Genomic DNA, 54,869 nt, shown 5'->3' on the forward strand with positions numbered 1-54,869 from the left:
CCGCCCTGCGCTCCACGATGGGAATGAACCAGTCCCATGACCAGAAGATGACCAGCGCCATGATCGCAACAGCCAGCACCCCCAGAACCGGAAAACGTATCTGCGCCAGCACACCGCGCGGTGCCGTGCTGTTCTTGGGTTCGGGTTGAGGCATTGCTGCATGTGCTCCTTGTGCAGATGGGGGTCAGCCATCAGATGAACGAGTGGCGACCGGGTGGAGTTGCGCCCACCGCGCCCCACAGCCTTGCACGCTCCCGGTTAACGGCTGGTTCAGGCCGGTGCGCTTTGGGGTGGCGCGGGGGGCGTGCGTCCTGTATGCGATCAGGCAACTTTATCCCCTTCTGTAACCAGATTGACGCGAGAGGTCACTGTCATGCCCGCCTATCGTTCCCGCACTACGACCCATGGCCGCAACATGGCCGGTGCGCGCAGCCTGTGGCGTGCAACCGGCATGAAGGATGGCGACTTCGGCAAGCCCATCATCGCCATCGCCAATTCGTTCACGCAGTTCGTGCCCGGCCATGTCCACCTCAAGGACCTGGGCCAGCTCGTGGCAGGCGCCGTGGCCGAGGCCGGTGGCATTGGCCGCGAGTTCAATACCATTGCGGTCGATGACGGCATCGCCATGGGTCATGGCGGCATGCTGTACAGCCTGCCCTCGCGCGAGCTGATTGCCGATGCGGTGGAATACATGGTCAATGCCCACTGCGCCGATGCGCTGGTGTGCATCAGCAACTGCGACAAGATCACGCCGGGCATGCTCATGGCGGCGATGCGGCTCAACATTCCCACCATCTTCGTCTCTGGCGGGCCTATGGAAGCGGGCAAGATCCTCAATAACGGCACCGCGCAGCAGGTTGACCTCATCACATCAATGGTGGCGGCGGCCAACCCCGATGTCAGCGATGAGCAGTCCGCCACGATCGAACGCTCCGCCTGCCCCACCTGCGGCTCATGCTCGGGCATGTTCACCGCCAATTCCATGAACTGCCTGACCGAAGCACTCGGCCTGGCCCTGCCGGGCAATGGCAGCCTTGTCGCCACCCATACCGACCGTCGCGACCTGTTCGAGCGCGCGGGCCGCGACATCGTGGCGCTGGCAAAGCGGTGGTATGAAAACGATGACGCCACCGCCCTGCCGCGCGGCATCGCCACCAAGCCCGCGTTCGAGAACGCCATGACGGTCGATATCGCCATGGGTGGCTCGACCAACACCGTGCTGCACCTGCTCGCCGCAGCGCATGAGGGCGAAGTGCCCTTCACCATGGCCGATATCGACCGCCTCTCGCGCCGCGTGCCCAACCTGTGCAAGGTCTCGCCGTCCCGCATGGACATCCACATGGAAGACGTGCACCGCGCGGGCGGCATTCCCGCCATCATGGGGGAACTGGCCCGCATGGGGCTGCTGCATCTCGATGCGCCGAGCGTGCATGCCCCGAGCGTGAAAGCCGGTCTGGCGCAGTGGGATATCAGCACCGATACGGCCAGTGAGGCGGCCCGCACCTTCTTCAGCGCAGCCCCCGGCGGCGTGCGCACCACGCAGGCATTCTCGCAGTCCAGCCGCTACAAGGCCCTCGATACCGACCGGGCCAATGGCGCGATCCGCGATGCGGAGCATGCCTATAGCCGCGATGGCGGGCTGGCCGTGCTGTTTGGCAACCTGGCGGAAGATGGCGCCATCGTCAAAACCGCAGGTGTTGCGGACAACCTGCTCACCTTCACCGGGCCTGCCCGCATCTTTGAAAGCCAAGATGCCGCCGTCTCCGCCATCCTCGGCAACAAGATCGTGGCGGGCGATGTGGTGGTGATCCGCTATGAAGGCCCCAAGGGCGGTCCGGGCATGCAGGAAATGCTGTACCCCACCAGCTACCTCAAATCGAAGGGCCTGGCCGAGAAATGCGCCCTGATTACCGATGGCCGCTTCTCGGGCGGCAGTGCGGGGCTTTCGATCGGCCATATCTCGCCCGAGGCGGCGGAAGGCGGCATCATCGGCCTGCTGGAGGAAGGGGATACGATCGAGATCGACATTCCCAACCGCATCCTGCGCACCACCGCAAGCGATGCCACGCTGGCCGCCCGACGCGAGGCGATGGAAGAGCGCGGCGACCGCGCCTGGCAGCCTGACCGCACCCGCACGGTCTCGGTTGCATTGCAGGCTTATAGCGCGCTGACCACCAGTGCGGCCCGTGGCGCCGTGCGCGATGTCAGCCAGCTTGGCCGCCGCACCAGCCGCTAAAATGGTTCGGGGTGCTCCGGCCTGCAGGCCGGGGCACCCCTTTTTCAAAGCTTTTTGAAAAAAGCTTCACCAGAAACTTTCAGGTTTCATGCGCCCGGCAGGCAGGCCCTGCTACGCCCCATGCGGCGGAATGTAGCCGTAACATGGTGCCGCAGCGCTGCAAGGTCGGGCAGGATGGCGTTATGCAGCGAGCGCACGCTTTCATGCGTGGCATAAAAGCGCAGCGACGTGGCCAGCCCGGTAATGATGGCCGCCCCCACGAACACGCCATCGACTTCTATGATCTTTGAATCAAACATGACTTCCTGCCCTGAGCGGCCCTTTGCACCAGCGTGCCGTGCGGTTTCCCCTCATCTGGAGACAACCCGCATGCCGGTCATGGCCTGTTTCTTGCTATTGTCGTAACGCGCCAACGCGGCCCGGCCCGAAGGGTTTCACGGCGTATTGGCGGTTAAAAACATTTTTTTACAGACACTTGCGTCCGATTTCGGAGCGCTGTGCCGTATCGTGTTGCCGCATGCTGTAGCATTTGCTGGCAAGGATAGAAAGAGCATTATTGTGGCATTTCAAGGGCCACTTTCATGAATGGATAAATCGATACTGGAACAATACATTAAAGATATAATATATTTTTAATATATGTGAAAATATGAGTTCTTATTACATAGATTTGATATGCAACCCTGCCATGAGGCATACCCCGCCTGCCGGGCAGGGCTGGCAAGACGTCCCTCTTCATGACAGGAAAGGGGTCAGCCCTGTTTCCCTGCCCCTGAATACGGACCCTGCCGCCTTGTACCGCCCTGCATGCCTTCCCCTCCCGCATCGCCTGCGCCACCTGCTTGAGGGTGCGGCGGCCTGTCTGGCCGTGGCCCTGCTGCCCGTTCCGGGCCATGCGGCACCGGCCTATCCCGCTCCGATCATGGGGCCGCAGACCACGGCCCATGCCTGGGGCATCGATACCCGTTTTGCCCAGAGCACGCCCTGCCGGGTGGACATGACCATCAATCAGGCAACCTTCCTGGCCCACATGCCGGAAATGATTCAGGCAGGGCTGTTCAACACGCAGGTTACGCCCGCGCTACAGAAAAAGATCCCCCATTACCTCATGAACACAGTGCAGATCGACGTGACGCCGGGCTTCGTGCATGCGCTGTTTACGCAGCGCGGCGCGCCTGCAAGCTGTCATTTTGCGTGGTTCTATACTGCTCCTGATGGCACCCGCCACCCGATGGTGGCCTTTGACATGACCCGCGCCGCCGATGCGCGGATTGACTGGGCGCATCTGCGCTTTGGCGACATGGCAGCCGCCACCCGCAACCCGGTGATCGACTCCGGGTTCGATGCGCTGGTCAATCAGGAGACGGTGGACGTCACCATTGCGCTGGGCCGTGCCACGCCCGAGAACGACCTGCCGCCGCCTTCACACGCAGGCACGGGCGCGCGGTAACTGGCGCCGTCTGTGTTTGAAAAAGCCTTTTCTTTCAAGGCTTTTTGAAAAAAGCTTTACCAAAAACTTTTATCATTCTTCTTTCAGTGCGCTAGGCGGGGTGCCTGATGTACTGAAGTGCGAGATCAATCAGGGCCGCTGCCAGCAGCAGCACCGTCACCACGCGCAGGACCAGCCGCAAGCGGCGCTCACGCGGGGTCGGGGCCAGTTCGCGCCGGTTCATGATAAAGGGCTGCGACTGCTGCGGATTGCCTTGATCGGGTCGGTCAGCCATTGCCCTGCTCCAGCAGATGTTTCATGGATAAGCCGCCGTTTTACCAGAACAGATGGATAACACCAGAGCGTGCCCCACCCCTTTCTCCGCCCGCTCAGGGCCTGGTCCGCGCTGCTTTTTGCCTCGGCCCTGCTTGCCACCCTGCCCCACCACGCGGCCCGCGCGCAGAACTGTGCGGAACTCGGCGCAGGCCAGCAACTGCCCGTGGTGGATAACCCGAAACTGGCGCGCGATACGCAACTCCTGTGCAGTACCCGCTTCGCCGTGCTGTATTCCGCTCTCGCACGTGAGCCGTTATGGGTGGCCGAGCACCTTGACACCGCCATGGTCCGCGCTGCCATGCAGACCCCGCGCGAAGGCGAATTCCACCCTGATACGCGCATCGCCCCCGGCGCACGCGCCGAACTTGAGGATTACGTGCGCTCCGGCTTCGATCGCGGGCACATGGCGCCCTCGGGCGACATGCCCGACCGGCAGAGCCAGCAGGAAACCTTTGCGCTCTCCAACATCGTGCCCCAACGCGCAGCGCTGAACCGGGGCCGCTGGGCCGAAATCGAATCCGCCGTGCGTGGCCTGGCCCTGCGCACGGGCAATCTTTACGTGGTGACCGGCCCGGCCTTTCACGCAAGCCGCCTGTCAGCCATCGGGCCGGACCGGGTGCTTGTGCCGACCTCCACATGGAAGGCGGTCTATGACCCGCGCAGGCAGCAATCGGGCGTGTATGTCTGCCATAATGTGGCGCGCAGCCCCGGTTGCAGCCATGTCAGCGTGATGGAACTGACCCGTATCACCGGCGTCGATCCCTTCCCCGCGCTGCCAGCGAACGTAAAGCAGACCTGCATGACGCTGCCGCTTGGCCATGCCCGCACGGCCACGAAGCACGCGCGGCGGCGCACCCGGCGGCGTGTCTATACACGCTGGTAAAAAGCAAAAGATAAACGTTTTTGGATGCCGTCTTTTTTTCAAGAAGGCGGCGTTCCTTGAAGCTTTTTGAAAAAAGCTTCGCCAAAAACTTCTGGTTTTTTTCAACTGCCCTGCAAGACATATTCTGGATGAAGGAGACATGACCATGACCGCCCACTCCCCCGCCCTCGTGCCCTTTGCCGATAACAGCGTCAGCCGCACCATTGGCGGCATGACAGTGGAAAACGGCACCGACAGCATCGCGTTCTATGGCCAGACAGATTTCAGCCGCGACAGGGCCGGCCTGGCCCGCGCGCAGGCGCTGCTCGCCTTCATGCAGCAGGTGGTCACGACGCTTGAGGCCCAGAAAGACCTGCCCGATGCCCTGCCGCAGCAAAAACCCGCCAAGGTGGACAACCCTTTCCTGTAAAAACCGCCCAGACGCACAACGGGGCCGGTCCATTGCTGGACCGACCCCGTTGAAAAACCCGTTCCCCGCAGCACAGGGCCGCGGGAAAAGCCGGATCAGCGCTTGCTGAACTGGAAGGAACGGCGGGCCTTGGCGCGACCGTACTTCTTACGTTCAACAACACGCGAATCGCGCGTCAGGAAGCCAGCGGCCTTCAGGATGCTGCGCAGCGCGGGCTCGTAGTGGGTCAGCGCACGGCTGATGCCGTGACGGACCGCACCGGCCTGGCCGGACAGACCACCACCAACGACCGTGCAGTACACGTCGAACTGGTTGTAGCGGTCAGCCACGAGGAAGGGCTGCGTGATCAGCATGCGCAGCACGGGGCGCGCGAAGTAGGTGCCGACCGGACGGCCATTTACGATGATGTCGCCCTTGCCCGGCTTGATCCACACGCGGGCCACGGCATCCTTACGGCGGCCGGTGGCGTAGGCGCGGCCCTGCGCATCGCGCTTGGCTTCGTAAACCGGGGCGGCTTCCTGCGCGGACGTCACCTGGCCGGAAGCAACGGCTTCCTTGAGGTCAGCGAGCGTGCCTGTACGTTCTTGGGTTTCAGACATGTGGTTCAGCCCCTGACCTTCTGGGTATTGACGGCGTTCTTGCGGTTGAGCGATGCAACATCGAGAACCTGCGGCTTCTGCCCCTCATGCGGGTGCTCGCTGCCTGCATAGACATACAGGTGCTTCATCTGCGCGCGCTGCAGCGGGCCGCGCGTGATCATGCGCTCGACAGCCTTGCGCACCACGTGGCCGGGGTTCTTGCCGGTCAGGCGCTGGGTGATGGTGCGCTCCTTGATCCCGCCGGGGTAGCCGGTGTGATAATGGAACAGCTTCTGGTCAACCTTGTTGCCGGTCAGGCGAACCTTCTCGGCGTTGATGATGACGATATTGTCGCCACAATCAACATGCGGGGTGAACTGCGGCTTGTGCTTGCCGCGCAGGCGCTGGGCAACGATGGCGGCCAGACGGCCAAGAACGAGGCCCTCGGCGTCGATCAGGGTCCAGCCACGCGTCACCTCGGCGGGCTTCAGCGAAAGTGTGGTCTTCATGGGTCTAGTGTTCCGTCCAGTAATGTAGCGGTAACAGGTGGCGCGTTATCAGCCGCATCATGTGCAAACGTCAAGCACATAATCCGTTGAGGGCGGCATTTTTCCGCTAAAAAATCGCGTGTGGTATCATGATACCGCCATCTTTCGCATCACGACCTTCCCACGGGCGATTGCCGAGGGGGGGCACAATGCGATAGCAGTCAGTTCACGGTCATTACGGATATCAGCCTCGTGAAGAAACTCTATCCCGCCATTCCCCTGCTTGTACTGGTGCTGCTGGTTGGTAGCTGGGGGGTGCATCACTTTGCCCAGCACAGGCTTGAAGCCGGCATAGCCGACTTCCGCGCCTCCATCGGGCCGAACGCCACGTTCAGCTACGCCACGGCCCGGCCGCGCACGCTGGCGCGGGGCGCGCATTTTACGGCCGTCACCTACCACAACCCCGCCATGACGCTGATCGCGGCTGACGTGCGGCTTGGCGGGCTGACCGGCAATAACGTGCAGGGCGAGAAGATCGGCAGCATCGTGCTGCGCGATGTCAAGATCATGACCCAGGCCAGCACCATCTCGCTTGACGAGGTGGACCTGCGCAACCTGGTGCTGCCCAATACCGACCGCGCGAGTGCCGGTGCCAGCCGCCCGCTCGGCTTCGATTCCCTCGTGCTCGATGATGGCACGTTCACCAACATGCATCTCGCCATTCCCTCCAGCCAGACCGACGTGACCGTGGCCCGCATGACCGTGGCGCAGTACGGGGTGGGGCGCACCTCGCATCTCGATCTCGACCGGCTGGCCACCCAGATCAACCTCACGCCCACCCGCCGGATCTCGGTTGATCACATCATGATCGACGGGCCGGATTTTGCCAGCGAGGTCGCAAGCCTGATCCAGTCGGGCCACCTGATCCATGAAAGCCATCCGCATACGATGGACCTGAAAAAGGTGGAGATCGACAGCACCCACCCCATGCTGCAGATCGACCATGTCGCCACCTCCAGCTTCTCCACCGCCACGGAGGACAAGATGGACACGACGCTGGGCAACCTCACGCTGTGGTCCACCGGCAATGATAACCAGACGATTCTCAATGCGTTTGGCTATGACCATTTCAACGGCAACATCCATATCAACAGCACCAGCGACCGCAGTGCGGGGCGCGTGCATCTTGAGCCGATGACCATCGAGTCGGCCGATATGGGCAACCTGACCGTGGTGGCCGAACTCGACCAGATCCCCTTTGATGACATGGCCATCATCCCCGAGACCGCGCGCATCGTCTCCGCCGCCATGACGTGGGAGGACCACTCCCTGGCCAGCCATGTGCTGGCGGGCCTGGCAAAGAGCCGCAATACCGACCCCGAAATCTACCGCCAGAACCTGCTTGCCGGGCTTGCCGCGTCCGATGATGCCTCGCTGCGCGCCATGGGCCGGTTCCTGCAATCGCCACAGGACCACCCGCTACAGATCGCGCTGCGCCCGATGAAGCCGGTCAACCTGATGATGCTGGGCGTTGCCCTGTCGATGGCGGGCGACCCCTCGGTCGCGGCCCCGCTGGGCCTGACCATTTCCACGCCCTGATGCACCACTCCGGCCCCGTGCATGTCATCGGGGCCAATGGCCGCTCGGGGCTGGCGCTGTGCCGGGCGCTACGGGCGGCAGGCCGGGATATCGTGCCCATCGTGCGCGACGGGGCACGCTGGCAGGCAACGCGCCTGCCCATGCCCGCGCGACTGGCCGACCTTGCGCATGATCCCGCCCGCCTGCGCCATGCCCTGCGTGACGCCTCCACCATTGTCCTGACCGCCCATGCCCGCCACCTGCCCGCCGTGCTTGCGGCGGCACCCGCGCAGGCGCGAGTCGTGGCATTGGGCAGCACCCGCATCTTTACCCGCTGGCCCGATGCCCATGCGCGCGGCGTGCTGCACGGCGCGCAGGCGCTGGCCGGTTCGGGCCGCGATGGCGTGCTGCTGCACCCCACCATGATCTATGGCGCAACGGGCGAGAACAATGTGCAGCGCCTCGCCGCCCTGATGCGCCGCCTGCCGGTGCTGCCGCTACCCGGCGGCGGGCGCGCGCGGCTCCAGCCCATCTGGCAGGGTGACGTGACCCGTGCGCTGCTTGCCGCCATCGGGCGCGACTGGCAGGGACCGCATAGCCTGATTATCGCGGGGGGGGATCAGGTCAGCTACCGGGATTTCACGCGCATGGTGGCCCGTGCCGCCGGGCTGCGGCCCCGCCCGGTGCTGCCGGTGCCGGCTGCCGTGCTGATGGCGCTCGCGCAGTTCAGGCTGCCGGGCCTGCCCGCCATTGCGCCCGCCGAGGTCCGGCGGCTCATGGAAGACAAGATTTTCGACATTGCCCCCATGCGCGCGCAACTCGGGCTGACGCCCCTGCCGCTGGCAGCGGGGCTTGCGCGCACGTTCGGAGCCGCAGCCATTTGCTGAAACGCGACAGAAGGCAAAGCCTTCTGGGAAAAGCTTCAGCAAAACAGTTCTGATTTTCAGGGAATTACGGGTTGGGGCGAACGACGGGGCTTCGCACCATTTAACCATAAACCGTTATATATCAATAACTTAATATCAAAAACTATGACGTTTTGGCCTGTAGCGCTACGTCAATGACGCTCCACCCAGACACATACGCTGATGCCATATGCAAGCGGCCATAGGCAAGAGACGAGACAAAAAGGGGCAGCACCATGAGAAAAGCAGCGCGGTGTTGCCTTCCATATGATGCTGCCCAAAGAAGCTCGTATTTTAGCTTCTGACGTGCCTGTCTTGTCAGGCCGGTGTTAGTGACTCAGGGAAGGCAAAAGTAGCCTGTGCAGCATCCTGAGCGGCTGTAGTCGACTGACAACGCTGTATGAGCTTGCGGATACTGGCACGCCTCCGGCCTGTGTCTTGAGCTATTTGCCTGATTGGCGTTCCCTCGCCATATCGCCGGATAATTTCAGACGCTTCCACAGGTGTAATGCGCGGATTGGCTTTGCCTGCAACGCCTCTGCACTTCGCAGCCATATCAGCTACATTTTCGCGCTGTGTTCCGACTCGAAGATTGCTAAGGCTGACGTTGAGCGGGTTATCATCTATGTGCATAATAACCTTCTCGGCAATCGGCCATCCAGCAAGTTCGGCTTGGGCACGGTGCACAGGGACTAACGCCCCCTGATGCCAAATGTGCGGGTAGCCGTCACTGTCGCACGACCCTGTCCAAAGTCCGGTATCAGGATCGGTATAATAGGCAAGGGCATCCTCCAAGCTCAGTCCGCGCGGTCGCTGTTTCCTTTTCTGCTTTGTTTCTGATGATGATTTGGTTTTATCGTTGCTGAGTTTATCAGCCGGGTAAGAGGTAAAGCTGTCTCTGTTCAATGACTTTCGAATGGTTGGCACCACAGAAAGGCATTGGCAGAAGCCCGCTCCATGAGAGCAGACTGTCAGCCCTTAACAACGGTATCGTGGTATCCTTCTTTTGTGGTGTGATTTTCGTGGATTTAGGCGTGTCAATGTTCTGCACCTTACGTTCTGAGCGGTGACACAGTTACGCTCATGTCAGACAGGCTCACCCATGCGGGTCTGTCTCACACAAGCCTAACCTGTGAGCGGAAGCGGTCAGGATTACCCGTGCCGCTCCCTTTTTTTGGATTGTTTCGCTACCCGGGCGGCCTATTTCAGCGCGTTACCTACGTTTTCGGCCACATCAAGCAGGGCATTGCCCAGCGTCTCAACCATTGAAGCTACGTAGGCAGCTTCTGCTGGTGTCCACGAGACAGAGGTTTGTGGATGCTTAGGCAGCGTAGTGCCCAACGCCTCCGCCAATTCAGCGCAGCGGAGAATATCTTCCCGGTGGTCAATGCCGGAAAGGTGGATGGGGAAAAGGGTCATGTCTTGATCCTTGGGTGGCTGGGTGCGGCACTATCCGCCTTCTGGTCCTCTGTGAGTGCTGGTCGTGTGAGCTGGTGGCCACCTTGATCCGCCAAGAGCCGATGACCGCCGTGAATCGATATGCCGGAACAATGGATATTCTGGTATCCACAATTCAGAAGAACTCACAATCAGTAATTATTCTGGTCATAATTGATTTATTGTTGTATATAATGCCTATAACGTCATGAAATCACAAAAGCACAACGTCACTAATACAATATACTATCGCATTTTATACGAAGGCACTAAGGCAGCGTTCTTCTATCGCCCATCGAAAGTGAGGCGTGCTCAGGTGTTGCACGTTGCAAGGTAGAGCGTTAATGCGACCCCATTTATCGACCACGCAGAATTAAAGCCTATTTATCATTTGTATGGTCGATAACAGATCGACTTTATTCGGCCTGTCCTTTTCGGGGCGCTTCCCTATTAGGGCGACCATTTCGCCATATCCTCCGTAACCCCTTGAGATAATTATAGAAATCACAGTTATACACAGGCACACATTACAGGCCCGTTAGGTAGCCAGAGAAGGGACCCGAGCCGTGCTCAGCCGTTTCCGCCGGGGAAGTTCTCTCACCGTTTCGCTGAACAACAACAACGGCTTTACTCCCTCTCGTTGGAAGTGCGACCGGTCACATTTCTGGCCGTCTAGTGGACCGTTTTGGAGTCCCGAAGAGGTCCAGACGCATCCGCATTCCTCAGTCATGCGTTTTCCGAATCGCCGTGATTCCAGATTGTTCGTGGTCTATCCGTGCGTTCTGCCTGTATCAAATCAGACAACGAATGACGACAGGAATGTAACGCCATGCAGAAAGCAATCGCATACGTCCGGGTAAGCACGGCCAAGCAGGGCAAGAGCGGCCTCGGCATGGATGCGCAGCTTGCGGCCATACAGCATTTTGCACAGGCAGAGGGCTTCAGCGTGGTGGAAGTGTTCACGGAGATAGAGACCGGCAAGGGCAGCGACGCGCTGACAAAGCGGCCTCAACTCCGCAATGCGCTGGATAAGGCCAAGGTCATGCAATGCCCGGTGATCGTGGCAAAGTTGGACCGCCTCAGTCGTGACGTGGCGTTTATCGCTGGCCTGATGGTTGAGCGTGTCCCGTTTATCGTGGCCGAGCTTGGCAAGGATGCCGATCCGTTCATGCTCCACATCTGGGCAGCCATGGCGGAGAAGGAACGCCGTATGATCTCCGAACGGACAAAGGCGGCCCTAGCCGCTGCAAAGGCCCGTGGCGTCGTTCTAGGTGGAAAGCGTGGCGGTCCTGCACCGGACCATGCGAAGGGCACAGCGGCCATTCAGGCGAAGGCAGCAGCGTTCAAGAGCCACGTAGGGCCGATCATAGCCGACCTGCATGCCAAAGGGCTTTCCCTGCGGGCCATTGCTGCCGAGCTTATGAGCATGGGCATCAAGACCAGCCGTGGCCGTGAAACATGGACCGCAGCGGCGGTAAAGCGGTGTCTTGCTCCCGATCAGAGTGCAGTCCTCACATAAGCCTCGTCATTATTCCATGCTTATTATGAATAAGTATATCAACATCAATCGGTATTTTATTGGGTATGTGTATATAGCGGCATGGAAATAAGATTGAGCAGGTAAATCCATACCACCATCACCTTCCATTCAGAATGCAGCCCTGATCCGTTGCTTGATGGTGGATCATCTTCACCTACACACCCAGCACCTACGGTATGGATGTATGATGTGGGCTGGATGATGATAGTGATGATTATCCATTTTTCCCCTTTCCTTCTCCTATCTTCTAGAGGATACCCTTAGGAGGATAAGTGGAAAGGTTTCGGACCATAATGAATGCGCCACAGGACACATTCCAGAAGCGACCACCATCACATCATCACGACACTGAAGAATTACAGGAAGCTCGCACGCTATCCCTTGGTCGCCGTCCGCACGGAGAAGCGGCGGAAAAGCTCGTAGCCGAAGTAGCTGATGCCCTCCGTCCACTGGTTGCACGGGCGGGAAAGCCCATCACAACAGCGCCTAAAAGAGACCGTGACAAGGGCCAGGAGCGCCGCATACAGGAAACCGGCATCATTCTTGCGGGGCTGATGCGCAGCGGCTTTCGTGGAGATTGGCAAGCTGTCCACGAAGGCTCTGCCCGCTGGTTTTGGGGGAAAGACCGCAACTTACCGATCGGCCATAATGCCTTCTGGAAGAAAGCCTGCGCCATGATAGAGCTTGGCTTCTTGGACTATGTTCCGGGTAAAGGCTGGAAGAACGATTGGGGGGACTGGCAGGGCGAGGAGGCCCGCATAAGGCCCTCAGCGGCCCTCTTGCAGCTTGCGGAGTCGTGCGGGTGCACTCGGACCACAGCGGTTGCAGACTGGCCGCTCCGGCATCCTGCGCCCGTCTTATCGGACTGCCAGCCTGTTAGCATCAAGCCGTTTCCCGGTGCAGCGCTGCCACAGGACACGGTGCCTCAATCGCTTACGGATTTCATGGCGCGTCTATCCTCCGCTATGGCCCTTCATCGCATTACAGGATGCGCCGCTCCGGTATTCCAGATGAGCTTTACCGGCTCGCTAGACTTCGGAGGGCGCATCTATGCCAAGGGCGCGGATAACTACCAGAACAGCCTACTTAAGGCGGACAGGCAATTCATCACGATAGACGATGAACCTGTGGCCGAAGTCGATATATCTGCCTCTTTCCTGTCCATTGCTCTGATCTTGTCGGGCGGGACAATGCCGCCGGAGGGTGACTTATATGACCTTCCTTGGGTAGCACCATCACACCGTGCCGCTGTTAAACAATGGTTTGTCGGGGCATTCGGGATTGGCAAGCCGTGCGCTCGCTGGCCCAAGAGCACACCTGTTGATATTCGGGATAGCATCGCCGCATCAGCTATCTGCAAGGCTGCGACAAGGCGATATTCTTTTCTGTCCGACCTGAGCAGGCTTGTGCCAGCCGAGACAATGGCAACCGTCCCGGTTGACTACCGCTCGAAAGCCGTAGGACAGTTCCTAACTTGCGTGGAAGCCCAGATTATGCGCAGGGCTATGGACTACATTATGGCTCAAGGCAGCGTTGCGCTGCCCATGCATGACGCTTTGATCGTGCCCCGCTCATGGGCTGACAAGACACGTGAGGCAATCGTGCGGGCCAGCAAGGATCGGCTGGGGCAGCCCCTTCGGGTCACAATATCGGATGCCAGCGGGCCAAATCCGCCGAAGTGACCATTGAGACCTTCACGAAGCTAGATGGCACCTTGTGTAAGGTCCGTGTGGTGGAAAGGGAGGGTAAGCCATGGTTTGCCGCTGCGGATGTTTGCACAGCTCTTGGCCTGAAGAACCCGACCGTTACGCTCCGCCACGTCGCACCTAACGACAAGGCTAAATCCGTCTTAGGGGAACGTGTAGGGAACATTGTCTCCGAAGCGGGTCTTTATCGCATCGTCCTGCGCTGTGACAAACCCGATGCACGCCCCTTTCAGGATTGGGTGACGCACACAGTGCTGCCCACGCTCCGTAAGGAAGGTGCTTATGTCCGTGATGAAGAGAAGATTGCGGATGTTAAGGACGTGCAGGACCTTGATGCCCTTAACGATATGCTTGTGAACCTGATGAAGCGCAAGACGGAGCTGCTAGAGGCCCGCTTGGCTGAGAAGGAAGCTGTCATTCAGCAGCAGGCCCCGAAGGTTTCCCCTTATGAAGATGTATGGCAGTTAAAACTGATTGATATTTAGGTAGGACACTCGTCAATGTCAGCCAACCAGTCGAGCCGAGGTAAAATTAGTCGCCAGTTTAGCGGCACAACAGGCACGCCTGTAGATAGATTTGTGGCAGGCAACCAACCTCATGATGAATGGATTTATCTTTCTGCACGATTTCCTACAGGTATAAGGCGCGGCACCATCGCGCAACAATCCAATGAGACACAACAATTTGTGGCCGATTGGTGGTTTCTAAGCAATTATGAGCCCTTCAGTTTTTCCAAAGGCGGCCCTTACTTCGGTTTTGATGAGGATGCGCCTAGGTTAAATGAAGGAATATACCATCCATTCTTCCTCATCTCTGAAACAATACTAAAATCTGAGTTTGGAGATATTTTGGAGGAGGATGTTCTTCAGAAACTGGTCAAAAGACATCCCGGCAGATGGATGCCCATATTAGAACCTCGTGTATCTTTTCAGGATACCCCTCGGACCAAAGAAGCAATCCGACAAGACCTTGCCAGACGTCTTGAGGTCTTAGAGCGACAAATCCAAAGCATGCCGACGCAGCCCGAATCTGTTGACCGGCACGGGATAGGCGGAAATCACCCACCCAGCGACATTGATACGCCGTTGCCTCAGTTGCTTCTAAAAGCCGATAAAGCTGAAGCCTTGGCGCTTATATCAGAATGTCGGTCTAGCATTTCAGACGGTGCCCCAGCACAAGACGTCAGCAAGGTTTGGGAAAAACTCAAACCATACTTGGCGCAACTTGGGTCATTCGCTAAGTGGCTTCTAGGAAAAGTCGTGGATGGCGCAGCCAAACAAGTGGGCTCCAATTTTATCCAACTTCTTCCTAAGCTCGTCCAAATGCATAACAATGGTGCGACCATTTCCAAACTTATAGCGGTTCTGTTAGGATTCGATTAATTACGTATGCGTTGCTGGCCCTTTAGGCCCGCATAGCTTGCAAGACAGCCTCGGCAATGCCTCTCTCGCCCATCTCCGTGATTGCCCGGTCATACACTGACCAGTCAAACCGCTTGGCCGCGTAGGTGTTGGTCGCCAACGTCACAGGCTTATGCCCAAGCAGGTGATCCAGCACCAGATCAGAGCAACTATCGGCCCCGTTGGCCTCCGCCTGCTTGATGAACGTGGCGAAGCACCGCCGGAAGCTGTGGAAGTCCACCGTGTTATCCTCGCCCAGCACGGACTTGAGAAAGGTGGCATAGCGTTTGGAAAGGTAGTGCCCCGGCTTATCGTCGCGGCCACCCGGCTTGCATTCGGGGAAGATCATGGCATCCGCATCATGCGGGTTAGGAAGGTCCGCAAGCCGCTGTTCAATGACCGCCTGGGCAATCGGATGCAAGGGCAGTTCCCGAACGGATGATCGGGTCTTGCTCACGTTCTCAGTGATGGAAATACGCCAAAGCTGGCCCGGATGCTGTGGGCGGATAACGCGGCCCACGGTCAGACTGGCAAGCTCATTCTGGCGGCAACCTGTGAGCGGTGCCAGCCGGAGCATGTCATAAATCACCCGTGCCCATTGGCTGCGCTTGGGTTGCGCCACACGCTCCCTTGCCTGTGTCAGTAGCTGGACAAGCTCGGCATCTGTATATGGCCGTTTTTCACCCCGCGCACGGGAGGCGAGGCTAATCTTGCGCTTGAGGCCCCGCGTTGATCCTGCCCACGGGTTGACCTCCGCGTAGCCTACGTCCTGCGCCCATTTCCAGAATGTATTCATGGTGGACAGATGGAAGCCGACCACGCGCGGGCCGACTCCGGGCACCTTTTCCAGCCATTCCCGAAAATGCCCCGCTGTCTTTCTGTCTATGCGCTCTATAGCGATGCTGCGGGCGTATCCCTCCGGGTCGCTTGTCTCGATGCCTGCGGCTTCCGCAAGGTGCTGCCCTAGCCGCGACAATGCCCGGTGGTGGCGGTCTATCAGTTCCTTGGTCACTACGCCGTCAAGCTGCGGAAACCAGCGATCCAGCAGCACACCGAGGGGCGTGGCTGTCCCGAAAGCTATGGCCTGCGCCTGCTGGTAGGCATCACGGGCTGCTTTCTGTCCTGCTGGGCCACCTGTTGCCTGTGCGATTCGCTGGGCTGATGCTGAGAGCGACTCCCTCACCACATCGGCCCCGAAGTCACGATCCGATATGCTCTCACTGACAATGACTCCCGTGGTCGGGTCATCGTTCAGGTAGTAGGGCTTCCGGTAGTCGTTAGCTTCCTCAAGAGCCTGCCGTGCCTCTAGGGCTTGGTCCGTTAGCTGCTGGCGCAAATCACAACAGGCAGGCGACCAGTCACCATGCAACGGAGGGAGGCCATGCGCCGCAAGGGCCGCGTCAACCTCCGTGCGGATGGCCGCCAGCTTCGCATCGCGCCGTAGCAGGGCTTGCCGGTAATCCTTGGTGTGGAGGGATTTGACAATATCCCGGCGTGTTCCGGCACGGGCTGCTGTTGCCCTGCCCACGTCCTGCCATCGGTCCTGCGGAACAATGAGCCGCACATAGTAGGTGCTGCCCCGCTTGGTCATGTTGTGCATGTCATGCTCACCCTTCGCGTTGCGTTTGGGTGTGACGCTAGACCTATGACGCACAGCTACAGACCAATGACACAGGATTGTCTAAGCTATTGATTTTAAAGGGGAAATACGGGTTGGGGCGAACGACGGGGCTCGAACCCGCGACCACCGGTACCACAAACCGGCGCTCTACCAACTGAGCTACGTCCGCCACAACTGGAGCGGTTATTTAGAGAAGCCGCGCAGACCCGTCAATTCCCCTTTTTGCATTTTCATGCATTTTCCGCGCAGAGCTGCGCGCGCACGCCCTGCAACCGCTGCACCGCCTGCGAAATGACGCCGGTTTTCTTGCAAAAGGCAAAACGCACGTAGCGATCGGGAATATCCGCACCCGCCTGGTCATAGAAGGCCGAGACGGGAATGGCCGCCACCCCCACCCTGCGCGTCATCTGCTGGCAAAAGGCCACGTCGCCCCCCGTAAAGCCCAGCGGCGCGATATCCGCGATCAGGAAGTAGCTGCCATCGCACGGCAGCACGTCGAATCCGGCCCGGCCCAGCCCTTCGGCCAGCCCGTCACGCGCGGAACGCATGCTCCCGGCCAACTGCTCGAAATAGGCCGTGTCCTTGTCCAGCCCCACCGCCACGGCGCGTTGCAGGTTGGGCGCCACGGTAAAGGTGAGCAACTGGTGCGCCTTGGCCACGAGGGCGGCGAGCGGCGCGGGCGCGGTGACATAGCCCACCTTCCACCCGGTCATGGAAAAGCTCTTGCCAGCACTGCCAATGCGGATGCAGCGCTCGCGCATGCCCGGCAGCGCCATCAGCGGCACGTGCCGGGCGGGGGCGAAGGTCAGGTGCTCATACACCTCATCGCACACGGCATAGGCATCATGCCTGGCCACCAGCCCCGCGATGAATTCCAGCTCATCACGCGTGAACACCTTGCCCGTCGGGTTCATGGGCGTGTTGAGCAGGATGGCCTTGGTGCGCGGGGTGAAGGCGGCGGCAAGTTCCGCGCGCGGCAGGTCCCAGTGTGGCGGGGCGAGGCGCACGGTGCGCACCACCGCGCCAAGCAGGCGCAGCACCGGCAGGTAGGTGTCGTACAGGGGTTCGAACACCACCACCTCGTCGCCCCGGTTGACCAGCGCCATAAGCGAGGCGGTGATGGCCTCGGTCGCACCACATGTCACCACCACCTCACGCGCGGGCTCGACGGCAATGCCATAAAAACGCGCATTAGACCGCGCCACCGCGCCCTGCAGTTCGGGCAGGCCGGCAAGCGGGGGGTACTGGTTGCGCCCGTCACGCAGGGCGTGGGCGGCGGCCTCGACAAGGTCGGCCGGGCCTTCGGTATCAGGAAAGCCCTGGCCGAGATTGATGGCGTCATGCTCCGTGGCCAAGGCCGACATGACGGAAAATATGGTGGTTGGCAGCCCTGAAAGCATCGCGTTGGCGGGTTTCATCGTCTTATCCTGTCCATGTGCGCATGGGTGCGGGCAATGCGTATTTTTGCCCATATCACCCGATTGCCTGAAAACCAAAGCCGTGCAACCCTGCCACGGCAACACGGGCGGCATGCCCTACAGATGCCACGAGATGGAAGACAGACCAACAGGCATGAAAAAGATCGAGGCCATCATCAAGCCCTTCAAGCTCGACGAGGTGAAGGACGCCCTGCATGAGATCGGCCTGATGGGCATCACCGTAACCGAGGCCAAGGGCTTTGGCCGCCAGAAAGGCCATACGGAACTGTATCGCGGCGCGGAATACATCATCGATTTCCTGCCCAAGGTAAAGCTTGAGATCGTCTGCCCCGATGACATGACCGAGCGCGCGGTCGAGGCCATCATGGCCGCCGCCCGTACCGGTCGCATCGGCGATGGCAAGATCTTCATCACCCCGGTCAGCGAGGTCATCCGCATCCGCACGGGCGAGCGGGGGCCTGATGCCATCTGAGGGTTGGCCTGCAAACATGGGTCTCATGGCCGCTGGCCTATCGACAGCAGCACCGCGTTTCCGTAACCATAACCGCCGCGCCGCATGGAACGGCACACCAAAGTCAGGACAGGTAATTTAACATGGCAAAAAAAGCACAGGCTTCAGCCTCGGTTTCAACACCGTCGCATTCTGCTGAAGCCATCGCGAAGGTCTTTGAAATCATCAAGGAAAACGCGGTCGAGATGGTTGACCTGCGTTTCACCGATCCGCGCGGCAAGTGGCACCACACCACCCAGTATGTCACCACGATCGAGGATGACACCTTCCGCGAAGGCTTCATGTTCGATGGTTCTTCGATTGCTGGCTGGAAGGCCATCAACGAAAGCGACATGATCCTGCTGCCTGACCCGACCACCGCGGTGATGGACCCGTTCTCCGCCAAGCCGCAGCTGATCCTGATCTGCGATATCGTGGAGCCCTCCACCGGGCAGTTCTACAACCGCGACCCGCGCGCCACCGCCAAGCTGGCCGAGCAGTACCTCAAGTCGACCGGCCTTGGTGATACCGCCTTCTTCGGCCCCGAAGCCGAATTCTTCATCTTTGACAGCGTGCGCTTTGGCACCGGCCCGAACTTCGGCACCTACGAGCTGGAAAGCATCGAAGGCCCCGGCGCGTCGCTCAAGGACTACCCCGAAGGCAACATGGGCCACCGCCCGGGCGTGAAGGGCGGCTACTTCCCGGTCGCACCCGTTGACAGCGAAGGCGACCTGCGCGCCGAAATGCTGACCACCATGGGCGAGATGGGCCTGCCCATCGAGAAGCACCACCACGAAGTGGCGCAGTCGCAGCACGAGCTGGGCACCAAGTTCGACACGCTGGTCCGCTCCGCCGACTTCATGCAGATCTACAAATACTGCGTGCACAACGTCGCCCATTCCTACGGCAAGACGGCAACCTTCATGCCCAAACCGATCTATGGCGATAACGGCTCGGGCATGCATGTGCACCAGTCGATCTGGCGCAACGGCAAGCCCACCTTCGGCGGCAACGGCTATGCCGACCTGTCCGATGAGGCGCTGTACTACATCGGCGGCATCATCAAGCACGCCAAGGCGCTCAATGCCTTCACCAACCCGTCCACCAACTCCTACAAGCGCCTGATCCCGGGCTTCGAGGCCCCCGTGCTGCTGGCTTACTCCGCCCGCAACCGTTCCGCCTCGTGCCGCATCCCGTATGCGACGAGCCCGAAGGCGAAGCGCGTCGAGGTCCGCTTCCCCGACCCGACCGCGAACCCCTACCTCGCCTTTGCCGCCATGCTGATGGCCGGCCTCGACGGCATCAAGAACAAGATCCACCCCGGCGATGCCATGGACAAGGATCTGTACGACCTGCCGCCCGAGGAACTCAAGCAGATCCCGACCGTGGCAGGCTCGCTGCGTGAAGCCCTGACCGCACTGGAAGCCGATTACGAGTTCCTGCTCGCCGGTAACGTGTTCACCAAGGACCAGATCGAGAGCTACTGTGAAGTGAAGTGGCAGGAAGTCTACAAGTTCGAGCACACGCCGCACCCGGCCGAGTTCGAGATGTACTACTCCGTCTGATCCCGCCTTCCCCCACGGGAAAACGGATCGACACGGAAAGCGCCGGAACCTTACGGGTTCCGGCGCTTTTTTCATGTCCGGCCCCAGACCCGCGCGCACGTTTGCTCGATTGCACTTCCCGCGCACTGGTCGCAGCCCTCATATCGCCTAAACCTTGGGGGCCTCCACCAACGCAAGGACAGACCATGACCCAGGCACCCCCCGCCACCATGCAGGCCGTGACCGTAAGCGAACCGGGCGGCCCCGATTGCCTGCGCATCACCACCGTGCCGGTGCCCCAGCCCCGCGCGGGCGAGGTACTGGTGCGGGTCATGGCCGCGGGCATCAACCGCCCCGACATCATGCAGCGCCAGGGGCTGTATCCGCCGCCGCCGGGCGCCAGCCCCCTGCTGGGGCTGGAAGTGGCGGGCGAGGTCGTGGCGATGGGCGAAGGCGTGCCGCCCGATGCCTTTCCCGCGCCCGGCGCGCGGGTGTGCGCGCTGGTCAATGGCGGGGGCTACGCGCAGTACTGCACCGTGCCCGCAGGCCAGTGCCTGCCATGGCCCGCAGGGTTTGACGCGCTGCATGCGGCCGCCCTGCCCGAAACGTTCTTTACCGTATGGTCCAACCTGTTCATGACGGCGGGGCTGAAACCCGGCGAGAGCGTGCTGGTGCATGGGGGCACCAGCGGCATCGGCACAACGGCCATCCAGCTTGTGCACGCGCTGGGCGGCACGGTTTACGCCACCGCCGGCACGGACGAAAAATGTTCGCTGTGCACCACGCTGGGCGCGCGCGCGGCCATCAACTACCGCACCGAGGACTTCCCCACGCGCATAAAGGAACTGACGGATGGCGAGGGGGTCAATGTCATCCTCGACATGATTGGCGGGGCCTATATGGAGGGCAACCTCAAATCCCTGGCCATAGCCGGGCGGCTGGTCATCATAGCGCTCCAGGGCGGGGCGAAGGCCGATGGGGTCAGTCTGGCCCGCATCATGACCCGCAGGCTGGTGGTGACCGGCAGCACGCTGCGCCCGCGTGATGCGGCCTACAAGGCCGAAATCGCCCGCGACCTCGAGGCCCGTGTCTGGCCGCTGCTGGCGCGGCGGGCCATCCGCCCGCTCATCCATGCCACCTTCCCCTTGGCGCGGGTTGCTCAGGCCCATAAACTCATGGAAAACGGAACCCATATGGGCAAGATCATGCTGGACCTGCAACATCCCGCCCCGACAGACGAGACCGGACGATAGGAACACAAGCTGGTGCTACTGAACGTCATTGAGCGCGGACCCGAACAAACCGGACCTGACACGGCTGGCAGACCCCCCATTGTCCTGCTGCACGGCCTGTTCGGGCGGGCGCGCAACCTTGGCTTCTTCCAGCGCAGGCTCGCACGCACCCGGCGCACGCTGGCCATCGACCTGCGCAACCATGGCGAAAGCCCGCACGGGCTGATGGACTACAACACCATGGCGGGCGACCTGCTCGAAACGCTGGCCCACCACAACGCGCTGCCCGCAACGCTGGTCGGCCACTCCATGGGCGGCAAGGTGGCCATGACGCTGGCCCTGACCCGGCCGGGCATGGTGCACAGCCTGCTGGTGGCCGACATTCCGCCCGCGCGCACCGGCCACGGGCAGTTTGCACTGGGCGAGCAGATGCTGCGGGTGCCGTTCCCGCCCTTCCTCAACCGGGCGGGAGCGGAGCGGCTGCTCCAGCACTACATCCCCAACACCGATGTGCGCGCGCTGATGCTGCAGAACATCCGTGTGGGGGAAAATCCCGGCTGGAGCATCGGCCTGCGCGAGATGGTGGAATCGATGTCCAACGTCGAAAGCTGGCCCTACATCCCCGAAGGCTACACCTATCCCGGCCCCACGCTGTTCCTGGCGGGCGGGAATTCGCCCTATATCCGCCCCGAACATTATGCCATCATGCGCAGGCTTTTTCCGTGCTACCGGCTTGAACTGATCGAACGGGCGGGGCACTGGCTGCATGTCGAAAACCCGGAGAGATTCGCCGAATTACTGGAAAATTTTGTCGAAAGCTACTGAAGCAGCCCTCCGTTACGCATCCGGTCCTTGACAGGCCACCCACCCGCGTCAGTTATGCTGGCAACATGCCAGGGCAGGCAGGCAGGCCCCGGCAACAGACCCACATGGCGGAGACCCGCAGCCTTTCATGACGGTGACACTCAGTCCCTCCTCCCGGCGGCCAGAGGCCGTGGAGCCCGTACTGATCCCCCGCGACCCGCCGCCCGGGGGCGGCCTGCCGCGCAATGGCCGCACGGAACAGTACAACCCGCCCGCCCGCGAAAGGCTGCTGCCCGGCACCCCCGTGCCGCCGCCGCCCGGCTACCGCAAGCTGCGCCCCATGATATCGGGCCTGATCCGTCCCGACACGGTGGAAACGCCCGGCCCGGGGCGCGCCATCGCCATATCGGGGCTGCTGCATGCAGCCCTGCTCGCTGCCATCCTGATCGAATCCGCCCATCACAGCCAGCACGGCACGCCCGACGCCACGCGCACGGAGCCGCAGGTGGAGATGGTGTTCTCGCCGCCCACATCAAGCGGGTTGCAGGGCCAGTCCTCGCCCGACATGGCGGGCGGCCAGAACGCGCGCAAACAGCAGCAGGACAAGCAGCCCTCACCCAGTGCGCAGCAGAATACAAACAACCCGCAGCACAACAGCGAGGATTCATCGCCCTCCGCCAATGCCCCCAGCGAGGACACCCCCGCCGCCCCGCCACTGAGCGAAGCCCCCTCCGACCTGTCGGTGCCGCAGTCGCAGCAGCAGGACAGGTTCAACCCCGCCATGCAGAACTCCGGCCACGGCAGCCACGCAGCCCAGCAGTCGCAGAACCAGTCCTCGCCCAATGCCTATGCGGCGTTGCAGCACCCGATGAACTGGTCGCTCTCGGCCTCGCCCCTGCCCCGGCGCAGCAGGCAGGGCCGCGCGGGTGGCACGGGCGGACCGATCGACCTCTCGCTCGGGCCGGTGGTGCAGAATGGCAAGATCAATGCGCCCTACTCCACCAGTACCCAGATCAAGGGCGTGAGCGACGATTACGGCGAGGAACTCGAACGCTGGATCCGCAGCCATATGTACTACCCGATGGAAGCCGCCCAGGCTGGCGAGGAAGGCCCCTCCTCGGTGCATGTGGAACTCGACCGCGACGGCCACGTGAAAAAAGTGCGCCTGACCGGCCAGTCCGGCTCGTATTACCTTGATGCGGCGACGACGGGGATGTTCCGCAACGCCCAGCTCCCCCCCGTGCCGCCGGACATGCAGGGCGACAGTTTCCCCATCGACCTGACCATCAACTACATCCTGATCCGCCGCTGAACGCACGGGCAGAAGGAGATTTCATCGCCATGGACACAGCACGACTCCTGCAGCAGGCCGGGCATGACTTCCACGCCTTCGATAATGCCGACGCCGCCGTGGCCCGCATTACCGAGCTTTATGACCACGCCGCCGGGCTGATCCGCCACGCCTTCGCCACGCGCGATACATCGGGGCTGGCGGATGCGGTCTATCCCTACCTTGCCTTCATGCCCGCTGCGGCCCTGCCCGCCGATGGGCCGCGCCCGCCCTTTGACGTGGTGCTCGAACCCGGCTTCTATGGCACCACGCTGACCCGCCCTGCCCTGTTCGGCCCTTACTGGCGCGAGCAGATCGAAAGCCTGCTGCGCCATTACCGCACGCCGGTCATGGTTGGCCTGTCGCGCCAGCCCATCCCGCTCTCCTACGTGATGGAGGAGGCGGTGACCTCGCTGACGGAGTCGGATCTTGCGTGGATCCAGGCCCATTTCGCGCTGCCCGACCTGCACGTGACCGACGATTCGATCGCCAACTGCGAGTACATCCCCCGCCCCGACGTGCCGCGCCCGCTTGCGCTGTTCACGGCCCAGCGCACCGATTACTCGCTGGCGCGGCTGCACCACTACACCGGCACGGCGCCAAGGCATTTCCAACGCTTCATCCTGCTGACCAACTACCAGCGCTATGTCGATGCATTTCGCGAATACGGGCATGCGCAGGTAGATGCGGGGTCGGAATACACGGCCTTTGTCGAGCCGGGCGAGATCATCCACACCCGTGATGCGCCGCACACCGCCAGCCATGCGGGCCAGAACCTGCCACAGATGCCCGCCTACCACCTGTGCCGCCCCGATGGCGATGGCATAACGCTCATCAACATTGGCGTAGGCCCCGCCAACGCCAAGACCATTACCGACCACCTCGCCGTGCTGCGCCCGCATTGCTGGCTGATGGTGGGGCACTGCGCGGGCCTGCGCCGCAGCCAGAAGCTGGGCGACTACGTGCTGGCGCATGGCTACCTGCGCGATGACCACGTGCTCGACGACGACCTGCCGCCCTGGGTGCCCGTGCCCCCCATTGCCGAGGTGCAGATGGCCCTGCAGGACGTGACCGCCCGCGTAACCGGCCTGCATGATGCCGAGGTCAAGACCCGCCTGCGCACCGGCACGGTCATGACCACCGACAACCGTAACTGGGAGTTGCGGCTGGGCGCGCTGTTTACACGCATCAACACATCCCGCGCCATTGCGGTGGACATGGAATCAGCCACGATCGCGGCCAACGGCTTCCGCTTCAGGGTGCCTTACGGCACGCTGCTCTGTGTTTCGGACAAGCCGCTGCATGGCGAACTCAAGCTGCGCGGCATGGCCAATGCCTTCTACCGCGAGCGCGTGCGCCAGCATCTGGTGGTGGGAATCGAGACCATGCAGCAGTTGCGCGCGCAGGGCGTGGACCGGCTGCATTCGCGCAAGCTGCGCGGGTTTGACGAGCCTGCTTTCCGCTAAATCATTAAGATCATAAAAGTTTTTGGGTGCCGCCTTTTTTCATGAAGGCGGCATTCTTTTGAAGCTTTTTGAAAAAAGCTTCACCAAAAACTTTTATCCGTTGATCAGAAATCCGGCAGTGTGGGGGCCAGATGGCCACCCTGCCGCACCGGGGCCATGCGGCGGGCGAGGCCGGTGGCGTCATCGGTTTCCACCATCATGCCCGCAATGCTGGCTTCGCCCTCGGCTGGTTGCAGGCGCTCGCCGGGCATCTTGCGCACGAATCGGGCAATGGCGGCGTCCTTGCCCATGCCGATCACGCTGTCATAGTCGCCACACATACCCGCATCGGTCTGGAAGGCGGTGCCGTGGGGGAAGATGCGGTGGTCCGCCGTGGGCGTGTGCGTGTGCGTGCCAATGACCAGCGACACGCGGCCATCAAGGAAATGACCCATGGCCCATTTCTCGCTCGTGGCCTCGGCATGCACGTCCACCACGGCGGCGTGCATGGTCACGCCCAGCCGGTGGCGCGAGAGGATATCGCTCACGCCGCGGAAGGGATCATCCATCGCATCCATGAACTGCCGGCCCATGATGCTGACCACCAGCGCCTTGCGGCCATCGACAAGTTCCACCATCACGCTGCCCTGCCCCGGCGTGCCGGGCGGATAGTTGGCGGGGCGGATGATGCGGGGTTCGCTGTCAATATGGCCGATCAGGTCGCGCCGGTCCCAGCTATGGTTGCCCAGCGTGATGACATCGGCCCCCGCCGCAAGCAGGTCGCGGCCGATGGCGGGCGAAAGGCCGAAGCCGTGGCTGGCATTCTCGCCATTGACCACCACCAGGTCGAGGGCAAGGTCGCGCCGCAGGCCGGGCAGGCGGGAGATGACGGCCTCGCGCCCCACGCGCCCGACAATATCGCCCAGAAACAGTATTCTCAAGAAAACAGCCTTTATCTACCGCGTCCGCCCGTCACCACGACACCGGATCCATTCACGCTCGGTCACGATCGCGGGCAGCGCCACGTCATACCGGCCGGTCGGGATGCACGCCACTTCCTGAAAGGAAAAGCCAAACCCCACCGCCCGCGCTGCAGGCAGGCTGGCCAGCGTGCGATCATAATAGCCCCCGCCATATCCCAGCCGCATGCCCCGCCTGTCAAATGCCAGCAGAGGCACGCACACCACATCAGGCTGCACGATGGGACCATCGGGGTGGGATGTGCCATAGCGGCCCGCGCGCATGGCGCAGCCCGGCTGCCACAGGCGGAAGGCCAGCTTATGGCCCTTTGGCGTGGTTTCGGGCAGGGCAATGCACAGGCCATCGGCGTGGAGCGCGTGCATGACGGGTTCGAGCGCGCTCTCGCCCGGCAAAGGCCAGACAAGGGCTACGGAATCGCCTGCCGCAGCCATGGTGCGCAGGGCGCGGACCATGCGGTGCTGGAGGCTTTTCTCGGCCATCCCGCGCCCGGGGTCTGCGGCAAAGGCGGCCCGCCTGCTGGCCATGACGCCGCGCAGGGCCTGTTTGGCATGCGCGGTGGACCACGATTCGTTTGCGATGGAAGTCATGGAAAATGATACGGAGCCGCCATGGCCGTTGGTCGGATCAGCCCTCCCGGACCTGCTGACGCAGGTGGGCGCCAGATAACGTGACCACGATCACGACAGTGCCAGCTCCCTAGGAAGTGCTTATCGGCCCAGGGGTTGAATCATGCCTGACGCACCCGGCAGCCCCGCCCTTTCTATCTAGTCTTCTTCCAGTGCGTCCGCAATGTTTTCCGCACGTTCGACAAGGTGGGCAAGCTGCTCCCTGCGGCGTTCGTTCTCGATGCGCGCCTGCCGGCCCTGCGCAAGCTGGTGGGCGGTGTCCGATGACATCTTTTCCGCCGTCAGGTCATGAATTTCGTCAGCCATGAGCAGGGCGGCCAGCGCAAGCAGCCGCCCCTCGCCGCTATGGCCGCCGAGTTCGCGGATGCGCTCGATCCGGCGCTCGACTTCCTGCGCCATGGCCTGGAGGTGTTTCTCCTGCCCTTCCTTGCACCCCACGGCGTAGGAAAAACCATTGATGCGCACGGTAACCTGGCTCATGGCCTATTTCTCCCCGCTGGTGGTTTCCCCACCATCATCAAGCACGTCGCGCACGCGGGCAATGAGCACGTCAATATTGGCGGCGAGCGCCTGCAGGTCGATATCGGGCGCCGCGGGTGCCTGGACAGGGGCCGCGGTGGTGCGGCGATCAAGGGCGAAGGCGATGCGATTGAGGGCGAGTTCGAGGCGGTCAGCCGGATTCTCTCCATCCTCCGAAGGGGAGCGCGCGGCATCCTGTTCCGGTGGCATGATAATATCAGACACGTTCATCCTTTCCCTCGTTCCTCCCCTTGAACTGATCGCGCGGTGCGGTTTCAACGTCAAGCATGATCGACAAACATGACCATTATATGCCGCTTATCACGATTTCAGGCGCAGGCGAGCTGGCGCTGGTCACCACCACGGCGGCATCGTTACGCACGGACTGCGCCGTAGTTTCCCCGCCCGGGGCGGGGTGTTTCATGGGCGTGCCGTGGTGGGCGGCGCTGGTGGCGGACTGCCCGCTGCCCGCCTGGCTGGATTGCGGGCAGGCGGCGGGCCACGCGGCAGCCGCCCTGCGCGCAGGATTGAGCGGTGTCATTGTCAGCGCCACGGCCCCGCAGCACCATGCGCTCGTATCACTGGCATGCATGACGGGTGGCCGCGTGCTGCGCGCCCGCCCGCACGCGCTGGAACTGCCCGCAAGGGGTGCGAGGGATGCGCTGGAAAGATACCTGCGTGCTCCCCACGTACCATGACAGAACGGTCCGGGCAGGCGCAGGATGCACGGACAGCCATTTGCAAGGGGAACGAGAAATGACACTGACACCGCAGGTCAAGGCCATCCTTGACCACTACGAAAGTGACACGCCGGGCACCAAGGCCAATCTCTACCGGCTCATGAACACCGGCAAGCTCGCGGGCACCGGCAAGCTGGTGATCCTGCCGGTTGACCAGGGCTTCGAGCACGGTCCGGGCCGCTCGTTTGCCCCCAACCCGCCCGCCTATGACCCGCATTACCACTACTCGCTGGCCATCGAGGCGGGGCTGAACGCATTCGCAGCGCCCCTGGGCATGCTCGAGGCCGGGGCCAGCACGTTTGCGGGCCAGATCCCCACCATCCTCAAATGCAACAGCTCCGACAGCCTGACCACGCAGAAGAACCAGGCCGTGACCGGCACGGTGGCCGATGCGCTGCGGCTGGGCTGCTCGGCCATCGGGTTCACCATCTACCCCGCCAGCGACTACCAGTTCCACCAGATGGAGCAGCTGCGCGAGATGGCGCGCGAGGCCAAGAATGCGGGGCTTGCCGTGGTGGTGTGGAGCTACCCGCGCGGCCCGATGCTCGACAAGGCGGGTGAGACGGCCATCGACATCTGCGCCTATGCCGCCCATATCGCCGCCGAGCTCGGTGCCCACATCATCAAGGTCAAGCCCCCGACCGAGGATCTGTGCCTGCCCGCGGCCAAGAAGGTCTATATCGATGAGAAGGTCGATATCGCCACCCTGCCCGCGCGAATCCGCCATGTGGTGCAGTCGGCCTTTGCGGGCCGCCGCATCGTGATCTTCTCGGGTGGCGAGCACACCACCACCGAGCACCTGCTCGACACCATTCGCGGCATCCATCAGGGTGGCGGGTTCGGTTCGATCATCGGGCGCAACACCTTCCAGCGCCCACGGGCCGAAGCCCTGAAGCTGCTTGGTGACATTACCGACATCTTCCTCCAGAAGGTCTGATCCCGCTACCGGTGCCCCGCATGGCAAAGCTGGCCATGCGGGGGCTGTTCGCCGCCGCCACGGTGGCATAGGATCGGCCCGACATGACCGATTGCCAGCTCTATCTCATCACGCCCGAATCGCTTGATCCGGCGACCTTCGCCCCCCTTCTTGCCCAGGCGCTGGACGCAGGCCCGGTTGCGGCGGTGCAACTGCGCCTTAAAAACGTTGATGACGACACGATTCGCCGCGCGGTGGATGTGCTCCAGCCCGTGACCCATGCGCGTGACGTGGCCTTCATCATGAATGATCGCCCCGACCTTGCCGTAAGCTGCGGCTGCGACGGCGCGCATGTGGGCATGGACGATACCGACGTGGCTACCGCCCGGCGCATTCTGGGCGACAACCTGCAACTTGGCGTATCGTGCTATGACAGCCGCGACATGGCCCTGCGCGCAGGCGAGGCCGGGGCGGATTACGTGGCGTTTGGCGCATTCTTCCCCTCCCCGTCGAAAGAAACCGAAGTACGGGCCGATCCGGCGCTGCTCACGTGGTGGAGCAGCATGATCGAACTGCCGGTGGTGGCCATTGGCGGCATCACGCCCGAAAACTGCGGCACGCTGGTGCGCGCGGGGGCGGATTTCCTGTCGGTCATCAGCGCGGTGTGGTCGCACCCTGATGGACCGGGTGCAGGCGTAAAGGCCATGAACGCGGCCATCATAGCCGCAGAAGAATAAAAGCCTCGAAAAAACGCCGCCTTTTTGAAAAAAGGCAGCACCCGAAAACTTTTAATCCATGCCCCCTGCGTGGCGCTGCAGGTACCCTGCCCACCGCCGCACGGTCGGGCTGGGGTCCGCCTCAAGCACAGGCACAATCAGCGCCAGATCGGGGAAATCCCGCCAGCACTGCGCCAATGCCCGCAGCGCCGTGCGCCTGACCATGGCGGCGCGGTCATGCAGGGCCGTGGCGATCAGGGCATTACGGTCAACGGGTTGCCTGACATCCCGCCGCATCAGTGCTGGCACGGGGCGATCGAGGCCCAAAGATTTGTTCACCCATTCCTGCCGGGTGCCCGTTTTCCATCGTGCCTGCCCCCATAACAGCACCTGCAGCGCGGTCGCCCGCACGCTGGCCTGCCGCGCCATGGCCGCCAGCATGGGCAGGGCGGCATCAAGCAATGGCGTGCGCAGGAAATAGCGCAGGGTCACGCCCAACGGGGCATCGCACACGGTGGCGAACCGCGCGACCAGTTGCACCCGCACGGCGGGGCGGGCGAATAACAGCTCCATGCAGGCAGCCTGCATGGGTGCCCAGCGGGTCCAGTCCTGCCAGCTTCCCCGCAGGGCCAGCCCCATGGCGACAGCGACATCAGGTGCAACCTGCAAGAACAGCCTGCCCGCGCACCGTGCGGCGGCCTCGCGCACGGGGCCTGCCCAGTCATTGAGGCGGATGACCAGGGCCGCCAGCATGAAAGGCGAGCGCGGCACGGTGGCCAGCGCGTTGAGGGCAGCCTCGCGCACATGGCCATCGCGGTGCAAAATCAGAACCTGCGCCAGCATGGGCATGCCAGCCAGCACGCCACATATGCGGCGACGATCCTTTTCGGGGTCTGTTACGGGGTAACAAAAACAGCACAGCGCGTTTCTGATCCGCACACTGGCCGTAACAACCTGCGCCGCCGGCAGGCCATCAAGCCCCGCAACACACGCCGCGACAAGGACGGTGGGCGGCGCAGTGCCTGCCAGCAGGCATTGGCCAAGCGCAACGAGGTCCGCCTCAAGCGCAGGGGGCAGGTCGTAATCCGTCAACATGGCAAGAAAAGCTCCATGACCGGGTTCAGGCACCCCGAACGGGATGAATACCTGCCGACATGAGGCCGGTGACCTTTTTACCAGCGAGGCCGCGAGTTGCAAATCCTGATAGACTAAAAAGAATAAAAGTTTTTGGTGAAGCTTTTTTCAAAAAGCTTCGAAAGACGCCGCCTTTTTGAAAAAAGGCGGCACCCAAAAACTTTCATTATTTCCTGACGTCTTACGATCCCTCTCCAAGCCACTGCACATCTGCAATCCGGTTCGTACCCGCCGCCAGCATCACCAGCCGGTCAAAGCCCAGCGCAATGCCCACACACGGCGGCAGGCTGCCAAGGGCGGACAGGAAAGCCTCGTCCATCGGCCAGTCCAGCCCGGATTCGCCGGGGTAAAGCGCCAGCCGCCGCGCCCGGTCGGCCTCAAAGCGGGTGCGCTGCTCGGCAGGGTCGGTCAGTTCCTCGAACGCATTGGCCAGTTCGATGCCCCCCGCATAAAGCTCGAAACGCAGCGCCACACGCGGGTCCGCCGGGTCACGCCGGGCCAGCGCCGCCTGGCTTGCGGGCCAGTGGGTGAGGAAGGTGGGGCGCGTGCGGCCGATATGCGGCTCGATGCGCGCCATCATCAGGCGAAAGAACAGGTCCTCCCACGTTTCATCGCGGCGCAGGTCACAGCCTGCGGCCTCAGCCAGCGCCGGGGCGTCGCCCTCATGCGCCAGAATGTCCACGCCTGCATATCGGGCAAAGGCTTCGGCCACGCTCAGCCGCTCGAAGGGGGCGGCAATGCTGATCTCATCGCCCCCCACCCGCACCACCGGCGGCAGGACCGCGCGCAGCAGGGCTTCGGTTTCATCCATCAGACTGCCCAGCGTGGCGCCGGGGCGGTACCATTCGAGCATGGTGAACTCATGGGCATGCAGCCTGCTGCCTTCGGCATTGCGCCACACCCGCGCCAGTTGGTACACGGGCAGGCCAGTGGCGGCGACGATGCGTTTCATGGCGAATTCCGGGCTGGTGTGCAGCCACAGCCGCTCGCGGCTGCCATCTGCGCCCGCCCGCTCGGTGGCAAACACCTTGAGATGCACTTCCTCGCCCGGAGTCGGCACGGCGTAGGGGGTCTCGACTTCCGTGTAACCACGCGCATCAAAAAACGCCCGCACGCCGCGCAGCACGAGGTTGCGCCGCAGCAGTAACGGCAGCCGGTCGGCAATGCGGGCGCAGTCGGGGCGTGGGGGCAGGGACTCGGGCATGGAACACGCTCTTTGGTTGCAGCGGATGGATGCGCGCAGTACAGCCCCCGCATGGCACTCCCGGTCAATCCCCCCCAGCCCCCGCGCACGCTGCGCAGCGTGGCCGACCTGCTTGCGGCAGGGCTGATCACCCCCGCGCAGGCCCCGGCACTGGAAAACGTGGCGCAACACTACGCCACCGCCATTCCGCCCGCCTTTGCCGAGCTGATCGAAACGCCAGATGACCCGATCGGCCGCCAGGTCATTCCCGATGCGGCGGAATGCCACGCCGACCCGACCGAAGACCCGGACCCGATTGGCGATGACGCGCTCTCCCCCGTGCCGGGCATCGTGCACCGCTATGCCGACCGCGCGCTGCTCAAGCCGCTGCTGGTCTGTCCGCTTTACTGCCGCTTCTGCTTCCGCCGCGAGCATGTCGGCCCCGGCGGCGGGGTGCTTGATGAGGCCGCACTCGAGACCGCGCTCGACTGGCTGCGCACGCACCCCGACATTCATGAAGTCGTGATGACCGGCGGCGACCCGCTCATGCTCTCGCCGCGCCGCATGCGCATGATCATGCAGGCCCTTGAGGGGATGGCGCATATTCACACCATCCGCATCCACTCCCGCGTGCCGGTGGCCGACCCTGAGCGGCTGGATGAGGAAATGGCGGATGCGCTGGAGACCACGCGCTCGATGTGGCTGGTGGCGCACATCAACCACGCACGTGAACTGACACCCGCCGCCCGCGCCGCCATCCGCCGCGTGCAGGCGCGCGCCATACCGGTGCTGGGGCAATCCGTGCTGCTGCGCGGCGTCAATGACACGACCGAGGCGCTCGAGGCGCTCCTGCGCGCGCAGGTGGCCGCCCGCATCCGCCCTTATTACCTGCACCAGCTCGACCCTGCACCCGGCACCGCGCGCTTTCACGTGCCCATACGCGAGGGGCAGCGCCTGCTCGCCAGCCTGCGCGGGCGGGTCACGGGCATTGCGTGGCCGACCTATGTGCTCGACATTCCCGGCGGGCATGGCAAGGTGCCCATCGGGCCGGATTACCTGCGCACCGGCCCCGATGGCATGCTCGAGGCCGTGGCGCCTGATGGCACGCCGCACCGCCTTGCGCGCGAACGGGGCTGAAAAGAAGGGCGCGAAACCTTGCCCTTCCGCGCGCGGGGCGCTAGAAGCCGAACCGCCATACTTCCCACAACCATACAGGGACCACCATGAAGCAGCAGGCAAACCTGATCCGTGCCGGGCAGGTCATCGAGCACGACGGCCGTCGCTGGACGGTCCTGAAGCAGCAGATCATCACGCCGGGCAAGGGCGGCGCATTCATCCAGGTGGAAATGCGCGACCTCAAGACCGGCAACAAGACCAACGAGCGCTGGCGCACCGCCGACACCGTTGAACGCCTGATGACCGAGGAGAAGGAATACACCTACTCCTACATGGACGGCGACAACATCGTGCTCATGGACCCCGAGACCTTCGAGCAGCTTCTCCTGCCGCTCGACCTGCTCGGCGATCAGGCCCCCTTCCTGCAGGACAACATGACCCTGGTGCTCAACCTTGTGGAAGGCGACCCGGTTGGCGTGGTGCTGCCCGCCCAGGTGACGCTTGAGGTGGTCGAGGCCGACCCGGTGGTGAAGGGCCAGACGGCAAGCTCGTCCTACAAGCCCGCCCGCCTGTCCAACGGTGTCAAGACCATGGTGCCCCCCTTCATTGAAGCGGGCGAGCGCATCGTGGTCCGCACCGAGGACAGCAGCTACGTCGAGCGCGCCAAATCCTGAGCCCACAGGGGCCGTGGCCTGCCTGCCCGCAGGCCGCAACCCGCCTTTCCTTCACCCCTTACACCCGTTCCACCGCCGAACCAGACAGGACCGATCACCGTGGCAATGCGACTCTCTCCCCATATGACGGTGATGCAGAACGCTGCCCAGAAGGCCGCACGCCGCCTTCTGCGTGACTTCAGCGAAGTCGAGCAGCTTCAGGTCAGCATCAAGGGGCCTGGCGATTTCGTCTCGCAGGCCGACCTGCGGGCCGAAACCACCATCCACGAGGAACTGGCCCGCGCCCGGCCCGGCTACGCCTTCCTGATGGAGGAAAGCGGCGCCTCGAGCAGCGAGGGCTGGACATGGCGCTGGGTGATCGACCCGCTGGACGGCACCACCAACTTCCTGCACGGCGTGCCGCACTGGGCCATTTCCATCGGCCTGCAGCGCCGCCTGCCCGATGGCACGATCGAGATCGTGGCGGGGCTGGTGTACAACCCCGTGGTCAACGAAATGTTCTGGGCCGAAAAGGGCGTGGGCGCGTTCCTCAACGACCGCCGCCTGCGCGTTTCCGCCCGCCGGTCGATGAACGAGGCGCTGTTCGCCACCGGCATTCCGTTTGCCAAGGTCTCGGCGCGCAACCGCCTGTCATTTGCCCGCACGCTCGGCGCGCTGATGCCGCAGGTTGCTGGCATCCGCCGATTCGGCGCTGCCGCCCTCGACCTCGCCTGGGTCGCGGCAGGCCGGTATGATGGTTACTGGGAACTGGGCATCAAGCCGTGGGACTGCGCCGCCGGCATCCTGCTCGTGCGCGAGGCCGGTGGCTACGCAACCGACCCGGCGGGCGAGGATCTGAACGATCTTCCCGCCTCCATCGACGCGGTGGTGGGCAACCCCCACATGCACGGCCCGCTACGCGAACTCGTGGCCAGCAGCATCGACTGATGCACGGCACGGGCCCCCGTGGCCCGTTTGCCGATTGCGCCCCCGCCTGCGGCCCGGTAGCCTGCCGGGCATAATGCAGCACTCATTCCCCTCCCTTCCCCGCCGGTCGGCACGCGTGCTGGCCGTGCTCGGCGTTGCCACCTGCGCCCTGCTGGGCAGCGCACAGGCACAGGTCACTACCAGCAAGAGCGCGCTTGACGCGCTTGGCGCCCCAAAAAAACACGCCGCCATGCTGCCCGATGGCGGCAGCATGAGCCTGTCGGGCACCACCACGCCCGATATGCCGGAAAGTGCAGCCAGCGCGCCGCCTGCAGCCCAGTTGCCCCCCAAGCCCACTTCCCGCCCCCGCAACAGTGCCAGCAGCCCGCCAGCCGCCACCCGTCATGCCACTACGGCACCGGCACCAGCCCCGGCACCGCAGCCAGCCAGCCCCGTGGCGGCACCCGCCACGGCAAAGGCCCCCGCCAGCACGCACGCCACGGCCCCAGCCCCCATGCCGAGCAGCAGCGCCAACACCGTAGCCCCCGCCGCCGCCATTGCCGCCCTGCCGCCCGTAGCCACCAGACCACCCGACAACCCGGTGCTGCACCCGCCCGAGACGCCTGTGACACTGCACCCCTTCACGCCCCCGCCCGAGGTCAAGCCCGACCCGCAGGCACGCGGCCGGGCGGAAAAGGTGACGGGAGGCACGCGCCTGCACTTCGCCACCCAGTCAGCCGACATGAATCCGCGCATGATGACGGCCCTGCAAACATTTGCCACACTCATGCAGAAGCTGCCTGACCAGCACATCAACATCGTGGCCTATGGCGAAGGCCGCCCCGATGATCCCTCAACGCCACGGCGGGTTGCCTTGAGCCGCGGGCTTGCCGTGCGTTCGGTCCTGATCCATGCGGGCGTGGCCCCCACCCGCATTTATGTGCGCGCCATCGGCCTGCCCGACGCGGATGCGCAGGGCGCGGGTGCGGATTGTGTTGACGTGACCCGTTCCGGTGTGGTGGCCTCAACAACCCCTACCGATCCACCGGCGCATTAAGGAAACCACTGCGTGACACGACCGACGACCTACCTTTTACGGGTTCTTGTGTTTCTTCTGGCTGTCGGGGTTGTCACAGCCCTGCTTTCCTCCACCCTCTATCAGGCTTTCTGCAACAATCCCTACCTTGATGGCCTGATCATCGGCATTCTCGTGCTCGGTGTTGCGTGGAACATCATCATGATCCTGCGCCTCATCCCCGAGGTGCGCTGGGTCAACATCCTGCGCCACCCGCGTGAGGGGCTGACCACGCCGCCGCCGCCGCGCCTGCTCGCCCCCATGGCTTCCATGCTGGCCACGCACGACAAGGGCCGCAGGCTCACGCTGTCCGCCCCGGTCATGCAGTCGCTGCTCGACAGCCTCTCCGCCCGTCTTGACGAGGGGCGCGAACTCTCGCGCTACCTCACCGGGCTGCTCATCTTCCTTGGCCTGCTCGGCACGTTCTATGGCCTGCTGCTGACCGTGGGTTCGATTGCCGATGTGATTGGCAACATGTCGGTGGGCAATGGCGACACCAACGCCATGTTCGATCAGCTCAAGACCGGGCTGGCAGGCCCGCTGCATGGCATGGGCACGGCATTCTCCGGCTCGATGTTCGGCCTCGCGGGCGCCCTTGTGCTGGGCTTCCTTGACCTGACGGCAGGCCAGGCCCAGACCCGCTTCTTCAACGAGCTTGAGGAATGGCTGGCCACCATTACCCGCCTCTCGGCTGGCGGGCTGCAGGTTGGCGGCAATGATGCGAGCGTGCCCGCCTATGTGCAGGCGCTACTTGAGCACACCGCCGAGAACATGGAAAAGCTGCAGGCCCTCATGGCGCGCAGCGAGGAAACGCGCGCGCAGGAGCAGCGCCTGCTGACCGCGCTGAACGACCGCCTGGCCCAGCTGGCCGACAACCGGGGCGAGGACCACCTGCAGGGCATCGAATCCCTGCTGGCCCGCCTTGTGCAGGAATCAGCGGCAGGCCGTGAGCAGATGGCAGCCGACATCCGCAACGACCTGCGCCTGCTTGCGCGCACCATTGCCGCAAGCACGCCCGGAACGACGGGCCACTCCGCTTCCTGACCGCAGATCAAGGCAAGGTTTATTTCATGGCGCGCCGTTCCCGTCGCTCGATCCGTTCCGAACTGAATGCCTGGCCGGGCTATGTTGATGCGCTGTCAACGCTGCTCATGGTCATCATCTTCGTGCTGCTGGTGTTCGTTCTGGGGCAGGCTTTCCTGTCCGTAACCCTGAACAAGCGCCAGCAGGCCCTTGACCAGCTCGAGCACGAGGTGGCCCGCCTGGCCCAGATGCTCTCGCTCGAGCACAGCCACACCACGGCGCTGCAGAGCGAGATCGCCACCCTGCACAAGGAGCATGAGGCGGACGTGGCCACCGCCACCTCGCTCAACGCCCAGCTCAACCAGCAGACCAGCGAGCGTGATACCGCCCAGAGCCACGCCAGCGCGCTTGATACGCAGCTTGCCCAGCTCAACGCGCAGCTCAGCGCCGTAAGCGCAGCACTCGAAGTCAGCGAGCAGGCCGTGCAGGAGCGCGACCACAAGATCGACAACCTGGGCATGCAGCTCAACGTGGCGCTGGCGCGCAAGGTGGAGCAGTTGCAGCAGTATCGCTCCGAATTCTTTGGCCGCCTGCGCAGCGTAATGCAGGACCACAAGGGCGTGCAGATCGTAGGCGACCGCTTCGTGTTCCAAAGCGAGGTGCTGTTCCCCGTCGGCAGCGCCGACCTGTCGCCCGAGGGCGTGGAGCAGATCAAAATACTGGCCAAGACGCTGCGGCAGGTCGCCGCCCAGATTCCGCCCGATGTGCCGTGGATCCTGCGCGTGGATGGCCATGCCGACAAGATGCCCATCCACACCGCCTTCCCCAGCAACTGGGAGCTGTCATCCGAGCGCGCCATTACGGTGGTCAAGCTGCTGATTGCCGAGGGCATCAACCCGCACCATCTGGCCGCGACCGGCTTTTCGGATTACCAGCCGCTTGATAGCGGCACCACGGCTGAAGCCTATGCGCGCAACCGCCGCATCGAGTTCCGTCTGACGGACCGCTGACAGGCAAGTATCAGGATCAAAAGTTTCCGGGCGCCGCCTTTTTTCAAAAAGGCGGCATTTCCTGAAGCTTTTTTAAAAAGAGCTTCACCAAAAACTTTTATCTTTAAATGATGTTTTTTCAGGTGGGCTGGCCAAAGGCCTTCAGGCGCAACTGCTCGGTCTGGTGGGCGGCATCGGGAATGGTGGGTTCGAGTTCCACCACATGCTGCCACGCTTTCCATGCGGCCTGCCAGTCGCCGCGCTGCTCTTCCGTCTCCTGCAGGATCTTCCAGGCCATGACATCGCGCCCGTCATGGTGCAGCGCCACGCCCAGGTCGGCCACCGCGCCATCAGGGTTGGCGGCGGCAAGGCGGGCCTGCGCGCGGTTGCGCCACAGCACCTCGATATCGGGCTGGAGCAGCAGGGCATCATCCATGTCCTGCTCGGCATCGAGCGGGCGCTGGGCGTCAAGGTCATCCTGAGCGCGGCGCACCAGCAGCGTGGTGGTGGGCGCCAGGTCCTTCAGGCGCAACTGCTCGATGCGCCCGAGCAGGTCGCGCGCGCCGCGCGCGGTGGCCGCATGGGCCAGTTCCGTCTCGAGGCTGTCGAGCGATGGCTCGGCCGGTGTGCTGCCATGCGCCCTGGCGGGCGGGCCTGCGTGCCGGTCAAACCCATGGGCCGGCGCATCTGCCGCATGGGCCTGCAGGGGCAACAGGCTGGCCGCAAGCATGAGTACGCACGAAAAGCCACGCATACAGGTTAGTGAAAACCTGCCTGCGCGGCTTTGCGGCTGTTCAAAGATGAACCGGACGGTCAAGGCCGCCTGGCAATCAGCCCTGACGGGCCTTCATGCGCGGGTTCTTCTTGTTGATGACGTAGACCTTGCCACGGCGACGGACCACACGGCAGTCCTTGTCCCGAACCTTGGCCGATTTCAGGCTGTTTCTGATTTTCATGATCCGACCCTCGACTAGCGGCGATGTGCCGCAAAAGAGGCGCCCGAATACCTTTGCCTGCGCCCGGAGTCAACTCCAGCAGCGGATTCTGGGCTCATTTACAGCAGGGAATTCGCCTGCGGGATGGAATCTGGCACAAAAAGCGGGGCAATGGCGTGGAAATCCGCCATGCGGGGCGAACGTGGCCGCCAAGCCAGGCCAATGGTGCGCCATGCCTGCGCGCCACTTACGGGGCGCACGGTCAGGCGGGTCCAGTCCATCAGCGGCGACTCGACGGCAAGTTGCGGCAGCAGGGCCAGCCCCATGCCCGCCGCCACCATTTCCACCAGCGTGAACAGCGAGGTGACGGCGCACTGCGTCTTGTCCTCCGGGTCGGAAGTCCATCCGCCCGCCTGGCGGCACATGGCCAGCGTCTGCTCGCGCAGGCAGTGCCCGTCCTCAAGCAGGATCATGCGCTCATGCGCAAGCTCGGGCACCGGCACCACGTCAAGGCGGGCAAACGGGTGCGCGCGCGGCATGACCAGCATGAAGGGGTCGCGCCACAGCGGCAGGGTCTCGCTATCGGCGCAGTCGCACGGCATGGCCAGCAGCACGAGGTCGAGTCGACCCCGCGTCAGCTTTTCCATCACGTTATGGGTCAGGTCCTCGCTCAGCGAGAGGTTCAGACGCGGATACTGGCGCGGCAGGCGGGCCACGAGGCCAGGCATGACAAACGGCCCGATGGTGGGAATGACACCCAGCCGCAAGAGCCCGCTCATCGGCTCGCGTGAGGCCACGGCCATGTCGAGCACGCCCTGCAGGGCCTCGAGCGCATGGCGGGCCTGGCACACCACCCTGTCGCCCAGGGGGGTGAACACGACTTTCTTGCCCACGTCACGGTCGAGCAGCCGCACATCCATCTGGCGCTCAAGGGCCAGGATACCGGCGGAAAGCGTGGACTGGGTTACGGCGCAGGCCCTGGCCGCGCGGCCAAAATGACGCAGTTCGGCCAGCGAGACCAAATAACGGAGCTGCTGGGCGGAAGGCATTGGAAGCATCGATAATGCCGATCAATATATCGCTAAATTATTCACTGGCATGATAGCAGCATCCCCGCCATAGATACACTTGCCGGGTTGCGATACTGACCCGTTCCATATTTTAACCCAAACAGGAGATTTCCTGATGCTGACAGTCGGTGACAAGTTTCCCGCCTTTAACCTGACCGCCGTTCCCGGCGGCCCTGAAGGGCTCAAGGGCGAGTTCGTGCAGATCACGGACGAATGCAACGAAGGCAAGTGGAAGGTCGTGTTCTTCTGGCCGCTCGACTTCACCTTCGTCTGCCCGACCGAGATCGTGGCTTTCGGCAAGCTCAACGGCGAATTCAAGGACCGTGACGCCGTGGTGTATGGCGTGTCGATCGACAGCGCCTTCGTGCACCTGAACTGGCGCCTGAACCACGAGGACCTCAAGAACCTCGAGATCCCGATGCTTGCCGACATCAAGCGCGAGCTGATCGAAAGCTGCGGCGTGATGGCCCAGCAGGCCGGCGCCGCCCTGCGCGCCACCTTCATTGTCGACCCCGAGGGCATCATCCGCCATGTCAGCGTCAATGACCTGTCGGTTGGCCGCAACCCGCAGGAGGTGCTGCGCATCCTCGACGGGCTGCAGAGCGACGAGCTGTGCCCGTGCAACTGGAACAAGGGCGACGCCTTCATCAAGGCCTGATCCCTCTCCAGTCCGGGTTTCCGCGCGGGTCATGGCCCGCGCGGCAGCCCGCGCCGCCTGCCCCGACCCCTGCTGCGCCCAGATGTCGCACACAGGCGTGGGGACAAGCGGGGCCATGCCCCCTCATATTCCCTGACATCCATGGAGAACCCCCATGTCGATCGATTCCATCAAGGCCGCGCTGCCCGATTACGCCAAGGACCTCAAGCTCAACCTCGGCTCGCTGGCCAATGACATAACCCTTACGCCCCAGCAGCTTGGCGGCACGTTTGTCGCCTCGGCCATTGCCACGCGCAACACGGCGCTGACCCATGCGCTCGTGGCCGAGTATGGCCCCAAGCTCACCCCCGAGGCGCTGGAAGCCGCCCGGGCGGCGGCGGCCATCATGGGCATGAACAACGTCTATTACCGCTTCGTGCACCTTGTGGGGGGCGACTATGCCAAGATGCCTGCGCGCCTGCGCATGAACATTATTGCGCGGCCCGGCGTGGAGAAGGCCGATTTCGAGCTGTGGTCCATGGCGGTCTCGGCCATCAATGGCTGCGGCATGTGCATGGAAAGCCATGAGCAGCAGCTCCGCGCGGCGGGCATGAGCACCGAGCAGATCCAGACCGCCGTGCGCATTGCCGCAACCGTAAGCGGCCTGGCCGTTGTGCTTGAAGGCGTGGAAATTCCTGCCTGATTACAGGGCCGCCCCTGAAAAACGCCATGAATCGGAAGATCATGGCGTTTTTTTTCGCCTGCCCTGTTGCCATGATGGGGCCAGCCTGTTATTTGCCCTTTCACCGAATGGTTGCCACCCCACGGGGTTGCAGCGGATGCGGGTGTAGCTCAGTTGGTTAGAGCGCCGGCCTGTCACGCCGGAGGTCGCGGGTTCGAGCCCCGTCACTCGCGCCACCTTATGGTGCCCTTCTAAAACTAAAAAGTTTTTGGTGAAGCTTTTTTCAAAAAGCTTCAGGAAGAACATCGCCTTTTTGAAAAAAGGCAGCCCCCGAAAACTTCCGTTTTTTAGCCCACCCCGGCATCATCAAAATACTGCGCCACCATGGGCCGGTATGTCGCGCCAAACAGGCGCAGATGCACCAGCGCGATCCACAGCCGGTAAATGGCAAAACGCACCGCATGCCCTGCCTCCAGCGGGCCGCTAGCCATGTAGAACGCCGCTGGCGGCTGCGAGAACACGCCCACGGTTGCCAGATCCACCTCCGCATGGCCGTAATAGCAGCACGGGTCGATCAGGCCGGTCACGCGCCGATGCGCCACCAGCACGTTCCCACTCCACAGATCGCCATGCAACAGGGCGGGTGCGGGTGTTGCGGGCAGCAGGTCGGGCAGGCGGCGCATGAGTTGTTCAAGGCGGTGGCCCACGTCAATGGGCACATGCGCCAGATGTACGCCCAGCCGGTGCGCGGCCCAGAATTCAGGCCAGCTATCGGCCCATGCATTGCGCACGCTGACCGCGCCAAGGGCGTAATCGCCCGCCCAGCCATAGCGGGTCACGCCGCCTGCGGGGCGGGCTTCATGCATTTGTGCCAGCACGCGGCCCAGATCGCCCCAGCAGGTGGCCAGCGTGCCCTCGGTGGGGCGGTATTCCATCACCAACGCATCCGCATCCACGGCCAGCACAGCGGGAACCGGCGCACCGGTTTCGCCCATGGCGCGCAGCATGGCGGCCTCGGCCAGCGGGTCGGGGCCATTCTTGGCCACCACCGTGCGCCCGTCATTGAGGTAGACCAGCAGGGTCTGGGCAATGTCGCCGCCCTGAAGCGGATGCCAGTTCCACAGCCCTGACCCCAGCAGCGTGGCGGCATGGCGGGCGAGGCGGCTCATGGCCGGGCCTGCAGGAGCCTGACCAGTGCCTGCGCCCCGGCGCTGACATCGCGCCATGTGATCTCGAACCCGCTGGCATCGCCATAATACGGATCGGCCACCGCCTCGCCCTGCCTGCCGGGCACATGGTCAAGCAGCAGCGAGAGTGCTGCACGCGCGCCTGCGGGCTGCATGGCACGCAGATGCGCAAGATTGGCGTGGTCGAGGGCGATGATGTGGGTGAAGCGGGTAAAATCGGCAGGCACGACCACCCGGGCGCGGTAGCGGCCCATGTCGATGCCGTGCTGGCGTGCCACGGCACAGGCCCTGCGGTCGGGTGGCGAGCCGGCATGCCAGTTGCCTGTACCCGCCGAATCGACCACGACCTCCAGCCCGGCCGCTCCGGCTGCCTGCCTGAAAGCGGCCTCGGCCAGAGGCGAGCGGCAGATATTGCCCATGCACACGAACAGGACGGCAGGGCGGGTGGTCATCTAGCCCCCTTTGCGCTCGGGGAATTTCTGCGCCAGAATTCCCAGCGTCTCGGCAATGAGGGCTGCGGGCGTTTCCTCAAGATGCACCACGATGGGGTGCTCATCCGCCGTGGGCGGCTCGAGTGTGGCAAGCTGGCTGGGCAGCAGGCTGGGCGGCATGTAATGCCCGCGCCTGCGCTTGAGGCGGTCGTAGAGCGTGTCCTCGGGAATTTCGAGATAGATGAACACGATATCCGCCGCCCCGTCCGCGCGCAGCAGGTCGCGGTAGGAGCGCTTGAGCGCCGAGCAGGTCAGGATGCCCCCCTGCCCCGACGCCACGCGCCCGAGCAACCATTTATGGCACTGCTCAAGCCATGGCAGGCGGTCGGCATCGGTCAGGGGAATGCCCGCGGCCATTTTTTCCACATTGGCGCGCGGGTGCAGCAGGTCGCCTTCCTGATAGGGCCAGCCCAGCACATTATGCAGCCCTTCGGCCAGCGTGGTCTTGCCGCAGCCCGAAACCCCCATGATGACCAGGACCAGCGGCCTGATGCCCTGGTCCTGCAAGGCGCGGCCGGTCATGCCACGCCCAGCCGCTGCAGGCCATCGGCGGTGGCCACGATCACCTCCGACGTGCGGCCAATGAACAGCCCAGTCTCGATCACGCCCACGATCTGCTCAAGCTGGCGCTGCAGGGAGGCGGAATCGGCAATCGGGCCAAAGTGGCAGTCAAGGATCATGTTGCCGCCATCGGTCACGAACACATTGCCGCCCCGGTCCAGCCGCTGGGTGATCTTTGCGCCCAGTGCTTCAAGCTGGCGGGCGGTGCTGGTCCAGCCAAAATTGGCGACCTCAACCGGCACCGGCACGCGCTCGCCAAGGCGGTCGACGATCTTGCTGTCATCCACCACCACCACGAATTTGCGCGCGGCGGCGGCCACGATCTTCTCGCGGAACAGCGCGCCGCCCAGCCCCTTGATCAGGTTGAGCGAACCACGCTCGACCTCATCGGCGCCATCGATGTCGATATCGATCTGCGGATGGGTGGCGAAGGTGACCAGCTTGATGCCGTGCGAGCGCGCCTGCTCGGCCGAGCGCTCGGATGTGGGAATGGCACTAAAGCGCAGGCCTTCCGCCCAGCGGCGGCCGAGTTCCTCGATCATGAAGGCCGACGTGCTGCCCGAGCCAAGGCCGACCACCATGCCGTCCTTGACCATGTCGGCGGCTTCGATGGCGGCCTGCCGCTTCAGTTCTGCCCGTGGGTCCGCGTTCTGGATGGACATGCGCTGCTTCCTCTTGCTGCGGGGCATCCCGGCCATGGGTGCCCCGTCGTTTTTATTTGGCCCTGTATCGTATCACGCCGATACGATACGCACTTATTGCCCCGCCGCCGCCTTGTCCATAAGCCAGATGAGTTCACCCTCGCTGGTAATATGGCTGGCAGGCTCCGCCGGGTCGCCCGCGCGCACCTTTGCAAAGGCTTCGCGCTTGCCCGCACCCGCCAGCATGAACACCACATGGCGGCTGGAATGGATGGCGGGATAGGTCAGCGTGAGGCGCGTATGCGGCGCATCATCGGGCACGCAGGTCGAGACCCAGAGCTTTTTCTCCTCCAGCACGGGCTGGCGCGGAAAGAGGGAGGCGGTATGCCCGTTATCGCCCAAGCCCAGCATCACCACATCGAATAACGGGCGCCCCGGTTCCAGCACCTTGCCGCCATAAACCGCTTCAAGCTCCGCCTGATACTTCGCCGCCGCCTGCGCCGGGTCGCCCGATGTGGGCATGGGGTGCACGTTGGCGGGGGGCACCTTTACATGCGCCAGCATCTCGGTCTCGACCATGTTGTAATTGCTGGCCGCATCGCTCTCGGGCACGAAACGCTCATCGCCAAAGAAGAACTGCGTATTCGCCCACGGGAAGCGGTCGCGGTATTCGGCAGAGGCCAGGATCTGGTACAGCCGCTTTGGCGTGGACCCGCCCGACAGCGCGATTACGAACGGGCCGTCCTTCTTAGCCAGCGCCTGTTCGGTCAGCCACTTCGCCATGTACTGCGCAATGGCCTCGGCATCGGGCAGGACCACCATCGCGCCCGTTTTTACATCATGTCCACCGGTCATCTCACGCATCCCCCAGCACGAATTTCTCGATTCCATTGGCGAATCCTTCCTCCTCGCACGAGGTGGAAACATGGGTCGCCTGCTTCTGCACCTCGGGGCTGGCCTGCCCCATGGCGATCGACATGCCGCTCTTGCGGAACATCAGCACATCATTGGGCTGGTCGCCCAAAGTCACCATCTGGCTGGCGGGAATGCCCAGCAGGCGCTCGAGCGTCATCACCACGCCGCCCTTGTTGGCGTCTTTATTGGTCACGTCCACGTAATATGGCTGCGACAGGGCGGCAGATGCCGTATCACCCAGCGCCTGCTGCAGGTCGTGCTCGAGGCGCTTCATCAGTTCAAGGTCGTCGCTCACCCCGGTAATCTTGACCACCTGGTCCAGCTTCGCCTCGACATCACCCACCACGGGCGGGAACTTGACCGTCCACTGCTCGCGCGCCACGTGCGGGGCATCAGGTTTCGAGACGATCCAGTCATTGCCGTTATACACCCACGGGTCGGCCCTGTGGTCGCGGATGATGCCGATCACCTTGCGCGCGGTGTCAGTTGGCAGGGTGCGGGCCTCGATCACGGTAAAATCGGGCCTGACCATCATGCCGCCATTGAAGCCTGCAATCGGCTCGGAAATTTTCAGCGGGTCGATCACCATCTTCATGCCCTTGGGCGGGCGGCCGCTGGTAATGGTGAAAAGGATGCCCCGCTCGCGCAGGCGCTCGACCGCGCGGATGGCGCGTGGGGTCAGGATCTTGTCCTTCGTGACCAGTGTGCCATCCACATCGGCGAGCACCAGCCTGATCTGGCCTGCTGGCGTTGCGGCTGCGTCGTGGGGCATGTTGCCTCTCCCTTCTGTGCCGCGCCTCAGGGGCGGGGCAGGACAAAGTGTTCCATCGCGTAGGCCCAGCCATCATCGGTGTTGGGCCGGGTCACGAAACGGGCATGGGCCTTGACGTTATCAAGCGCGTTGCCCATCGCGATGCTGACCCCCGCTTCCTTCAGCATGGGAATGTCGTTGTTCATATCCCCGATGCATGCCGTATCCCGGATATCAATATCCAGCAATTTGGCCAGTTCTTTTGCCGCATAGCCCTTGTTCGCCTGCGGGTGCGTAATATCAAGGTAAATGGGCGATGACTGGTGTACGCTCGCCTTGCCCCCAAGCCTGTTTGCAAGGTCGCGTTCCACCCCCGGCAGGCCCGCCGGGTCACTGGCCACGCCCATGATCTTGCCTACGTTTTCATAATGGCCCGCGAAGTCATCCACCCGCACGGGCGTGGTCTGCACCACCGCGCGCTCATGGGCGACCTGCGGCGTGTCATCACGGCGCACCAGCCAGTCATGGCCGATGAACAGCCACGGCTCGACCCCATGGCTGATGAGGAATTCGACCGCCTGTTTCGCAACCACCGGCTCAAGCGACAGGCGCTCGCGGATGGTGCCGTCAGGATCACAGATCAGCCCGCCATTCAGCCCCGCGATCGGCTCGCGGATGTCAAGCGCGCGCACGAACTGCATCATGCCACGTGGGGCGCGGCTGCTGATCAGGCTGAGTTTTATGCCTGCCGCCCGCAGGTCGGCCGCGGCCCTGTGGGCGGCGGGGGTGAGTTCACGCTCGGGCGTAATGAGGGTGCCATCGATATCGGACACCACAAGCCTGACGGCATGCGGGCGGGAGGCGGGTGCGGTCATGGGCATCATCCAATTTTAAGCCAGTGGCGGTGGTCGCGGGCCAGCAGGGCATCGGCGGCTTCCGGCCCCTCGCTGCCGGCCGCGTAAAAGGCGAGGCTGCGGGCATCCTGCCCCCAGTCCAGCACCGGCTGCACGGCGCGCCAGCCTGCCTCGATATTGTCGGCGCGCTGGAACAGGGTCGCATCACCGATCATGCAGTCATAGATCAGGGTCTCATAGCCCGTGCTTGGCCCTTCGCTGAACCATTCGGCGTAATCGAATTTCATGCGCACGCCGCCCAGCCTGACCGAGGGGCCGGGAATCTTGGCCGAGAACTGCATGGTCACCCCCTCGGTCGGCTGGATGTGGATGACCATGATGTTGGGGGCCAGCTTGTCCACCGGCGTGTCACGGAACAGGGCATAGGGGGCGGATTTGAAGTGGATGGCGATCTCGGTCTTGCGCGCAGCCAGCCGCTTGCCGGTGCGCACATAAAACGGCACCCCGGCCCAGCGCCAGTTATCGATGCCGAATTTCATGGCCACATAGGTCTCGGTCAGCGAATGCGGGTCCACGCCCGGTTCCTGCCGGTAGCCCGGCACCGCTTTTGCGCCCACCGTGCCCGGCGCGTACTGCCCGCGCACCACATCGGCGGGGGCAAGAGGATGGATGGCATCGAGCACCTTGGTCTTCTCGTTGCGCACGGCATCAGCATCGAACGAGATGGGGGCTTCCATCGCCGTCATGGCCAGGAGTTGCATGACGTGGTTGGGCACCATGTCGCGCAATGCGCCGGTGCCTTCATAGAATTTGGCCCGCTGTTCCACGCCTACCGTCTCGGCGGCGGTGATCTGCACGTGATCGATGTTCTGGCGGTTCCATAGCGGCTCGAAAAATCCGTTGGAAAAGCGCAGGGCGAGGATGTTCTGCACCGTCTCCTTACCCAGATAGTGATCGATGCGGTAGATCTGCTGCTCCTCAAGCGTGTTGAGCAACCTTGTATTGAGTGCGATGGCCGATTGCAGGTCGTGGCCGAAGGGTTTTTCCACGATCACGCGGCGGAAGGCATCCGGCCCTTCACGCACCAGCCCCGCCTCGCCCAGCCGGTCCACGATCGGGCCGAAGAAGCGGGCTGCAACGGCAAGGTAGAAGATGCAGTTCTGCCCTGCCGTCACATCGGCGATGGCCTGATAGGTCTGCACGGATTCAAAGTCGCCCTGCACGTAGCGGATGCGCGGCAGCATCCAGTCCCACACATCCTCACGCAGCTTGACGGCCTCGGCCCCACGGCGGGCGGTAAAATCCTCAAGGGCGGTGCGCACGTTATCGCGCAGTTGCTCATCGGTCAGGTCGGCGCGGTCAACGGCCACGATGCCAAAGCCATCATCAAGCAGCCCGGCGCAGGCCAGATTGTATATGGCCGGTAGCAGAAGGCGGCGGGTCAGGTCGCCGCCGCCGCCAAAGATGACGAACGAACCCGGCGGGCTGCGCCGGGGGGCGGCTTCATGGTGCGTGTCGCCCACCTGCGAGACTGCCGAGGCAATAATGTTTTCCATTGTGCTGCTGTCCCTGAACTGTGTTCGCTATAATCCTCCCCCGGCTGTTCCGGTTGCAGTCATTAAGCGCTGTCATTTCATGGGGAACAGCCAGAGCCTGCCCAGATGCCTAGCATCCGGGCAGGCTGTCAGTTACCGGCCCGGCGTCGGGTCAGTTATTCGTACCCTCAATGTGACCGCCAAAACCAAAACGCATGGCAGACAGCATCTTCTCGGCAAAGTTGTTGCCGGTACGCGAGCGGAAGCGCGTGAACAGCGAGGCGGTGATGACGGGAACGGGCACCGCCTCCTCGATCGCGGCCTCGATGGTCCACCGCCCCTCGCCGGAATCGGCCACGTCGCCCTTGTAGTTCGACAGGTCCGGGTTGCCCGCCAGCGCACTTGCCGAAAGGTCGAGCAGCCACGACGAGACCACGCTGCCGCGCCGCCATACCTCGGCAATGTCGGCCATGTTCAGGTCGAAACGCTGGTTCTCGGGCAGGGCATCGCTGTTCTTGGACCGCATCACGTCAAACCCTTCGGCGAAGGCCTGCATGATGCCGTATTCGATGCCGTTATGGACCATCTTCACGAAGTGGCCCGAACCTGCCGGGCCGCAATGCAGGTAGCCCTGTTCGGCACGCGGGTCGAAACCGGGCTTGTCGCGGTTTGGCGTGCGGGGAATATCGCCAATGCCCGGTGCAAGTGCGGAGAGGATGGGGTCGATATGATCGGTGGCTTCCTTCGTGCCGCCGTACATCATGCAGTAGCCGCGCTCCAGCCCCCACACGCCGCCCGAGGTGCCGACATCGATATAATCGATGCCCTTCTTGACCAGTTCGGCCGCACGGCGGATGTCATCCTTGTAGAAGGAATTGCCGCCATCGATCACGATGTCGCCCTTGCCCATCAGGCCGCCGAGTTCCTGCACCGCCTGCTCGGTCACCTCGCCCGCGGGCAGCATGAGCCAGATGATCTTGCGGCCCGTGAGCTTGCCCACCATGTCCGCAAGCCCGGTGGCGGCGGTGGCGCGGCCCCCTTCGGCCTGCGCGCACACCTTGGCGGTAACAGTGGGGTCACGGTCGAAGGCCACCACGTCATGGCCGTGGCGGGTCAGGCGGATGGAAATGTTGCCGCCCATCTTGCCAAGGCCAACAATACCGATTTGCATGATCTAACACTCCTGGAAGCGGGATAGGCCCGTAGTCCTATCGCCTTGGGGGCCATTTCCCAATGACCCCCATCAAAAAACCCGCCCCTCTGGTTGAAGGGGCGGGCCAATGTGCGGTTCAGACCGCGTGGGCGATATCAAGCCCGAGTTTTTCAAGTCCGGCTTTCAGGTCGCCATGAATGTGCACCCGCAGCACGCGGCGGCCACGTTCGGCCAGCACCTCCATGTCGCCACGCGCCTGGGCTTCCTTCACGATGCTGAAGGTATATTTCTCGCCCGGCACCGGCAGGTTCACCTCATCATCGCAGGTGATCTGCACGAACACGCCCGTGTCAGGCCCACCCTTGTAGGCCTGACCCGTGGAATGCTGGAAGCGGGGGCCGAATTCGGCCGCCGTTGCCAGCTTCAGGCCGTCACGCAGGCCAAGCCGCGCCTTCTGGATCCATTCACGCGTGAAGGTGTCGCGGTCGATATAGGCCAGCAGGGCCACGTAATCCCCGGCCTTCGCACGGGCGAAATGCGCCTTGAGGATGGCCTCCGCCGTCTTGGCCCCGCCCAGCGCCTGCGCGTTTTTCGGGTCTGCATAGAAGGCGAACGGGCCATCCTTGGCGAACGGCTCGTAAGGCGGGAGCTTGCCGGTCTCGTTATAGGCGGTGGTGATCTTCTTGGTCTCGATCTTCGATTCCTCGACATCGGGCTGGTTGAACGGGTTGATTCCGATCACCGCACCCGCCACCGCGGTCGCGAACTCCCAGCGGAAGAACTCCTCAAGCACCTGGCGGCGCTCATGCAGTTCGATGGTCACCACCGGCTCGCCTGCCGCGACGAGGGCCGCGAAGGCGGCATCCTGCTTCGGGCACGGGTCCTCGGCCAGGCGCAGATAGGTGAACACGCGGTCCTTGCCATATACGCCCGGCATGCCGATCGTCTCGTCATCGATGGGGATCAGGCCACGCCCGTCCTTGCCGGTCGATTCCGCAATGAGCTGCTCAAGCCACGCACCCATGTCGTAAATGCCGGGCGAGGCGATGATCGTCACCTTGTCGCGGCCAAAGTCACGCGCGGCCACGCCAAGCACGGCGCCAAGCACCACGCCGGGGTTCTGCGCGGGCGGCACGGAGGCGGCACATGACTTCTCGCCACGCTGGGCGGATTCGAGCAGCAGTTTGAGCGGCAGGCCCGCCACGGCGGCAGGCACCATGCCGAAATCGGACAGCACGGAGTAGCGGCCACCGATCTGCTTCTCGCCGTAGAAGATTTTCCAGAAGCCGTCCTTCTTCGCCACGTCTTCCATGTGCGAGCCGGGATCGGTCACGGTGATGAAGTGCGAGCCCACCTTGTCACCCAGCACCTTCTTGGCCTGATCGAAGAAATAGGCCTTGAGGATGTTGGGCTCCAGCGTGCCGCCGGACTTGGACGAGACGATGAACAGCGTCTTGCTGATATCGATCTTCTTCTCGAAGTCACGCACCTGCTGCGGGTCGGTGCTGTCGAGCACGTAAAGATGCGGGAAGCCTTCACGCTTGCCAAAGGTGTTGGCCAGCACTTCCGGCCCGAGGCTCGAGCCGCCCATGCCCAGCAACAGCGCATCGCGGAAGCCGCGCGCCTTCACCTCGGCCTGGAAATCCTCGAACTTGGACAGGGCCGCCACCTGGTCATCGGTGATGTCGAGCCATTTCAGCCAGCTTGCCTCGTCCTTGCCGGTCCAGACGGTGGCATCCTTGTCCCACACACGGCGCACGGTGCCGTCCTTGCGCCAGACTTCAAGCTCCGCATCGACCGCCTTCTGCAGGTCGGCAGGCAGCTTGAGCGCGGTGGAGGTGACCTTTTTGCCCAAAAACGCCGCCTGCTTGGCCGCGACCGAGCCGAGCAGGTCGTCAAACGCGTCGGCAAAGGAGGCAACGCCTTCATCAACCAGCTTGCGCGTGACGCCATCAAGGTCGAGGCCAAGGCTCTTTGCCTCATCAAGCACCCGCAGCGCGCCCGCCACGTCCTGCGTCAGCGTTTCAGCCACCTTGCCGTGGTCACGGAAGGCATCGAAGGTTGCGGGCGGAATGGTGTTGACCGTGTCGGGGCCGATCAGGCCATCGACATACACCACGTCGCTATAGGTCTTGTCCTTGGTGCCGGTGCTCGCCCACAGCAGGCGCTGCGGGTTGGCGCCTGCATCAGCCAGCTTCTTCCAGCGCGGGCTTGCGGTGACTTCGCGCCAGTATTCATACGCCGCCTTGGCGTTGGCGATGGCGACCTTGCCACGCAGGGCCTTGAGTTCGGCGGAATGCTTGTCGCCTGCGGCCACGCGGGCGTCGATTTCCTTGTCGATCTTGACGTCGATGCGGCTGACGAAGAAGGACGCGACAGAGCCGATGCCCTTCACGCTCTCGCCACGGCCCAGGCGGTCTTCCAGCCCGGTGATGTAGGCTTCGAGCACCTTTTTATACGCATCGATGGAGAAGAGCAGGGTGACGTTGATGCTCAGCCCTTCGGCAATGGCGGCGCGGATGGCGGGAACGCCTTCCTCCGTGCCGGGAATCTTGATCATGAGGTTGCGGGCATCGACCGCTTTCCACAGGCGCAGCGCCTCGTGCAGCGTGCCCTTGGTGTCACGCGCCAGATAGGGCGAGACCTCGAGGCTGACATAACCGTCCAGCCCTTTCGTCTGTTCATAGACGGGGTAGAGCACTTTGGCTGCCGCGCGGATGTCATCAATGGCGAGCAGTTCGTACAGCGTGCCCGCGTCAACGACCTGATGGGCCAGCACATCGCGGATCTGGGCATCGTAGTCGGTGCCCTGGCCCATTGCCTTCTGGAAGATGGCGGGGTTCGACGTCACACCCTTGAGGCCGTCTTCCTCGACCAGCTTCTTCAGGCTGCCATTTTCGGTATAGGAGCGCTGGATGAAGTCCAGCCAGGGGGACTGACCCAGACGCGCCAGTTCCTTTAATGGATTTTCAGCACCAGATTCACGCGCACTCATTGACTGTGCTTCCTTTACTTTTCAGCAATACGGCAAACCCGCACTGCCAATACTACTTTGCTCAAAAACACGACAGGCAGGACTGGATGTCCTGCCTGCCTGCGTTTTCTTTTATTTTCCGGCCTGCCTGCGGGCCGCGGCCACCACGGCATCGACCGTGAAACCAAACTTCACTTCCAGTTCGCCCGCCGGGGCGGAGGCGCCAAAACCGTGCATGACAATCGTCTCGCCCGCAAGGCCGGTATAACGGTCCCAGCCAAGCTGTGCTGCCTGCTCGACCGCCACGCGGGCGGTGATGTCGGGCGGCAGCACGCTGTCGCGGTAGGTCTTGGGCTGGGCTTCAAACAGATCCCATGACGGCATGGAGACGAGGCGCACCTTGATGCCCTCCGCCTTCAGCTTTTCTGCCGCCTTGATGATCAGCCCCACTTCGCTGCCTGTCGCCATAAGGATCACATCGGGACGACCATCCGCATCTGCAAGGACATAGGCCCCTTTGGCCAGCCCTGATGCAGGCGCATAGGTCTTGCGGCAGATGGTGGGCAGGTTCTGGCGGCTTAGAGCCAGCACGCTGGGGCGGTCGGTCATCTGCACCAGCGTGCGCCACGCTTCGGCCACCTCGTTGGCATCGGCGGGGCGCAGCACGGTCACGCCGGGCGTTGCGCGAAGCTGGGCAAGCTGCTCGATGGGCTGGTGGGTTGGCCCATCCTCGCCCACGCCAATCGAGTCATGGGTGAAGATATAGGTCACCGGCAGCTTCATCAGCGCGGACAGGCGGATGGGCGGCTTCATGTAATCGGAGAAGATCAGGAAGCCCGAGCAGTAGGCCCGGATGCCATACAGCGCGAGACCATTGCTGATGGAACCCATGGCATGCTCGCGCACGCCAAAATGCAGGTTGCGCCCGCCATAGGTGCCCCCCCATTGCGGCGGCTGGAAGTCGCCCGCGCCCTCGAACGTCAGGTGCGTCTTGGTGGAAGGTGAAAGATCCGCCGAACCGCCGATCATCCACGGGTAGTTTTTGGCAATGGTGTTGAGCACCTTGCCCGAGCTTGCGCGCGAGGCCACACCCTTGGCATCGGCATCAAAGACCGGGATGTCCTTGTCCCACCCTTCGGGCAGGGTGCCCGCGAAGATGTGGTCAAGCTGTGCTGCCTCATTGGGGTATTTGGCGCGGTAGGCGGCAAACAGTTCGTGCCATGCCTTGCTTGCCGCAGCCCCACGGGTGGCGATGCCCGCGCGGAAATGCTCGGTGACACCTTCGGGCACATAGAAGCTCTTGTCTTCCGGCCAGCCATAGAATTTCTTGGTCTCGCGGATTTCCTCCACGCCCAGCGGCGAGCCGTGGGCTTCCGCCGTGCCCGCAAGGTGCGGCGCGCCCCAGCCGATGATGGAGTGGACGATGATCAGCGTGGGGCGCGAGGTCTCGGCCTTCGCCTCGGCGAGCAGGCGGCGCAGGTCGCCGGTGTCGTTGGCGTCCTTGAGTTCAAGCACGTGCCAGCCATAGGCCTCGAAGCGCTTGTGCACGCTCTCGGTAAAGGCGATGTTGGTCGAGCCCTCGATGGAGATATGATTGCTGTCATAGATCCATGTCAGGTTGCCCAGCCTGAGATGGCCCGCGATGGAGGCCGCCTCGCTGGCAACGCCTTCCATGTTGTCGCCATCGCCGCACAGCGTATAGACGTGGTGGTCGAACAGCTTGAAGCCGGGGCGGTTGTAGTGCTCGGCCAGCCATTTTTCCGCAATCGCCATGCCCACCGAATTGCCGCAGCCCTGGCCAAGCGGGCCGGTCGTGGTCTCGACGCCTGCGGTATGGTGATATTCCGGGTGGCCGGGGGTGAGCGAGTCAAGCTGGCGGAACTGCTCGAGGTCCTCAAGCGTGAGCGCCGGGCGGTCATTGGTGACCCCGCCGGGGCGCACGTCGCGGATGCCGGCAAGGTAGATGAGCGAATAGAGCAGCATCGACGCATGGCCGACCGACAGCACGAAGCGGTCGCGGTTGGGCCAGAGCGGTTCGGCCGGGTCATAGTTCAGCACGTCGCGCCACAGCGCGTAGCCTACGGGTGCGAGCGCCATGGGCGTGCCGGGATGGCCGGAATTCGCTTTCTGCACCGCGTCCATGGATAGCGTGCGAATCGTGTTGATGCACAGCGTATCGATATTGGTGGGCATGCCGCCACCTCCTTCAGGAGCCATGAGGGGGGATGTGTACAAGGAACGCATGAGGGACCGGCCTCCTTACAGCCATGGTTGTTGCTCCGACCAAACCGGGCCGCGTGCCGGAAGCCGACAACCCTTTCTTGTTATTCTTTCCGCGCACCCGCACCCACCCGGCCCGCATGCACGCGCAGGCAGCGGGAGGGCGCGGGGATAAAGGCTTTTCACGGCCCGTACCTTCTCACGACCTTCGGGACGGAACAAGCCATCTCATCAAGCCGTTATCCAATACACGCCATAGGTGCCAGCGCATGCGCCCGCCACCAGTTCCGCCCGACCCCGCCCGCAGGCCACGAATTTGACACAGGGCCACCCGCCCGTTCACCTGTTGCCCTGGATACGCCGGCAGATGGAGACCCACGCATGCCCCAGCTACCCGCCAGCGACCACACGGATGGCACGCGTTTTTTCAACCCGCCGGCCATCTGCCCCGAGGGCACGCAGCCCGCGCGCCTGCGGCGGCTCGCCATCCTGCAATGGCAGTGGAACCGCCCGAAATCGGACTGGCCGGCCTGGATTGAAAACCCTCCCCCCACCGGCGACCCGCAGGCCCTGCCCGCGCCCGACACGGTGCAGCTGACCTTTATCGGCCACAGCACCTTTCTCATCCGCCTGCCCCGGCCCGATGGCACGGCGCTCACCATCCTGACCGACCCGATCTTTTCGCAACGCTGCTCCCCGCTGCCCTTTATCGGGCCGAAGCGGGTGCGCGCGCCCGGCCGCAGGCTGGCCGACCTGCCGCGCATTGATATCGTGCTGGTCTCCCACGCGCATTACGACCACATGGACCTGCCCAGCCTGCGCGCCATCGCCCGGC

The 54,869-nt window shown here is 63.2% G+C and carries 58 protein-coding genes, 2 tRNA genes and 1 other RNA gene (2 of these 61 only partly in view); 29 read left to right on the forward strand and 32 right to left on the reverse strand.

The features are described 5' to 3' along the window. Nucleotides 1–154: the start of an AsmA family protein gene (locus QEG70_RS04030; protein WP_308719498.1), read on the reverse strand. 1,952 nt of this gene lie to the left of the window's left edge; the window shows 154 of its 2,106 coding nt (coding positions 1–154); it begins with the start codon at nt 152–154; its stop codon lies off the left edge, out of view. A 219-nt stretch (nt 155–373) separates the two neighbouring features. On the opposite strand from QEG70_RS04030, the gene ilvD reads away from it, so the two are divergent. Next, nucleotides 374–2,236, forward strand: coding sequence for a dihydroxy-acid dehydratase (ilvD, locus tag QEG70_RS04035; protein ID WP_308719499.1), 1,863 nt, complete (start codon nt 374–376; stop codon nt 2,234–2,236). A gap of 86 nt (nt 2,237–2,322) precedes the next feature. On the opposite strand, the gene QEG70_RS04040 is transcribed toward ilvD, so the two are convergent. Further along, the gene (locus tag QEG70_RS04040; RefSeq protein ID WP_308719500.1) at nt 2,323–2,535 is read right to left on the reverse strand and encodes a hypothetical protein; all 213 of its coding nucleotides are present in this window, start codon (nt 2,533–2,535) and stop codon (nt 2,323–2,325) included. Between the two features lie 494 nt (nt 2,536–3,029). Between QEG70_RS04040 and QEG70_RS04045 the strand changes: the two genes are divergently transcribed. Then, the gene (locus QEG70_RS04045) at nt 3,030–3,686 is read left to right on the forward strand and encodes a hypothetical protein (RefSeq protein WP_308719501.1); all 657 of its coding nucleotides are present in this window, start codon (nt 3,030–3,032) and stop codon (nt 3,684–3,686) included. 91 nt (nt 3,687–3,777) lie between these two features. Here the strand turns inward: QEG70_RS04045 and QEG70_RS04050 are convergent, their stop codons facing one another. Next, nucleotides 3,778–3,960, reverse strand: coding sequence for a hypothetical protein (locus tag QEG70_RS04050; RefSeq protein WP_308719502.1), 183 nt, complete (start codon nt 3,958–3,960; stop codon nt 3,778–3,780). Nucleotides 3,961–4,029: 69 nt separating this feature from the next. Between QEG70_RS04050 and QEG70_RS04055 the strand changes: the two genes are divergently transcribed. Beyond that, entirely contained in the window at nt 4,030–4,884 is an 855-nt protein-coding gene (locus QEG70_RS04055; RefSeq protein ID WP_308719503.1) for a DNA/RNA non-specific endonuclease, read from the forward strand. A gap of 145 nt (nt 4,885–5,029) precedes the next feature. Then, entirely contained in the window at nt 5,030–5,293 is a 264-nt protein-coding gene (locus QEG70_RS04060; RefSeq protein ID WP_308719504.1) for a hypothetical protein, read from the forward strand. A gap of 95 nt (nt 5,294–5,388) precedes the next feature. Here the strand turns inward: QEG70_RS04060 and rpsI are convergent, their stop codons facing one another. Both rpsI and rplM read right to left on the reverse strand, forming a co-directional pair. After that, complete coding sequence (rpsI, locus tag QEG70_RS04065) at nt 5,389–5,892, reverse strand: 30S ribosomal protein S9 (protein ID WP_061272413.1); 504 nt, start codon at nt 5,890–5,892, stop codon at nt 5,389–5,391. Nucleotides 5,893–5,897: 5 nt separating this feature from the next. Continuing rightward, complete coding sequence (rplM, locus tag QEG70_RS04070) at nt 5,898–6,380, reverse strand: 50S ribosomal protein L13 (protein ID WP_308719505.1); 483 nt, start codon at nt 6,378–6,380, stop codon at nt 5,898–5,900. 231 nt (nt 6,381–6,611) lie between these two features. Here rplM and QEG70_RS04075 point away from each other — a divergent pair, with 231 nt between their 5' ends. Continuing rightward, entirely contained in the window at nt 6,612–7,958 is a 1,347-nt protein-coding gene (locus tag QEG70_RS04075) for a hypothetical protein (protein ID WP_308719506.1), read from the forward strand. Beyond that, nucleotides 7,958–8,824: an NAD(P)H-binding protein gene (locus QEG70_RS04080; protein ID WP_308719507.1), complete on the forward strand. Its 867-nt coding sequence runs from the start codon at nt 7,958–7,960 to the stop codon at nt 8,822–8,824. Before QEG70_RS04075 ends, QEG70_RS04080 begins: the two co-directional genes overlap by 1 nt. Nucleotides 8,825–9,160: 336 nt before the next feature. Here the strand turns inward: QEG70_RS04080 and QEG70_RS16980 are convergent, their stop codons facing one another. Both QEG70_RS16980 and QEG70_RS04085 read right to left on the reverse strand, forming a co-directional pair. Then, nucleotides 9,161–9,772, reverse strand: a complete 612-nt coding sequence (locus tag QEG70_RS16980) for an HNH endonuclease signature motif containing protein (protein ID WP_374762542.1) — start codon at nt 9,770–9,772, stop codon at nt 9,161–9,163. 270 nt (nt 9,773–10,042) lie between these two features. After that, the gene (locus QEG70_RS04085) at nt 10,043–10,261 is read right to left on the reverse strand and encodes a hypothetical protein (RefSeq protein ID WP_308719508.1); all 219 of its coding nucleotides are present in this window, start codon (nt 10,259–10,261) and stop codon (nt 10,043–10,045) included. An 847-nt stretch (nt 10,262–11,108) separates the two neighbouring features. Here QEG70_RS04085 and QEG70_RS04090 point away from each other — a divergent pair. The 4 genes from QEG70_RS04090 to QEG70_RS04105 all read left to right on the forward strand — a co-directional run bounded on the left by QEG70_RS04090 (nt 11,109) and on the right by QEG70_RS04105 (nt 14,907). After that, the gene (locus QEG70_RS04090; protein WP_308719509.1) at nt 11,109–11,798 is read left to right on the forward strand and encodes a recombinase family protein; all 690 of its coding nucleotides are present in this window, start codon (nt 11,109–11,111) and stop codon (nt 11,796–11,798) included. A gap of 314 nt (nt 11,799–12,112) precedes the next feature. Beyond that, nucleotides 12,113–13,501, forward strand: coding sequence for a hypothetical protein (locus QEG70_RS04095; protein ID WP_308719510.1), 1,389 nt, complete (start codon nt 12,113–12,115; stop codon nt 13,499–13,501). Continuing rightward, entirely contained in the window at nt 13,498–14,010 is a 513-nt protein-coding gene (locus QEG70_RS04100) for a BRO-N domain-containing protein (protein WP_308719511.1), read from the forward strand. The genes QEG70_RS04095 and QEG70_RS04100 overlap by 4 nt, the downstream gene beginning before the upstream one ends. Before the next feature lie 15 nt (nt 14,011–14,025). Next, the gene (locus QEG70_RS04105; RefSeq protein WP_308719512.1) at nt 14,026–14,907 is read left to right on the forward strand and encodes a hypothetical protein; all 882 of its coding nucleotides are present in this window, start codon (nt 14,026–14,028) and stop codon (nt 14,905–14,907) included. Between the two features lie 22 nt (nt 14,908–14,929). On the opposite strand, the gene QEG70_RS04110 is transcribed toward QEG70_RS04105, so the two are convergent. The 3 genes from QEG70_RS04110 to QEG70_RS04120 all read right to left on the reverse strand — a co-directional run bounded on the left by QEG70_RS04110 (nt 14,930) and on the right by QEG70_RS04120 (nt 17,964). Continuing rightward, entirely contained in the window at nt 14,930–16,525 is a 1,596-nt protein-coding gene (locus tag QEG70_RS04110; RefSeq protein WP_308719513.1) for a tyrosine-type recombinase/integrase, read from the reverse strand. Between the two features lie 114 nt (nt 16,526–16,639). After that, nucleotides 16,640–16,715, reverse strand: a tRNA-His gene (locus QEG70_RS04115). Between the two features lie 61 nt (nt 16,716–16,776). After that, nucleotides 16,777–17,964, reverse strand: coding sequence for an aminotransferase (locus QEG70_RS04120; protein WP_308719514.1), 1,188 nt, complete (start codon nt 17,962–17,964; stop codon nt 16,777–16,779). Between the two features lie 154 nt (nt 17,965–18,118). Between QEG70_RS04120 and QEG70_RS04125 the strand changes: the two genes are divergently transcribed. From QEG70_RS04125 to QEG70_RS04150, 6 genes are all read left to right on the forward strand, one after another. Beyond that, complete coding sequence (locus tag QEG70_RS04125; protein ID WP_110569573.1) at nt 18,119–18,457, forward strand: P-II family nitrogen regulator; 339 nt, start codon at nt 18,119–18,121, stop codon at nt 18,455–18,457. Nucleotides 18,458–18,579: 122 nt separating this feature from the next. Continuing rightward, nucleotides 18,580–20,040 carry a type I glutamate--ammonia ligase gene (gene glnA / locus QEG70_RS04130; protein WP_061272402.1) on the forward strand — a complete coding sequence of 487 codons (1,461 nt, stop codon included), beginning with the start codon at nt 18,580–18,582 and terminating at the stop codon, nt 20,038–20,040. Nucleotides 20,041–20,225: 185 nt separating this feature from the next. Then, nucleotides 20,226–21,272 carry an NAD(P)H-quinone oxidoreductase gene (locus QEG70_RS04135; protein WP_308719515.1) on the forward strand — a complete coding sequence of 349 codons (1,047 nt, stop codon included), beginning with the start codon at nt 20,226–20,228 and terminating at the stop codon, nt 21,270–21,272. Nucleotides 21,273–21,284: 12 nt separating this feature from the next. After that, on the forward strand, nt 21,285–22,076 hold the full coding sequence (locus QEG70_RS04140; protein WP_308719516.1) for an alpha/beta fold hydrolase: 792 nt from the start codon (nt 21,285–21,287) through the stop codon (nt 22,074–22,076). A gap of 127 nt (nt 22,077–22,203) precedes the next feature. Next, nucleotides 22,204–23,367, forward strand: a complete 1,164-nt coding sequence (locus tag QEG70_RS04145; RefSeq protein ID WP_308719517.1) for an energy transducer TonB — start codon at nt 22,204–22,206, stop codon at nt 23,365–23,367. A gap of 29 nt (nt 23,368–23,396) precedes the next feature. After that, the gene (locus QEG70_RS04150; protein ID WP_308719518.1) at nt 23,397–24,851 is read left to right on the forward strand and encodes an AMP nucleosidase; all 1,455 of its coding nucleotides are present in this window, start codon (nt 23,397–23,399) and stop codon (nt 24,849–24,851) included. 104 nt (nt 24,852–24,955) lie between these two features. On the opposite strand, the gene QEG70_RS04155 is transcribed toward QEG70_RS04150, so the two are convergent. From QEG70_RS04155 to QEG70_RS04175, 5 genes are all read right to left on the reverse strand, one after another. Then, nucleotides 24,956–25,771: a TIGR00282 family metallophosphoesterase gene (locus QEG70_RS04155; RefSeq protein WP_308719519.1), complete on the reverse strand. Its 816-nt coding sequence runs from the start codon at nt 25,769–25,771 to the stop codon at nt 24,956–24,958. A 15-nt stretch (nt 25,772–25,786) separates the two neighbouring features. Further along, nucleotides 25,787–26,398 (reverse strand): 5-formyltetrahydrofolate cyclo-ligase, encoded by a 612-nt coding sequence (locus QEG70_RS04160; protein WP_308719520.1) that lies wholly within the window; start codon nt 26,396–26,398, stop codon nt 25,787–25,789. 9 nt (nt 26,399–26,407) lie between these two features. Next, nucleotides 26,408–26,566, reverse strand: a non-coding RNA gene (ssrS, locus tag QEG70_RS04165) — 6S RNA. A gap of 9 nt (nt 26,567–26,575) precedes the next feature. After that, a complete protein-coding gene (locus tag QEG70_RS04170; protein WP_172159120.1) occupies nt 26,576–26,917 on the reverse strand; it encodes a cell division protein ZapA in 342 nt (113 codons plus the stop codon). A gap of 3 nt (nt 26,918–26,920) precedes the next feature. Then, nucleotides 26,921–27,187, reverse strand: coding sequence for a hypothetical protein (locus QEG70_RS04175; protein WP_308719521.1), 267 nt, complete (start codon nt 27,185–27,187; stop codon nt 26,921–26,923). An 80-nt stretch (nt 27,188–27,267) separates the two neighbouring features. On the opposite strand from QEG70_RS04175, the gene QEG70_RS04180 reads away from it, so the two are divergent. The 3 genes from QEG70_RS04180 to thiE all read left to right on the forward strand — a co-directional run bounded on the left by QEG70_RS04180 (nt 27,268) and on the right by thiE (nt 29,349). Then, entirely contained in the window at nt 27,268–27,654 is a 387-nt protein-coding gene (locus QEG70_RS04180) for a hypothetical protein (protein WP_308719522.1), read from the forward strand. Between the two features lie 58 nt (nt 27,655–27,712). Next, entirely contained in the window at nt 27,713–28,633 is a 921-nt protein-coding gene (locus QEG70_RS04185) for a class I fructose-bisphosphate aldolase (protein ID WP_308719523.1), read from the forward strand. An 83-nt stretch (nt 28,634–28,716) separates the two neighbouring features. Further along, nucleotides 28,717–29,349: a thiamine phosphate synthase gene (gene thiE, locus QEG70_RS04190; RefSeq protein ID WP_308719524.1), complete on the forward strand. Its 633-nt coding sequence runs from the start codon at nt 28,717–28,719 to the stop codon at nt 29,347–29,349. 51 nt (nt 29,350–29,400) lie between these two features. Here the strand turns inward: thiE and QEG70_RS04195 are convergent, their stop codons facing one another. From QEG70_RS04195 to epmA, 3 genes are read right to left on the reverse strand one after another with little or no spacing between them, the layout of a single operon-like run. Further along, a complete protein-coding gene (locus QEG70_RS04195) occupies nt 29,401–30,423 on the reverse strand; it encodes a hypothetical protein (protein ID WP_308719525.1) in 1,023 nt (340 codons plus the stop codon). A 25-nt stretch (nt 30,424–30,448) separates the two neighbouring features. Continuing rightward, nucleotides 30,449–30,619 carry a hypothetical protein gene (locus QEG70_RS04200; protein ID WP_308719526.1) on the reverse strand — a complete coding sequence of 57 codons (171 nt, stop codon included), beginning with the start codon at nt 30,617–30,619 and terminating at the stop codon, nt 30,449–30,451. A 24-nt stretch (nt 30,620–30,643) separates the two neighbouring features. Next, nucleotides 30,644–31,666, reverse strand: a complete 1,023-nt coding sequence (epmA, locus tag QEG70_RS04205) for an EF-P lysine aminoacylase EpmA (RefSeq protein ID WP_308719527.1) — start codon at nt 31,664–31,666, stop codon at nt 30,644–30,646. A gap of 51 nt (nt 31,667–31,717) precedes the next feature. On the opposite strand from epmA, the gene QEG70_RS04210 reads away from it, so the two are divergent. From QEG70_RS04210 to QEG70_RS04235, 6 genes are all read left to right on the forward strand, one after another. Beyond that, entirely contained in the window at nt 31,718–32,782 is a 1,065-nt protein-coding gene (locus QEG70_RS04210) for a lysine-2,3-aminomutase-like protein (RefSeq protein ID WP_308719853.1), read from the forward strand. An 86-nt stretch (nt 32,783–32,868) separates the two neighbouring features. After that, nucleotides 32,869–33,435, forward strand: coding sequence for an elongation factor P (gene efp / locus QEG70_RS04215; protein WP_061272374.1), 567 nt, complete (start codon nt 32,869–32,871; stop codon nt 33,433–33,435). A gap of 105 nt (nt 33,436–33,540) precedes the next feature. Beyond that, nucleotides 33,541–34,362, forward strand: a complete 822-nt coding sequence (locus QEG70_RS04220; RefSeq protein ID WP_308719854.1) for an inositol monophosphatase family protein — start codon at nt 33,541–33,543, stop codon at nt 34,360–34,362. Nucleotides 34,363–34,435: 73 nt separating this feature from the next. Next, nucleotides 34,436–35,398, forward strand: coding sequence for an OmpA family protein (locus tag QEG70_RS04225; protein WP_308719528.1), 963 nt, complete (start codon nt 34,436–34,438; stop codon nt 35,396–35,398). 12 nt (nt 35,399–35,410) lie between these two features. After that, nucleotides 35,411–36,460: a flagellar motor protein MotA gene (locus QEG70_RS04230; RefSeq protein ID WP_308719529.1), complete on the forward strand. Its 1,050-nt coding sequence runs from the start codon at nt 35,411–35,413 to the stop codon at nt 36,458–36,460. Nucleotides 36,461–36,486: 26 nt separating this feature from the next. Beyond that, nucleotides 36,487–37,449 carry a peptidoglycan -binding protein gene (locus QEG70_RS04235; RefSeq protein WP_308719530.1) on the forward strand — a complete coding sequence of 321 codons (963 nt, stop codon included), beginning with the start codon at nt 36,487–36,489 and terminating at the stop codon, nt 37,447–37,449. A 118-nt stretch (nt 37,450–37,567) separates the two neighbouring features. On the opposite strand, the gene QEG70_RS04240 is transcribed toward QEG70_RS04235, so the two are convergent. The 3 genes from QEG70_RS04240 to QEG70_RS04250 all read right to left on the reverse strand — a co-directional run bounded on the left by QEG70_RS04240 (nt 37,568) and on the right by QEG70_RS04250 (nt 39,421). After that, the gene (locus QEG70_RS04240) at nt 37,568–38,182 is read right to left on the reverse strand and encodes a tetratricopeptide repeat protein (RefSeq protein WP_308719531.1); all 615 of its coding nucleotides are present in this window, start codon (nt 38,180–38,182) and stop codon (nt 37,568–37,570) included. 76 nt (nt 38,183–38,258) lie between these two features. Continuing rightward, nucleotides 38,259–38,384 carry a type B 50S ribosomal protein L36 gene (ykgO, locus tag QEG70_RS04245; RefSeq protein ID WP_003617324.1) on the reverse strand — a complete coding sequence of 42 codons (126 nt, stop codon included), beginning with the start codon at nt 38,382–38,384 and terminating at the stop codon, nt 38,259–38,261. 98 nt (nt 38,385–38,482) lie between these two features. Beyond that, on the reverse strand, nt 38,483–39,421 hold the full coding sequence (locus QEG70_RS04250) for a hydrogen peroxide-inducible genes activator (RefSeq protein WP_308719532.1): 939 nt from the start codon (nt 39,419–39,421) through the stop codon (nt 38,483–38,485). Between the two features lie 127 nt (nt 39,422–39,548). Here QEG70_RS04250 and QEG70_RS04255 point away from each other — a divergent pair, with 127 nt between their 5' ends. From QEG70_RS04255 to QEG70_RS04265, 3 genes are all read left to right on the forward strand, one after another. Further along, the gene (locus tag QEG70_RS04255) at nt 39,549–40,091 is read left to right on the forward strand and encodes a peroxiredoxin (protein ID WP_308719533.1); all 543 of its coding nucleotides are present in this window, start codon (nt 39,549–39,551) and stop codon (nt 40,089–40,091) included. Nucleotides 40,092–40,245: 154 nt separating this feature from the next. Continuing rightward, nucleotides 40,246–40,773 carry an alkylhydroperoxidase, AhpD family gene (ahpD, locus tag QEG70_RS04260; protein ID WP_308719534.1) on the forward strand — a complete coding sequence of 176 codons (528 nt, stop codon included), beginning with the start codon at nt 40,246–40,248 and terminating at the stop codon, nt 40,771–40,773. Between the two features lie 138 nt (nt 40,774–40,911). Beyond that, nucleotides 40,912–40,988 (forward strand) — tRNA-Asp (locus QEG70_RS04265). A gap of 111 nt (nt 40,989–41,099) precedes the next feature. Here the strand turns inward: QEG70_RS04265 and QEG70_RS04270 are convergent. The 11 genes from QEG70_RS04270 to tkt form a co-directional block, all read right to left on the reverse strand. After that, complete coding sequence (locus QEG70_RS04270; protein ID WP_308719535.1) at nt 41,100–41,921, reverse strand: fructosamine kinase family protein; 822 nt, start codon at nt 41,919–41,921, stop codon at nt 41,100–41,102. Then, a complete protein-coding gene (locus QEG70_RS04275) occupies nt 41,918–42,391 on the reverse strand; it encodes a low molecular weight protein-tyrosine-phosphatase (RefSeq protein WP_308719536.1) in 474 nt (157 codons plus the stop codon). The genes QEG70_RS04270 and QEG70_RS04275 overlap by 4 nt, the downstream gene beginning before the upstream one ends. Further along, entirely contained in the window at nt 42,392–42,952 is a 561-nt protein-coding gene (locus tag QEG70_RS04280) for a gluconokinase (protein ID WP_308719537.1), read from the reverse strand. Further along, entirely contained in the window at nt 42,949–43,653 is a 705-nt protein-coding gene (rpiA, locus tag QEG70_RS04285; protein ID WP_308719538.1) for a ribose-5-phosphate isomerase RpiA, read from the reverse strand. Before rpiA ends, QEG70_RS04280 begins: the two co-directional genes overlap by 4 nt. Nucleotides 43,654–43,746: 93 nt before the next feature. Further along, on the reverse strand, nt 43,747–44,496 hold the full coding sequence (gene pgl / locus QEG70_RS04290; protein ID WP_308719855.1) for a 6-phosphogluconolactonase: 750 nt from the start codon (nt 44,494–44,496) through the stop codon (nt 43,747–43,749). Continuing rightward, complete coding sequence (locus tag QEG70_RS04295) at nt 44,489–45,319, reverse strand: Cof-type HAD-IIB family hydrolase (RefSeq protein WP_308719539.1); 831 nt, start codon at nt 45,317–45,319, stop codon at nt 44,489–44,491. Before QEG70_RS04295 ends, pgl begins: the two co-directional genes overlap by 8 nt. Nucleotides 45,320–45,345: 26 nt before the next feature. Beyond that, nucleotides 45,346–46,182, reverse strand: coding sequence for a Cof-type HAD-IIB family hydrolase (locus tag QEG70_RS04300; protein WP_308719540.1), 837 nt, complete (start codon nt 46,180–46,182; stop codon nt 45,346–45,348). Next, the gene (zwf, locus tag QEG70_RS04305) at nt 46,179–47,708 is read right to left on the reverse strand and encodes a glucose-6-phosphate dehydrogenase (protein ID WP_308719541.1); all 1,530 of its coding nucleotides are present in this window, start codon (nt 47,706–47,708) and stop codon (nt 46,179–46,181) included. The genes QEG70_RS04300 and zwf overlap by 4 nt, the downstream gene beginning before the upstream one ends. A gap of 151 nt (nt 47,709–47,859) precedes the next feature. Beyond that, nucleotides 47,860–48,858 carry a phosphogluconate dehydrogenase (NAD(+)-dependent, decarboxylating) gene (gene gnd, locus QEG70_RS04310; RefSeq protein WP_308719542.1) on the reverse strand — a complete coding sequence of 333 codons (999 nt, stop codon included), beginning with the start codon at nt 48,856–48,858 and terminating at the stop codon, nt 47,860–47,862. A 118-nt stretch (nt 48,859–48,976) separates the two neighbouring features. Next, on the reverse strand, nt 48,977–51,835 hold the full coding sequence (locus QEG70_RS04315; protein ID WP_308719543.1) for a bifunctional transaldolase/phosoglucose isomerase: 2,859 nt from the start codon (nt 51,833–51,835) through the stop codon (nt 48,977–48,979). A gap of 111 nt (nt 51,836–51,946) precedes the next feature. Continuing rightward, complete coding sequence (tkt, locus tag QEG70_RS04320) at nt 51,947–54,007, reverse strand: transketolase (protein ID WP_374762543.1); 2,061 nt, start codon at nt 54,005–54,007, stop codon at nt 51,947–51,949. Between the two features lie 408 nt (nt 54,008–54,415). On the opposite strand from tkt, the gene QEG70_RS04325 reads away from it, so the two are divergent. Further along, on the forward strand, nt 54,416–54,869 hold the beginning of the coding sequence (locus tag QEG70_RS04325) for an MBL fold metallo-hydrolase (protein WP_308719545.1). 572 nt of this gene lie beyond the right edge of the window; the window shows 454 of its 1,026 coding nt (coding positions 1–454); it begins with the start codon at nt 54,416–54,418; the stop codon falls past the right edge of the window.

It is taken from the genome of Komagataeibacter xylinus (assembly GCF_031081985.1).
GTDB classification, from domain to species: Bacteria; Pseudomonadota; Alphaproteobacteria; order Acetobacterales; family Acetobacteraceae; genus Komagataeibacter; species Komagataeibacter xylinus_E.

What these genes read in the sequence shown, in the direction of transcription:
- ilvD (WP_308719499.1), top strand. Translation starts at nt 374, where the DNA reads ATGCCCGCCTATCGTTCCCGCACTACGACCCATGGCCGCAACATGGCC.
- QEG70_RS04040 (WP_308719500.1), bottom strand. Translation starts at nt 2,535, where the DNA reads ATGTTTGATTCAAAGATCATAGAAGTCGATGGCGTGTTCGTGGGGGCG.
- QEG70_RS04050 (WP_308719502.1), bottom strand. Translation starts at nt 3,960, where the DNA reads ATGGCTGACCGACCCGATCAAGGCAATCCGCAGCAGTCGCAGCCCTTT.
- QEG70_RS04060 (WP_308719504.1), top strand. Translation starts at nt 5,030, where the DNA reads ATGACCGCCCACTCCCCCGCCCTCGTGCCCTTTGCCGATAACAGCGTC.
- rpsI (WP_061272413.1), bottom strand. Translation starts at nt 5,892, where the DNA reads ATGTCTGAAACCCAAGAACGTACAGGCACGCTCGCTGACCTCAAGGAA.
- rplM (WP_308719505.1), bottom strand. Translation starts at nt 6,380, where the DNA reads ATGAAGACCACACTTTCGCTGAAGCCCGCCGAGGTGACGCGTGGCTGG.
- QEG70_RS04080 (WP_308719507.1), top strand. Translation starts at nt 7,958, where the DNA reads ATGCACCACTCCGGCCCCGTGCATGTCATCGGGGCCAATGGCCGCTCG.
- QEG70_RS04085 (WP_308719508.1), bottom strand. Translation starts at nt 10,261, where the DNA reads ATGACCCTTTTCCCCATCCACCTTTCCGGCATTGACCACCGGGAAGAT.
- QEG70_RS04090 (WP_308719509.1), top strand. Translation starts at nt 11,109, where the DNA reads ATGCAGAAAGCAATCGCATACGTCCGGGTAAGCACGGCCAAGCAGGGC.
- QEG70_RS04095 (WP_308719510.1), top strand. Translation starts at nt 12,113, where the DNA reads ATGAATGCGCCACAGGACACATTCCAGAAGCGACCACCATCACATCAT.
- QEG70_RS04105 (WP_308719512.1), top strand. Translation starts at nt 14,026, where the DNA reads ATGTCAGCCAACCAGTCGAGCCGAGGTAAAATTAGTCGCCAGTTTAGC.
- QEG70_RS04110 (WP_308719513.1), bottom strand. Translation starts at nt 16,525, where the DNA reads ATGCACAACATGACCAAGCGGGGCAGCACCTACTATGTGCGGCTCATT.
- QEG70_RS04120 (WP_308719514.1), bottom strand. Translation starts at nt 17,964, where the DNA reads ATGAAACCCGCCAACGCGATGCTTTCAGGGCTGCCAACCACCATATTT.
- QEG70_RS04125 (WP_110569573.1), top strand. Translation starts at nt 18,119, where the DNA reads ATGAAAAAGATCGAGGCCATCATCAAGCCCTTCAAGCTCGACGAGGTG.
- glnA (WP_061272402.1), top strand. Translation starts at nt 18,580, where the DNA reads ATGGCAAAAAAAGCACAGGCTTCAGCCTCGGTTTCAACACCGTCGCAT.
- QEG70_RS04135 (WP_308719515.1), top strand. Translation starts at nt 20,226, where the DNA reads ATGACCCAGGCACCCCCCGCCACCATGCAGGCCGTGACCGTAAGCGAA.
- QEG70_RS04145 (WP_308719517.1), top strand. Translation starts at nt 22,204, where the DNA reads ATGACGGTGACACTCAGTCCCTCCTCCCGGCGGCCAGAGGCCGTGGAG.
- QEG70_RS04150 (WP_308719518.1), top strand. Translation starts at nt 23,397, where the DNA reads ATGGACACAGCACGACTCCTGCAGCAGGCCGGGCATGACTTCCACGCC.
- QEG70_RS04160 (WP_308719520.1), bottom strand. Translation starts at nt 26,398, where the DNA reads ATGACTTCCATCGCAAACGAATCGTGGTCCACCGCGCATGCCAAACAG.
- QEG70_RS04170 (WP_172159120.1), bottom strand. Translation starts at nt 26,917, where the DNA reads ATGAGCCAGGTTACCGTGCGCATCAATGGTTTTTCCTACGCCGTGGGG.
- QEG70_RS04175 (WP_308719521.1), bottom strand. Translation starts at nt 27,187, where the DNA reads ATGAACGTGTCTGATATTATCATGCCACCGGAACAGGATGCCGCGCGC.
- QEG70_RS04180 (WP_308719522.1), top strand. Translation starts at nt 27,268, where the DNA reads ATGCCGCTTATCACGATTTCAGGCGCAGGCGAGCTGGCGCTGGTCACC.
- QEG70_RS04185 (WP_308719523.1), top strand. Translation starts at nt 27,713, where the DNA reads ATGACACTGACACCGCAGGTCAAGGCCATCCTTGACCACTACGAAAGT.
- thiE (WP_308719524.1), top strand. Translation starts at nt 28,717, where the DNA reads ATGACCGATTGCCAGCTCTATCTCATCACGCCCGAATCGCTTGATCCG.
- QEG70_RS04195 (WP_308719525.1), bottom strand. Translation starts at nt 30,423, where the DNA reads ATGTTGACGGATTACGACCTGCCCCCTGCGCTTGAGGCGGACCTCGTT.
- epmA (WP_308719527.1), bottom strand. Translation starts at nt 31,666, where the DNA reads ATGCCCGAGTCCCTGCCCCCACGCCCCGACTGCGCCCGCATTGCCGAC.
- QEG70_RS04210 (WP_308719853.1), top strand. Translation starts at nt 31,718, where the DNA reads ATGGCACTCCCGGTCAATCCCCCCCAGCCCCCGCGCACGCTGCGCAGC.
- efp (WP_061272374.1), top strand. Translation starts at nt 32,869, where the DNA reads ATGAAGCAGCAGGCAAACCTGATCCGTGCCGGGCAGGTCATCGAGCAC.
- QEG70_RS04220 (WP_308719854.1), top strand. Translation starts at nt 33,541, where the DNA reads ATGCGACTCTCTCCCCATATGACGGTGATGCAGAACGCTGCCCAGAAG.
- QEG70_RS04225 (WP_308719528.1), top strand. Translation starts at nt 34,436, where the DNA reads ATGCAGCACTCATTCCCCTCCCTTCCCCGCCGGTCGGCACGCGTGCTG.
- QEG70_RS04235 (WP_308719530.1), top strand. Translation starts at nt 36,487, where the DNA reads ATGGCGCGCCGTTCCCGTCGCTCGATCCGTTCCGAACTGAATGCCTGG.
- QEG70_RS04240 (WP_308719531.1), bottom strand. Translation starts at nt 38,182, where the DNA reads ATGCGTGGCTTTTCGTGCGTACTCATGCTTGCGGCCAGCCTGTTGCCC.
- ykgO (WP_003617324.1), bottom strand. Translation starts at nt 38,384, where the DNA reads ATGAAAATCAGAAACAGCCTGAAATCGGCCAAGGTTCGGGACAAGGAC.
- QEG70_RS04250 (WP_308719532.1), bottom strand. Translation starts at nt 39,421, where the DNA reads ATGCTTCCAATGCCTTCCGCCCAGCAGCTCCGTTATTTGGTCTCGCTG.
- QEG70_RS04255 (WP_308719533.1), top strand. Translation starts at nt 39,549, where the DNA reads ATGCTGACAGTCGGTGACAAGTTTCCCGCCTTTAACCTGACCGCCGTT.
- ahpD (WP_308719534.1), top strand. Translation starts at nt 40,246, where the DNA reads ATGTCGATCGATTCCATCAAGGCCGCGCTGCCCGATTACGCCAAGGAC.
- QEG70_RS04270 (WP_308719535.1), bottom strand. Translation starts at nt 41,921, where the DNA reads ATGAGCCGCCTCGCCCGCCATGCCGCCACGCTGCTGGGGTCAGGGCTG.
- QEG70_RS04275 (WP_308719536.1), bottom strand. Translation starts at nt 42,391, where the DNA reads ATGACCACCCGCCCTGCCGTCCTGTTCGTGTGCATGGGCAATATCTGC.
- QEG70_RS04280 (WP_308719537.1), bottom strand. Translation starts at nt 42,952, where the DNA reads ATGACCGGCCGCGCCTTGCAGGACCAGGGCATCAGGCCGCTGGTCCTG.
- rpiA (WP_308719538.1), bottom strand. Translation starts at nt 43,653, where the DNA reads ATGTCCATCCAGAACGCGGACCCACGGGCAGAACTGAAGCGGCAGGCC.
- pgl (WP_308719855.1), bottom strand. Translation starts at nt 44,496, where the DNA reads ATGCGTGAGATGACCGGTGGACATGATGTAAAAACGGGCGCGATGGTG.
- QEG70_RS04295 (WP_308719539.1), bottom strand. Translation starts at nt 45,319, where the DNA reads ATGCCCCACGACGCAGCCGCAACGCCAGCAGGCCAGATCAGGCTGGTG.
- QEG70_RS04300 (WP_308719540.1), bottom strand. Translation starts at nt 46,182, where the DNA reads ATGATGCCCATGACCGCACCCGCCTCCCGCCCGCATGCCGTCAGGCTT.
- zwf (WP_308719541.1), bottom strand. Translation starts at nt 47,708, where the DNA reads ATGGAAAACATTATTGCCTCGGCAGTCTCGCAGGTGGGCGACACGCAC.
- gnd (WP_308719542.1), bottom strand. Translation starts at nt 48,858, where the DNA reads ATGCAAATCGGTATTGTTGGCCTTGGCAAGATGGGCGGCAACATTTCC.
- QEG70_RS04315 (WP_308719543.1), bottom strand. Translation starts at nt 51,835, where the DNA reads ATGAGTGCGCGTGAATCTGGTGCTGAAAATCCATTAAAGGAACTGGCG.
- tkt (WP_374762543.1), bottom strand. Translation starts at nt 54,007, where the DNA reads ATGCCCACCAATATCGATACGCTGTGCATCAACACGATTCGCACGCTA.